Below are 57062 nucleotides of genomic sequence, written 5' to 3'. Positions count from 1 at the left end.
GCAAGCTATCGGCATCCGCAATGGCAATAAAGCCTTGTGATATTTCTTGTGCTAATCCTGTATCGACCATGACCGCCATAATACCGGCATAAAAAGGGAACTGAATTACAATTCCCGCACCACTCGGAATTGCTTGTTGTAAGCTATTAAGCACATTGTGAGGAGTTTGATGTAGCGTAATAGCTAAAAATAAAAACAGGGCAATTACACTATTGAGGTTTAAGCCGCCACCAGAGATAAAAAAGTAATAGCTTAAGTAGGCAAGCCCCATTAAGCCAATGCCCATACCTAGCAGTTTGCTTTGTTCTAAATGTTGCGAAGGACGCGTTATTTTACTTGCTGCAGGTGTGCGGGTGTTTAATAGGGTTGGATCGATATAAACGCTGTCGTTGTCATTGGGTAACATGTAGCGATTTACTAATGGGACGATAATAAATAAACCAATCAAAATGGCAATATTAAAACCTGCAAATAAGGTTTGATCTGTACTCACAATACCAATACTTGCCTGTGAAAAGTGTCCTGGTGTTGCAATAGTTAGCGGAATTGAACCTGCAAGGCCGCCATGCCATACAACAAAGCCAGTATAGGCACTAGCTACTAATAATCGATAATCTACACGGGTATGTTTTGCAATAGCTTTGGCAAACAATGCACCAATAACAAGGCCAAATCCCCAGTTTAGCCAGCTCGCTAAAAGTGAGATAAAAGTAACTAATATAATTGCTTTAGGCGCGGTGTTGGCTAAGGTTGCTAGTTTTTCTAATACTTTGCTAATGAGAGGTGTACTTGCCAGCATGTAGCCTGTAATAAGTACAAGCAGCATTTGCATAGCAAAGCTCAATAGGTTCCAAAACCCATTGCCCCACGCGTGCAGTACATTAATACTGCTGGAAGGGGTAAATATACTGGCAGCGGCAAATGTAATAAGTGTAAGCAAAATTACAAATATAAATGGGTCGGGTAGGTAACGCTCAACCAGTTTTGTAAATGGGGTGGCTATTCTATTAAGCATAAAAATACAGTTTAGTGTTTGTTTGTAGATTAATTAATCACGAAATGTGGTTATGTGCAAATCACAATTAGTATTACACGGAGGAGTTTTACACTGTCTATACCTTAAACGTTGATTAAAACTAAGGCATACAGTAACGTACTGTTTATAGATAATTTAATAACAAAGATTTTGTATTATGCCAGTGATATTTAAAAGGTTAGCGTTACTTGTGCGCGCTCATATTGATCAATTGAGCTGGCAAGCAGTGACCTTTGCAATTTTAACTCATATGCTCGTAACCTGGTTGCTACTGTATGCTGCCAACGAACAGGCATTAACGTCTATAACCACTTTTTTTTACTATTACACAGTGACAACGTCAACAGTAGGATATGGTGATTTTAGCCCTACAACAGAGCTTGGTCGATGGGTGGTTGCTTTAATACAAATTCCGTTTGGTTTAGCTTTATTTGGTGTTTTGCTTGGAAAAGCAGGGCAAACTGTTACTTATTTAATTAGGCACGCTATGACTGGTGATAAAGATTTTGCTCACAGTAATAACCACATCATTATTTTTGGTTGGCACGATACCAGAACTAAAAAAATGATTGATTACATTTTGGCGGATACAAAGCGCACTGAACGTCGTATTTTACTCGCGGTAACAGAGCAGATGGATCATCCGTTTTTAGCAAATGAGCAGGTTGATTTTGCGCGTCTTTCTAGCTTTACTGATTTAGCAGAGTTAGAGCGTGTAGCAATAAGTCACGCCGATAAAGTAATTATTGATGGGCAAGACGACGACCAAACATTTACTACTGCGCTGCGTATTAGCCGCTTAGTAAAAGATGAGTGTCATATTAGTGCTCACTTTTTAGATGAAACCAAGGTCGATATGCTACTGGAGCATTGTCAAAATATAGAATGTAGCAGTGCTAAGTCGGCTGAAATATTAGTTCGTTCAATGCAAGACCCCGGCTCTAGTCGAGTACAAGAAGAGCTGCTTTCTACATTACATGGTGATACACAATTTAGCTTAAAAGTACCCAGTGGCTGTAAGGAAATGGAATTTGGCACCTTGTTTCATCATTTTAAAAGGCAGCACGACGCTATTTTGTTGGGTGTTGCACATAACTTGAGTGCTCAAAATATGGACTTAAATCCACCTTTGGATTATAAAGTGAGTGAAGGTGATATTCTCCACTATATTTCTGTTGAGCGTGTATTGAGCGGCGAAGTTGATTGGTCAAGCTTGGAAAAATAATGAATGAAGTTATATTTTTAATTGTTATTTTAAGTGCGTACATTTTACCTGTAGTCATTGTACTAAACAGTAAACGTACGCAAGGCCACGAAAAAAACGGTTGGCTCATCGGTATCATCTTTTTTTCGTGGTTAGGGCTTATTATGTATTTTGCCATTGTGCCCAAACACGGGCACAAAAAGAAAAAAGCAGTAAAAAAATAAGCGCAACTCGACCTTTACTATTTGGCCATTTTTATAATTTCATTCCAATCGTGTTCTGTTACGGGCATAACCGATAATCTTCCTGCTTTTTTTAGTGCCAACTCTGTAATACTGTCGTTTGCTTTTATAGATTTTAAGCTAACCAGTTTATTCAAATGTTGGTGGTAGGTTACGTCAACGACTACCCAACGCGGTGAATCGCTGGTGGCTTTAGGGTCATAATAATCGCTATTTAGGTCAAATTGAGTAGGGTCTGGATAGGCCGCGCTTGTTATCTTTGCTATACCCGCTACACCTACGTTTTTGCAGCTTGAGTGATAAATCATCACTAAATCGCCTTCTTTAACATCATCACGCAAAAAGTTTCGGGCTTGGTAATTTCGTACACCTTCCCATAATGTTGTTTGATTAGGTGCGTGTTTTAGGTCGTCAATTGAAAAAGCATCGGGTTCGGTTTTAAACAGCCAGTAAGCCATAGTTGTATTCCTAACAAAGATTTACATAGTTGTAGTCTATAGTATCATTAAGTTATTAGGGAATTGAGGAACATATAATGAGCCAAGTTTTAGATGATTTATTATCGTTATTAACACTTGAAGAAATAGAGCAAGGGTTATACCGAGGGCAAAGCCAAGATTTGGGTTTTAGAGCTGTTTTTGGTGGTCAGGTTATGGGGCAAGCGCTATCAGCAGCAAAGGAAACCCTACCGGCTGGACGTATTGTTCACTCTTTACATTCTTACTTTTTACGCCCAGGGGATGCTGCTAAACCTATCGTTTACGATGTTGAAACTATTCGCGATGGCAAAAGCTTTAGTACCCGTCGTGTAAGTGCAATTCAATACGGCAAGCCTATTTTTTATATGACTGCATCTTTTCAGGCGGTTGAAGACGGACTTTCGCATCAGGCAACGATGCCAGATGTACCGCAACCGGAAGAGCTACGTTCGTCGCTTGAGTTTTATCAAGAAAATGCTGAGCATATACCCGAGGTAATTCGTAATAAATTTATTCGCGAAATGCCTATTGAAATGCGCCCTGTGACATTTCATAACCCCTTTAAACCAGAAGCGATTGAGCCAGTTAAACATATTTGGTTTAGAGCAAATGGTGATATGCCCGATGATCAGCGTATTCATAATTACTTATTGGCTTATGCGTCTGACTTTGAGTTTTTACCAACGGCATTACAGCCGCATGGCGTGTCGTTTATGCAGCCAAATATGCAGGTCGCAACAATTGACCATGCAATGTGGTTTCATCGCTCGTTTAGATTAGACGACTGGATTTTATACACCATAGACAGCCCGAGTGCGAGCTCAGGCAGAGGGCTGGTAAGAGGGCAATTTTTTGATCGCCAAGGCAACTTGGTTGCCTCAACAATTCAAGAAGGGGTTATGCGTCAGCGCTAACCCTATCTATGTATAGCGGCTAGTTACACTGGTCTTGAACAATGTCGCTAATAGATTGCCATATACGGGCAGGTAGCAATGTTTTAAGTTGTGAATAGGTTTCGCACAATTGCGTACTGCCCACCAAGCCATTGTCGCCTTCTGTAACAAGCCCTTCACCACGTAAGTTATCGATAAAACCAACCAGTACTTTTTTATCAAAAAACTCCGGTGTTTTAATGCCGTGTAACGTGCCTAAGCGATCTGCTAATACTTGGCTTTCTCGCTCAAGCTCAGCCTTTTCAATGCCATTACTCGTTTGTATAAAACCAATCACAATGGCGTAGCGTTGCAGGGTAAAACTTAATGCTCGCCCTAGCATTTCTAATTTTGCTAAGCAGTCGTTGGTATTAGTAATGTGTATATTGTCGCCATCAAATTCAATTAAGTTTTGATCAGCAAAATTGGCCAAGATACGCGTAATGTAGTTTTCATCAAGGGGCTGTAAATACCATTCTTTGGCAAATAGTGGATAAAACGAATGTACTAATTGTTCACACTGCTTAATTGTTGTTGTGTGCTGCTTAAATAAGTGCAATGCCAACAAGCTAGGTACTGCAAATAGATGCAAAATATTGTTACGGTAATAATTAAAGAGTGTTTTTTCTTTATCGCTAATGGCAATAATTTCGCCAAACTCATCACTTATCACATCAAATTTGTTAAGTTTTAAGGCATGTGTAAGAAGTTGCTCAGGCGTTTCGTCAGGCGCGGTTACTTTATCGCTATAACTTGCATCACGCTGTAGGCGTAAGTAAAAATCGAGCTGAGCTAATAGTTTTGGTTTACTTAAAGCATGCTTGTCGTTTACTAGCAATACCATTGCTAATAAGTTAACAGCATTTAATGCCGCTGCATTATTAATTTTAACCATAACTTGGTCTGCTAAGGCTGCGACTTGTGGGCCTAACCACTGAGGTTTTTGTACGTCAGTTGGGTGAACCGCGTCGCGCCAGTCGGGTTGGTTATCATTTAAATATTGGTTAACAGAAATAGGATCGCCGAAATTTAGGTAACCACGTCCGTAGTTTTTAAGGTTTTTTATCGCTTTAAAAATACCAAATACCGATTCGCCTTTCTTATCTTTTCCAGCAAGCTCTTTAAGGTACGTATTTATTTCCATGACATGTTCGTAGCCAATATACACAGGGACTATAGATACTGGTCGGTCGATACCGCGTAGCATGGCTTGAAAGGTCATTGCAAGCATACCTGTTTTGGGCGGTAACAAACGCCCCGTACGGCTACGCCCACCTTCTGTGTAAAACTTAACTGAGTAACCTTTAATAAACAACTGACTCAAATATTCTTTAAAAATAGCTGAGTACAGTTTATTGCCTGCAAACGAGCGGCGAATAAAAAACGCACCCGAGCGGCGAAATATGCCACCGGCCGGGAAAAAGTTAAGGTTAACACCTGCAGCTATATGCGGTGGCACCAGACCTAAATGGTAAATAGAGTAAGTAAGAAGCAAGTAGTCCATATGGCTACGATGACAAGGCATGTAAATAATTTCATGGCCTTTATTAGTTAGTTCATGCAATTGCTCTGTGTGTTTTATGTGTATGCCGTTGTATAGCTTATTCCAAAGCCATGTTAAAAAGCGATCAGCAACGCGTATCATTGCTTCAGAATAGTTTGCGGCTATTTCATCAAGTAGCTTAAGCGCATTTTGACGTGCCTCGGTTTGGCTAATATTTTTAGCTTTTGCTTCATCTTGAATGGCTTTTTTTATTGTTGGCGAAGCAAGAAGAGAGTTAAACAATTGCTCGCGCGATGGCATTTTAGGGCCAGTGGCTGCCAGTTTTTGACGCTTAAAGTGAACCCGGGCAACACGTAGTAATTTCTGTGGTAGCTCATTTACATCAGCTTTTTCATTTACAATAAGTGATAAGTCGAGTGGTTGGCTAAAGCGAATAAAGTTATCGCGACCAGAAAACAACACAACAAAAAACTTTCTAAACCAGCTTGGTGTAACCGAATGCGTTATTAAAGTACGTAATCCTGGTTTTTCTTTACCTGGATCGCGTCCCCATAAAATAGTTGCAGGTATCACTTGTACATTTTTTTGGCCACTATTTATAAGGTGATCAACTATTTGTTTGCCTTGTGCCAGTGCATTGGTTGGTTTTGCTGTATCGCCAAATAAAGGTGGTGGATTTTTAATACCAATAAATCGCTCTAAATGTTCATCACCTAATATTTGCTCTTCAGTAGGACTAGGTAAGCCGTGTTTTTTACAAGCATGAGCCAGCGCCGCAAGATCAAAACGAGAATTTAAACGCACTATATAAAATGTAGGGTAATCAGGATTTAAATCGTACTGTTTAATAGGGTTTTCTGGAAGGACTTTGCTTTTAACAAATAAGCGACTAAATCCAGCAGATAAAACGTTTAAACAATAATTAAAAATACGCATCGACTCACCATATTGAGGGTGTTAAAAAGCAAAATTAGCGTGATAGGATACCATATTATCTAAAAAATCGCTTCTTTACGAAATGAGATTAGTTAATGCAGCTATTGACCCGCATTGAAAAATTTAGTTCCAGTATAGTCACATAATATAAGCTGGCACTTATTTAGACGAATTAATCATTGATACTTTGTTTTGAATTAGTTGTTGCATTTATCACCAATACCTCTATAATACGCAGGCTTTCAAAATTCCCCCGGGAACTTGAAAGGATAAATTAAGCTTGGATTTCAAGCTAATAAACAGGAGTTCCGATTTGGAACTCAACGTAGATATAATCAAACAGCCGACATCTTAATAATTAAGATTGTTTCGGTCGTTTTTTTATGCTCTTTTAAATGCTCTTTATATTGAGGTTAAGAATGTCAAATCAACGCATTCGTATTCGCCTAAAAGCTTTTGACCACCGTTTGATTGACCAATCAACGGCAGAAATCGTGGAAACTGCGAAACGCACTGGCGCACAAGTACGTGGTCCAATCCCACTACCTACACGCTTTGAACGTTTTACTGTACTTACTTCACCGCACGTAAACAAAGATGCGCGTGATCAGTACGAAATCCGCACCCATAAACGTCTGATAGACATCGTAGAACCAACTGACAAGACTGTTGACGCGCTTATGCGTTTAGATCTTGCTGCTGGTGTTGATGTTCAAATCAGCCTGGGTTAATCGGAAGATTAGAGAGGTTTTAGGAAAATGGCATTAGGTCTAGTCGGTCGTAAAGTGGGTATGACACGAATCTTCACTGAAGATGGTGTATCTATCCCTGTGACAGTTATTGAAGCGACACCTAACCGCATTGCTCAGATCAAATCTGACGCAACAGACGGTTATAACGCGCTTCAAGTAACCGCAGGCACTAAAAAAGCAAGTCGTGTAAACAAAGCTTCAGCGGGTCACTTCGCTAAAGCTGGCGTTGAAGCGGGTCGCGGTCTGTGGGAATTCCGCCTTAACGGTGGTGAAGGCGATTTTGAAGTAGGCGCAGAGCTTACTGTTGAGTTATTCAACGAAATCAACAAGGTTGACGTAACCGGTACTTCTAAAGGTAAAGGTTTCCAAGGTGGTGTTAAGCGCTGGAATTTCAGCATGCAAGACGCTACACATGGTAACTCTCTATCTCACCGTGCTCCTGGTTCAATCGGTCAAAACCAATCACCTGGTAAGGTGTTTAAAGGTAAGAAAATGGCCGGTCATATGGGTGCTGAGCGTGTAACGACTCAAAACTTAGAACTAGTTCGCGTTGACGCTGAGCGTAACTTGCTTTTAGTGAAAGGTGCAGTACCTGGATCTATCGGCGGTGACGTTATCGTTAAACCAGCTGTTAAAGCATAAGTCCTGGAGATTTAGTGATGGAATTAGCAATCAAAGACGCTTCTGGCGCTCTTGAAGTTTCTGAAGCTACTTTTGGACGTGAGTTTAACGAAGCATTAGTACACCAAGTAGTTGTTGCTTACGCAGCAGGTGCTCGTCAAGGTACTCGTGCTCAGAAGACACGTTCTGAAGTAAGCGGTGGTGGTAAAAAACCATGGGCTCAAAAAGGTACTGGCCGTGCACGTGCTGGTACAATCCGTAGTCCAATTTGGCGTTCAGGTGGCGTTAGCTTCGCAGCTAAACCACAAGACCACAGCCAAAAAGTAAACCGTAAAATGTACCGTGGTGCGATCAAAAGCATCCTATCTGAACTAGTTCGTCAAGAGCGTTTAATCGTTGTTGAAAGTTTTGGTCTTGAAGCACCAAAAACTAAAGATCTAGTAGCTAAGCTAAAAGAGCTTGAGCTTAAAGATGTACTTATCGTGACTGAAGAAGTAGATGAAAATCTTTTCTTATCAGCACGTAACCTTTATAAGGTTGACACGCGTGATGTAGCTGGTATCGATCCTGTAAGCTTAATTGCTTTCGACAAGGTACTTATTACAGCCGCTGCTGTTAAGCAACTTGAGGAGGCGCTAGCATGATCCGTGAAGAACGTCTTTTAAAAGTGATCCTTGCTCCACACATCTCTGAAAAAAGCACAATTGCTGCTGAAGAAAACAACACGATTGTTTTCAAAGTAGTAAATGACGCAACTAAAGCTGAAATTAAAGCAGCAGTTGAGAAGCTTTTTGAAGTAGAAGTAACGGGTGTTCGCACACTTAACGTTAAGGGTAAAACAAAACGTACTGGCATGCGTTTCGGTCGTCGTAGCGACTGGAAGAAAGCTTACGTTACTCTTAAAGAAGGCAGCGAGCTAGACTTTGTCGGCGGCGCCGAGTAATAAGGGGATAGAATTATGGCACTTCAAAAGTGTAAGCCTACTTCTGCGGGTCGTCGTCACCTAGTTAAAGTGGTTAACTCTGATTTACATAAGGGTAAGCCATACGCACCACTTTTAGAGAAAAACTCTAAATCAGGTGGTCGTAATAACAATGGTCGTATTACGGTTCGTCATATCGGTGGTGGTCATAAACATCATTACCGTTTAATCGATTTTAAACGTACTAAAGATGGCATTCCAGCTACTGTTGAACGTTTAGAATACGATCCAAATCGTAGCGCAAACATCGCTCTTGTATTATATGCAGACGGTGAGCGTCGTTACATTATCGCACCTAAAGGCTTAAAAGCTGGTGATGCAATCCAGTCTGGTGTTGATGCACCAATCAAAGCTGGTAATGCACTACCAATGCGTAATATGCCTGTAGGTTCGACTGTTCACAACGTAGAATTAAAACCAGGTAAAGGTGCACAAATCGCACGTTCTGCTGGTGCTTACGTTCAAATTCTTGCACGTGATGGTCAGTATGTAACATTACGTCTTCGTTCAGGCGAAGTACGTAAAGTTGAAGCTGATTGTCGTGCTACACTTGGTGAAGTTGGCAATGCTGAGCATATGCTTCGTTCACTTGGTAAAGCAGGTGCAAACCGCTGGCGTGGTATTCGTCCGACAGTTCGTGGTGTTGCCATGAACCCGGTTGATCACCCACACGGTGGTGGTGAAGGTCGTACTTCTGGTGGTCGTCATCCTGTGTCTCCATGGGGTAAGCCGACTAAGGGTGCGAAGACGCGTAAGAACAAGCGTACGGATAAATTTATAGTACGTCGTCGTACTAAGTAATATTGAGGAATAGCCATGCCACGCTCTCTCAAGAAGGGTCCTTTTATAGACCTACACTTGCTGAAGAAGGTAGAGAAAGCTTTGGAAAGCGGTGAGAAAAAGCCAATTAAAACTTGGAGCCGTCGTTCAATGATCATACCTAACATGATCGGATTGACCATTGCTGTCCATAATGGTCGCCAGCACGTACCAGTTTTCGTTTCTGACGAAATGATCGGTCACAAACTAGGTGAATTTGCACCAACTCGCACTTACCGTGGCCATGCTGCGGATAAGAAAGCGAAGAAACGTTAAGAGGGGAAGATAAATGCAAGCATTAGCTAAACATAAATTCGCCTCTGGTTCGGCGCAAAAAGCACGTCTAGTTGCAGATCAGATCCGCGGGTTACCTGTCGATCGCGCACTAGAAATCCTGGCGTACAGCCCGAAAAAAGCGGCTGTATTAGTTAAGAAAGTACTTGAGTCTGCTATTGCTAACGCAGAGCATAACGAAGGTGCTGACATTGATGAGCTTCGTGTAACTACGATCTTTGTGGACGATGGTCCTACAATGAAACGTATTATGCCTCGTGCTAAAGGACGCGCAGACCGCATCCTTAAGCGTACAAGCCATATCACTGTTATGGTTTCAGATAGCTAGGAGTATAAGTAATGGGACAAAAAGTTCATCCTACTGGTATTCGCCTAGGTATATCTAAACCTTGGGTTTCTACCTGGTACGCGAGTTCTAAAGATTTCTCTGATCAGCTTTTTGGCGATCACAAAGTTCGTGCATTCCTTACAAAGGAATTAAAAACAGCTTCTGTGTCTAAAATCGTTATTGAGCGTCCAGCAAAATCAATCCGCGTAACAATCCACACGGCTCGTCCGGGTGTTGTTATCGGTAAAAAAGGCGAAGACGTAGAAAAATTACGTCAAGCAGTAACTAAAATCGCTGGTGTACCTGCTCAGATTAATATCTCTGAAGTACGTAAGCCAGAACTTGATGCACAACTAGTAGCAGACGGCATTGCCTCTCAACTAGAGCGTCGTGTTATGTTCCGTCGCGCTATGAAGCGTTCGGTACAAAATGCAATGCGCATCGGTTCAAAAGGGATTAAAGTTGAAGTTAGCGGTCGTCTTGGCGGCGCAGAAATCGCACGTTCAGAATGGTATCGTGAAGGTCGTGTACCTCTACATACTCTTCGTGCTGATATCGACTACGCAACTTCTGAAGCCTTAACCACTTATGGTATCATTGGTGTTAAAGTTTGGATCTTCAAAGGCGAAGTTATTGGTGGTTTACCACTAGTACAAGAGCAAGAGAAGCCAGCTAAACGCGCACCAAAGAAAGCCAAGAAAAGTGCTAAGTAGAGGTAGCGAGTAATGTTACAGCCAAAACGTACAAAATTCCGTAAAATGCACAAAGGCCGCAACCGCGGTTTAGCGCAAAACGGTAACAAAGTAAGCTTCGGTACTTTCGGATTGAAAGCTACTGGCCGTGGCCGCATGACTGCTCGTCAAATCGAAGCAGCTCGTCGTGCTATGACGCGTCACGTGAAACGTCAAGGTAAAATCTGGATTCGTGTCTTCCCTGACAAACCGATTACAGAAAAACCTCTTGAAGTTCGTATGGGTAAAGGTAAAGGTTCTGTTGAATATTGGGTTGCTGAAATTCAGCCTGGTAAAGTACTTTACGAAATGGAAGGTGTTTCTGAAGAGCTTGCTCGTGAAGCATTCGACCTTGCAGCTCGTAAACTGCCATTCAAAACAACTTTCGTAACTCGGACGGTAATGTGATGAAAGCAAGCGAACTAAAAGACAAAAGCGTAGAAGAGCTTAATGCTGAACTTCTAGGACTTCTTCGTGAGCAGTTTAACCTGCGCATGCAAGCAAGCACTGGTCAGTTAGCTCAGACACACACGCTAAGAACAGTACGTCGCGATATCGCGCGTGTAAAAACAATTATTAACCAGAAGGCAGGTCAATAATGAGCGATAAAATTCGTACTCTTCAAGGCCGTGTAGTTAGCGACAAGATGGAAAAATCTTTCACTATCGCAATCGCACGTTACGTGAAGCACCCAATCTATGGGAAATTCATTAAACGTACAACTAAGCTACACGTACATGACGAAAACAACACAGCAAAAGCGGGTGACGTAGTTACTATCCGTGAATGTGCACCAATTTCTAAGAATAAATCTTGGACTTTAGTAGACGTTGTTTCTAGTCCAAAACAAGCTTAATTTTTAATTAAGTTAGTTTTGTAAAAAAGCCCCGGCATTAGCTGGGGCTTTTTGTATTTAGTACCGCAGTAAAGTAACTTATTGATAATTTTTAGACCGACAATACCCCTTTTTAAATGAACTAAACCTGCCCAGTTATACTCATAAAGTAAGCTGTTCACAGGGAGTTGATGTGTTGAAAGGTAACTATAAAGCGTGGGGTATATCAATTGGTTTACATATTGTTGTTATTTATTTGGTTTCGAGGCAAACGGTTGAGATAGCACAACCATACGCAGGCAAAGTGATAAAAGCGTATGTAATGGTGGACCTTACAACATTACCCAGTAATACAAAAAGCAAACAGCCGAATGCTTCACTCCCTGAAAATGATACCGAGCTTGATGCAAGTGAGTTAACACCTAAGCCGCTTAAAGGGCGTGACTTTGAGAACGCTCAGCAATTAAAATTAAACTTACCAGAGAATGCCACTGAGACAAGTAAAAGCATTGCCATAAGCACTGATAGAAAAAAGCATAATGTAAATAAAGCCGCGATTGAGCCTATAAAAAATAAGGTTAATTCAAAAGCTCAGCAGCCATTTAAAAAAATTGATCCATACGCATCAATAACTCCGTTTTCAATTTCCAGTAATGCTATTGTATCCTTTGATTTCCCGCAGATAGCAACTTTGCCAAAGAGCAAAAATCACCAGCACATAACGGTTCCAATTGACCATTCTAGTGATTTAAAATCAGCGGTTTTGTGGCAAAGCGCAGATGGTAGTCAGCGGGTGGAAATGTACAAAGGTATGTGCTACAAGATTGATTTTAATGGTGTTATGGGTAAAGTAGGCTTACCAACGGGATCGCCAAGGCCATGCAAAGATAACGATCGTATTCTATATAATAAAATAATGGATAAGTGGAACGCTAAAAAGCCTATTAAGTAGTGTGTTTAAACTTTATTAAGAGGCTTAATTAATAAATGCTTTTTAGAAAAAGCGGCAACGACAACAGATAGCAAAATACAAAGCGTGGAGCCTACAATTAAAAAGCGGTTTTCAATCCGGCTAACTTGTCTCTCACCTAAAATTTGGTAAATAACATCACCTTCAATAAATCGCTCGCCTTGGTAGTGCTGACTGACGTTGAACGCTACAAAATCGCCTAATTTGGCCTGATAAGTAAAGTAAGTCTCCGGGTAGAAAATTTCATAGGTTGCGCATAACCACATTACGAGACCAGTAATGAGCATAATTAAACTTACAAACAGCCTTTTTTTAATCTGTGTGCTTTGTAATGTTTTTGATAGTAAATACTTATCTAAACACGCTTTGCCATAGCAAAATTCGAGCTTTTCAATTACCTCAGCGGACGGAATAAATTGTCCATTTTCAAGCTTAGATAAGTAAGATTGTTGAATACCAATCTCGCGTGCAGCAAATGCTTGCGTCCATTTTTTATTTGCTCTTAATTGCTTTAGCTCAATTCCTAGCGACAAGTTGCTTCCTTACCTTGTTTAATGCTCATTTATTTATTATCGCTAAAAATGGTGTGTTTAAATAGCCCAATAAGCAATATTCATTACTATGAATTAAAAGAATATTATGAATATTAATAAGTTAAGTTTTAATAGGTGATAAATTGGTTATCCTAGGCAGACTAAATAATAAAGGAGTATAACGAATGAAAATGTACTTTTATAAAGCGGTAATGGGGATTACTTTTGGGTTTTTATCCTCAGCGTGTATTGCAGAGCCAGTATTTGCGATTAAAGCCACTATTTACAAGCTAGAGAGTAAAATAACCATAGATAGCAAAATAGATGAAACATTAAAAAATTTACAACCGATTCACCAACCTCAGTTATTAGCTAACTTAAATAAAAGCGCATTAATAGAAATAGGCGACGGTGAACAGCTAACAGCACTTGAGGTAAAAACAAATGAACAAGGAAGTTTTTATAATGCGAGCATGAAGCTCAAAGAAAAAGTAGATAGCGATTGGCAGTCTATTACGTCTTTCATGCCTAATATTCCCAATGGGCAAACTGTATATTTTAGCCGCACATTTACAGACAGCGTATGGGTGATTAAATTAACGGGAAAGCGCTATGAGTCTATTGCACTTGGTCAGGCGAGTTTTAAATAGCCTCAGCCTTGGCTGAGGCTATATTTTCTACCAAATCATTTCTACAAATTCAGGGTAGTCGATAAACGGATTACGGTTACCTTGAAATTCAAATGCTGCTTGGTTTCGATCTATTTCCATTTGGCTAACAGGGTCTGCGTTATGCCAGTTGATTAACATAGCAACAACCCAGCTTTCAAATACCTGCGAACTGGTGCCGTTAAGAACCGCATTACTTGCAGTGGTATTATTTTGCCACGTCCCAATCACATTTTCATAGCGTGTAGCCATGTAAAAATAGGCACGGGCAAAGTCACCTTTAAACTCATCAATGGGTTCAAACACTGTGCCCGTGTAATTAATGGCACTACTTGCAGAACCTAACTTACTGCCATTAGTTGATGTAAACGTGGCGCTTGCCACTTCACCAAACGGAAAGTTGCTGCGTTTAGAGTTTACATAGCCATCGGTTGCATAAATATGATGAACATCTGAGTTCATAGGCTCATTAGTACCGCCAAACCAACTTTTAGGGAACGAATGCTCGCGGTTGTAACAACCACCTTCGCCACTGTAATTGCCACATTGATCGCTAACGGCTGTGTATGTGTAGCTATCGTTGCCATTTGGCTTTTCACTGTACATATCTAAAATACTATTATCGTTTTCAAAGTATGTATCGCGAGCCGATGAATCATAAAAGTTCCATATTGCAGAGTACCCCTGCGAACTATGATTATTAATGATGTTATAAAGCTCAGTTTTTAATGCGTAACCGGTTAGGCCTTGTGTTGTAACATAATAACCTGTTGGTGTTGTGGGGGTACCACCAGAGCCACCGCCAAGCGAAAATGAAGTACTTTCAGCGTTGCTGAAGCTTGCGCCACTTGCCAGGGTTGAACCACCACTAGTGAGTGCATAATTACCACTACCAAAACTACAGCAGATACCATCACCGTAGCTGTCGTTAATAGTAAAGGTATAGGCGCCATCAGCTAAACACAGTGCTTCGTTATATTGTGTATTAGACGCATAGCCACTACCGCTTGCAACCGTGCTACCTTGGTTATTATTAATAGCCCAGCTTGTTTCGCTACCATAATTATCTGTCGTCAGACTAAAAGAGAGACTATTGCCCGAGCAACTCCCAGAGCTACTGTTGTTACTTGTAGGTAGAAAGTTATCTACATAGACAAGTTCATTGCCATCAAAGCCACTAACATCATAAAAGCGTAGGCCAACATTAATGGTTTTATTGCTACTTGCTGTATAGCTGTGGCTAATTGTTTGCCATTGATTAGTTTGCGTATTATTGGAGTAGCCTTGGTAACCATCTACGAATAAACGGGCTTTAACTTTTCCTTCTGTGTGGTAAACATCAGTTGAAAACGCATAGGTTTTTCCTGCTTCTACCGTTATTTGTTGTAATAAATCGGTGTTAGCCTGAGAGCCTGTGGTTACATTAACTGCTGCTGCACTATTACCTGTTTTAACAATATTTGTTGAGCGCGATAGGCTAATACCGCTATCTATTGTGCTCCACGCGTCAGGTGTATTGCCTGACCATTGCTCAAAACTGCCATTTTCTACATTTGCCATTACCGGAAGTGTGCCAAGTAATAAGGCTGTTCCGAATAGTTTATTTTTATATGTCCCGTGTGACATGATTGTTCCTATTTTTATAATGAGTGAATAATATACATTACTTTGTTTAGGTTACAAAATTGTTAATTTAAAATTTAATAAAAGGCAATAATCGCTCTTTAATCTGTTTTTTTAGGTGTTTTTTAAAATTAATAACTAAATGGAATATCAAAGCAGATTCTATTCTTTTTTGATAAGTCGATAGCCCGTTATCCTGCACAGTAAGAAAACCTCAGCAAACTTATATCGGCTGAGGAAAAACTCATTTTTAACAATACACGGTGTGTGTTGTGCTTAATTTTCAGGGTTATGGGGAATCGATTCATGTTGTTAGGTCAACTAAATGCTGCGGCAAGCCCGCTATCGCAAGAGCAAGTTCAAAAGCTGCAAGGTTTAGTGGCTGAGCTTAATCCAATACAACAAGCGTGGGTAAGTGGTTACTTAGCAGCTAATGCAAATGCTTCAGCACTTGGTATGCCTACGGCTGGCACATCAGTAACGGGCGATGCAGCAGTATTAACTATTTTATATGGCTCACAAACGGGTAATGCAAAAGGTGTTGCAACCCAAATGAAAGAGCAAGCTGAATCGCGTGGTTTATCAGCCAAATTAGTGAGTATGTCTGATTACAAACCAACGGCCCTGAAAAAAGAAAAGTTTTTAACCGTTGTTGTATCGACTTACGGTGAAGGTGAACCGCCTGAAGATGGCGAAACGTTGCACGCATTTTTAGCCACTAAAAAGGCCCCTAAACTCGACGGTGTTAAAATAGCTGTCATTGGTCTAGGTGATTCTAGCTATGAGTTTTTCTGCCAAACAGCAAAAGATTTTGAAGAGCGTTTAAATAAGTTAGGCGCTGAGTCAGTTTACCAACGCGCTGATTTAGATGTTGATTACGAAGAAGAAGCTGCAACATGGATACAAGGCGCACTGGATGCATTTGAACCAGATTTAAAAGCGCAACAGGGTAACGCAGGTGGACAAGCCGCGGTTATGCCATTTGGTGCACCAACGCCTGCAGCTAGCCAGTACACAAAGCAAAATCCATTTGAAGCCGAATTATTAGCCGTTCAAAAAATTACCGGGCGTGATTCAACAAAAGATGTACGCCATGTAGAAATTTCGCTCGAAGGCTCTGATATCACTTACACACCGGGTGACTCACTGGGTGTATATTTTTTAAATGATGAGGCGTTAGTTGATGAAGTGCTAGAACTTACCCAAATTGATGGTTCTAGTCGCGTTAAAGTTGCGAATGAAGAATTGAGCGTGCGTGATGCGCTTATCGAAAAATTAGAGCTAACGCAGTCATATCCGGGTTTTGTTGAAAAATACGCAACAGCAACAGGCACACCTGAGCTCTTAAAGCTTGTAGAAGATAAAGCAGCAATGCGTGCTTACATTGAGCCACGCCAAATATTTGATGTTATTCGTCAAAATCCAGCAAAACTAGATGCACAAATATTAGTTGATTGCTTACGTAAGCTTCAGGCTCGTTTATATTCTATAGCGTCTAGCCAAAGCGAAGTTGAAGACGAAGTGCATTTAACGGTTGGACTTGTTGAGTTTGATACTTTTGACAGCGAGCACTTAGGTGGTTGTTCTGGTTATTTAGCGCGTCGTGCTGAAGAGGGCTGCAAAGTAAAAGTATTTAGCGAACATAATGACAACTTCCGTTTACCGGCTAACGATGAAACACCTATTATCATGGTGGGTCCAGGTACTGGTATTGCGCCATTCCGTGCATTTTTACAAGAGCGTGATTCGCGTGAAGCACAAGGTAAAAACTGGTTGTTTTTTGGTAACCCACACTTTACTCAAGACTTTTTATACCAAGTAGAAATTCAGGGGTATTTAAAATCGGGCTTATTGAGCAAAGTCGATGTGGCATTTAGCCGTGACCAAGCCGAAAAAATCTATGTACAAGATAAGCTTCGCAAAAACTCAAAAGACATTTTTGAGTGGTTAGAAGCTGGCGCTCACTTTTATGTATGTGGAGACGCAAACCGCATGGCAAAAGATGTACATCAAGCATTGGTTGATATCATTAAAGAAAATACGGGTAAAAATGATGAAGACGCAGAGCAATATTTAAAAGACCTGCGTAGCGCAAACCGCTATCAGAAAGACGTGTATTAATCACGTTTCTTATTTTATTAACAGCTAACAGCCGTCACTGTAACAAATTTAGGATTTAAAATGAGCGAACAAGATAAAAACGTAAAGCTTTCTGATAACGAGCGTTTGAAAAGAGAAAGTAACTTTTTACGAGGCACTATAGAGCAAGACTTAAAAGATGAAATTACCGGTGGTTTTACAGCCGATAACTTCCAACTTATACGTTTTCACGGTATGTATCAGCAAGATGATCGCGATATACGTCCTGAGCGCGCAAAGCAAAAATTAGAGCCGCTGCATAACGTAATGCTACGTGCGCGTATGCCTGGCGGTATTATTAAGCCAGAGCAGTGGTTAGCAATCGATAAGTTTGCTGATGATAAAACCAGTTACGGCAGCATTCGTTTAACTACGCGTCAAACGTTTCAGTTCCATGGTGTATTAAAGCCAAATATTAAAGGCATGCACCAAATGCTTAATAGCGTGGGCATTGACTCTATTGCTACCGCAGGTGATGTAAACCGTAATGTGCTATGTACGACTAACCCTGTTGAGTCAGAGTTACATCAAGAAGCGTATGAGTGGGCTGCAAAAATTTCAGAGCATTTATTACCAAAAACAAAAGCATACGCTGAAATTTGGTTAAACGGCGAAAAAGCAGAAACGACAGAAGAACCTATTTTAGGGTCTAACTATTTACCACGTAAGTTTAAAACAACCGTCACTATTCCGCCTAATAATGAAGTAGACGTTCATGCGAATGACTTGAACTTTGTTGCTATTGCTGAAGACGGCAAGCTTGTTGGCTTTAACGTACTTGTAGGTGGTGGCCTTGCTATGACCCACGGTGATACGGCTACGTATCCGCGTAAAGCTGACGACTTTGGTTTTATCGCGCTAGAAGACACCTTAAAAATTGCTGAGCACGTTGTATCAGTGCAGCGCGATTGGGGTAACCGCTCTAACCGTAAAAATGCAAAAACTAAATACACACTAGATCGTGTTGGGTCAGACGTATTTAAAGCAGAAGTAGAAAAACGCGCGGGTGTAAACTTTGCACCTAGCCGCCCATATGAATTTACTCATCGAGGCGACCGTATTGGTTGGGTAGAAGGCATTGATGGTAAGCACCACCTTACGCTATTTATTCAAAGCGGCCGTATTTTAGATTACCCAGATAAGCCACTTAAAACAGGGTGTCGTAAAATTGCAGAAGTGCACCAAGGTGACATGCGTATGACGGCAAACCAAAATTTAATTATTGCCGGTGTACCTGCAGATCAAAAAGCAGTGATTGAAGAAATTGCTCGTAACCATGGTTTGATTGACGACGGTGACACAGAGCAACGTAAAAACTCAATGGCGTGTGTGGCATTACCTACATGCCCGCTTGCAATGGCCGAAGCTGAGCGTTACTTACCAAGCTTAATTGAAAAAACTGAAGCTTTACTCGCTAAACACGGAATACCAGACGATAGCATTATTATGCGCGTTGTAGGTTGTCCTAATGGTTGTGGTCGCGCAATGCTTGCAGAAGCAGGGCTGGTAGGTAAAGGGCCTGGTAAATACAACGTTTACTTAGGCGGTAATTTAGAAGGTACACGCATTCCTAAATTGTACCTTGAAAACGTAGGTGAAGATGTTTACCTAGAGGCGTTTGATAAGCTAATTGGCCAGTGGGCAAGTGAGCGAAACGACGGTGAATGTTTTGGTGACTTTGTGATTCGCAAAGGCATTGTTGCTGAAGTAAAAGTATCAGTAACCGATTTTCACGCATAATTTGATACCAGCGCTTGGCGCTGGTGAGGCTTGGAATTTTCCATGAGTGAATTTAAAAATATATTACAGCTAGATAAACAAAGCCAAGCGGCTATGTTAGCTGATGCTAATGGTGTATTAGCAAATATGAGCGCAGAGCAACGTGTTGCGTGGGCGCTTGAAAATTTACCCGATACCGCGTTTCTATCGTCAAGCTTTGGGATTCAAGCTGCGGTGATGTTGCATTTAATGACAACCCAACGCCCAGACATTCCTGTTGTATTAACAGACACCGGTTATTTGTTCCCTGAGACGTACCAGTTTATTGAGCAAATGAGCGAGCGTTTGTCACTTAATTTAAAAGTGTACAAGGCGCAGCTGAGCCCAGCATGGCAAGAAGCTAAGTTTGGAAAGTTATGGGAGCAAGGTGAGGACGGTATTAAGCAATATAATCAGCTTAATAAAGTTGAGCCAATGACTCGCGCTTTAAAAGAAATTGAAGCGGGTACCTGGTTTAGTGGTTTACGTCGCGATCAATCTTCTACTCGTGCAGATAAGCAGTTTGTAGAAATAAGCCGTGGCACGGTAAAAGTGTACCCGATTATTGAATGGTCAAACCGCGATGTATATCAATACCTAACTAAGCACGATTTACCTTACCACCCATTATGGGAGCAAGGGTATGTGTCAATGGGCGATGTACACACTACGCGCAAACTAGAGCCGGGCATGACTGAAGAAGAAACCCGCTTTTTTGGTTTAAACCGTGAATGCGGTCTTCATATGGATGGTGATGGTATTTAGTACCTTAACGCTTTATTTAACCGCAATTAAACGCAGCTTAGGCTGCGTTTTTTATTATCTAAATTTAGATAATAAAATTGCCAGTGAGTGCTTTATTCACTAATATTATATTAAAGGAACAAACAAAGCAGGAACGCTATGAAATACTTTACCTATTTAGCAATATCAGTGATGGTGATTGCTGTCATATCATTATTTTATTTAAAAAAGCCAGACGGCCAAACTTGGCTTTCAGGTTCAACTATCAGCAAAGAAACCCAGCAAATTACAGAGCAAATGGTTGCGTTATCAACCAATACACTAAATCAAGCTGTAAAAGGCATTCACGAGGCTGGCGATAAAGTAACGAGTAGTATTTCAAGCGATAGCTCAACGGTTACGTCTTCAAGTACTATTTATAAGTGGCAAGATGAAACAGGCCAATGGCATTATTCAGATAGCCCTAACCCTCATGGTAAAAGCATAGAGTTAACCCTCAACCCTGAGGATATAACCGTGATTGGTGCGGAAGATACCTCTATTTTAAACTTAGAGTCTAGTACTAATGAGATGTCAGCTAATACGCAAACCCCTTCAATATTAAATCCTGAATCGATTAAAAAGCTGTTTGAAGATGCAGAAAACATCGAAAAAAAATTAGAAAAACGTAACAAAGAAATTAATAATTTAAGTGTACTTTAAGCGCTATTCATTTGTATGAGAGCGGGTATAACGTTTTTCAGCTTCCATTAGTAAAATGGTTAAATATATTTTGGTGGGTAGTGACAATAGTATACCCACAGCGATGCAAGCTGCGGATGCAATAATGCCGTTAATACCAAATTGCTCATTAAACCCATTAGATATGATAAGTGTATGGCCTGTAACTATAAGGCATAAGCCAAGTACAATAGATGTTTTAAGTACTCTAATAATAGTTACATGCGACATAATGCCTCCACTGGTTATGGTGCCAGTGTAATAGGCTATGTATTTTGTATATTGATACAGCGCAATAATAAGGCAGTTATAAAAAAGGCCTCATGGTTGTAACCATAAGGCCTATGAGTCATTCACTACGCAGCTTAGTTAAGCATGTTACGCAGTACATATTGTAAAATACCGCCATGCTTGTAGTAATCCCACTCTTTAGGCGTATCAATACGTACATCGGCTTTTACGCTTGTTTTTTTGCCTTCGGCATTGGTTGCTATCAGTGTAACCTCGTCGGTTTTATCGTACAGACCTTGGATATCAAACTCTTCTTGGCCAGTTAAACCATGCGACTCATAGCTTTCACCCTCTTTAAATTGTAATGGCAGTACACCCATCCCAATTAAGTTAGAGCGGTGAATACGTTCATAGCTTTGTGCAAAAACAGCTTTCACGCCTAGCAACAACGAACCTTTTGCAGCCCAATCGCGTGACGAGCCAGTACCATATTCTTTTCCGGCTAAAATAATAAGCGGTGTATCATTCTTTTGATATGCCATAGCCGCATCATAAATACTTTCTAAGCTATTGTCTGGTTGTGTGCGTGTTACACCGCCTTCTGTGCCCGGTGCTAACAAGTTTTTAAGTCGTACGTTAGCAAAGGTGCCGCGCATCATTACTTCATGGTTACCTCGGCGAGAGCCGTAAGAATTAAACTGTGCTTTTTCTACATTATGCTCTTGTAAGTAAAGACCAGCAGGAGCATCCGCTTTAATCGCGCCTGCAGGAGAGATGTGATCGGTTGTTACCGAGTCTCCTAGCTTGGCTAAACAGCGAGCCCTTTCAATGGTAGGAATACCCGGTGGCTCTACGGTCATGCCATCAAAAAATGGTGCTTTTTTAATATAGGTAGATGCGTCGTTCCAATCATACAACTTACCATCAGGTATTTGAATTTGTTGCCAGCGGCTATCGCCTTCATAAACATTGGCGTAGCTTGTTGCAAACATCTCTTTGGTAACCGTTTCTTTTACTAAGTCGCTAACCTCTTTCACACTTGGCCAAATGTTTTTAAGGTAAATATCGTTACCGTTTTCATCTTGTGCAAGGGGCTCGTTATAAACATCTATGTCTGTTCTACCTGCAATTGCGTAGGCAACAACCAAAGGAGGAGAAGCTAAAAAGTTCATTTTAACATCTTGGTGTATACGCCCTTCAAAATTTCGATTGCCCGATAAGATAGAGCTGACTACCAGCTTGTGTTTTTGAATCGCTTGTGAGATTTCATCAGCCAGCGGTCCTGAGTTGCCTATACACGTAGTACAACCGTAACCTACTAAATTAAAACCTAGGCTTTCTAAGTCGTCCATTAACCCCGCTTTTTCTAAGTAGTCGGTAACTACTTTTGATCCAGGCGCGAGTGATGTTTTAACCCAAGGTTTAACGTTAATACCTAGTTGTTTTGCCTTTTTAGCCACAAGGCCTGCGGCTAAAATAACACTTGGATTAGACGTGTTAGTACAGCTTGTTATAGCTGCAATAACGCATGCACCGTCGTTAAGTTCAAACTCTTGGCCTTTGTAGTTAACTTTTGCCGCTCCCATAAATTGTGCTTCGTTTACAGGTTCATCAGGGTTGGTTGTGGGGCCTTCGCTTTCGATACGCGATTGCTCGTCATCACTTTCATCTCGATGTGCTATACGCTCTTCTTGAAAACCTTTTAGGTGCTGAGAGATTTCCTCGCCGGCTTTGTTAAGCGCTATTCTATCTTGTGGGCGTTTTGGGCCTGCAAGGCTTGGTACAACATCATCGAGCTTTAGTTCTAGTGTGTCGGTATAGCGAGCTTCGTCGCCATCGTTACGCCACAAGCCTTGGTGTTTTGCATAATCTTCAATAAGCTTTAGTTGGTCTTCATCACGGTTGGTAAGACGTAAATAATTAATCGTTTCGTCATCAATTGGAAAAATACCACATGTAGCACCATATTCAGGTGCCATATTAGCAATGGTTGCTCTATCGGCAAGGGGGAGATCTGCAAGGCCATCGCCATAAAATTCTACAAATTTACCCACCACGCCGTGGTTACGCAAAATTTCAGTTACCGTGAGCACTAAATCAGTTGCTGTTGTGCCTTCTGGTAATCGGCCATTAAGCTTCATGCCAACTACCTGTGGAATCAGTAAGCTAATAGGTTGGCCAAGCATTGCAGCTTCAGCCTCAATGCCGCCTACACCCCAGCCAAGTACGCCTAAGCCATTAATCATGGTTGTGTGCGAGTCAGTACCAACCAGTGTATCGGGGTAGGCAAACTTTTTACCATTGCTATCTTCGTTAAAAATAACGCGAGCAAGGTATTCTAAATTAACTTGGTGAACAATGCCGGTTGCGGGTGGTACCACTTTTAAATTATCAAATGCCGTTTGGCCCCAGCGTAAAAATTCGTATCGTTCTTTGTTGCGGTCGTATTCAAGTTTCGCATTTAAATCAAAGGCACCATCATTTCCATAGCCGTCAACTTGTACTGAATGGTCTATTACTAACTCAGCAGGCGAAAGCGGATTTATTTTTGCAGGATCTCCGCCGAGCTTTTCCATTGCATCTCGCATTGCAGCTAAATCGACAATGGCAGGTACGCCAGTAAAATCTTGCATTACTACTCGTGCAGGGGTAAATGCAACTTCAGATGATGGTTTTGCTTTTGGGTCCCAATTTAATAGCGCATTAATGTCTTGTTCTTTGATGTTTTCGCCGTCTTCGTTGCGCAGCAAATTTTCTAGCAAGACTTTTAAGGAGAAGGGGAGTCGTTTTGCTTTGTCGCCAAGCCCTTTCAGAGAATGAATATTATATTGCTCACCATTAATTGTGAGCTCATGTTGGGTATCGAAACTATTTTTCATTATTTTGCCCCTTCTTAACTAATTAAATTTTTTGAAAAGTAACCTCTGTAATTACGCAGTTGCAAAGTGCATACCATGATAAATGGGTATTAAATAGCTGCTCTTATGAGCAGCTGTAACAGGAAGTAAGGTATTAAATTATGAGTTCAATAAACCATCTATGACAACGAAAAAGCACGTTGTTCAGCTCGCCTATTCAGTTAGTTTAGCCAGCCTTGTTGTTTCCCTTTTATACTTAAATAAATAAGCGCTAAGGCAATAAAAACTACCAGAAGTGGCATTACAACCGAGCTTATTCCTAGCAAGGCAATGCTATCAATTATAAAAAAGTTGTAGTATTGCTGTATAATTATCGCGCCGAGCGATAAAGCAAAAGTAGGTGTTGCAAGCGATTTCTTAGCAAGTAAAAAAATGCAGCCTAAAGCACCACCAAAAACGGCAACGGCGAAAGCAATGGTGGCCCATATTGGGGTGTTTGAATATGCAGCTTGTTGATCTAATGGTAGTTTACTGATCATATCTGGGCTTGTCATTATGTGCATAATGAATGCTATAACGCCCAATAAATTCCATATAAGAGCAGCCCAAGCGACAGGTTTAAACCAGTTTTTAGGTGTGTGAGATGACATGTGTAACCTTATTTTTTATTATTATTAACAAGGTTATTAAAGAGTAAAAAAGCCAACTATACAAGTTGGCTTTTTTATAATGCGATTTGTAAGCTTACCCAAATGAAATAGGACGACGCCCTGTTTTTTCATCTACCTTTGGCTTTTTAGTGCGCTTACGTTTACTTTTTGCTGGTTGGCTTTCAGGCGGTGTAATGTTTTGTTTCGGTTCAACCGGTGTTTGTTCACTTGGTCTTTGTGCTGGTGTTGCATCTTCACTCAGGGAGAGTTGAAAAAGCTCGCCATCAAATTCCAGTACATCACCACTGTATAATTTTTTCCGCTTTATTGTACAAATTTCATGGTTAACACCCACATAGCCTTCGGCGATTAGGTTTTTAGCTTGGCCGCCACCTTCAACTAAATTAAGTACTTTTAATAATTTACAGAGCTCTATCGGCTCTTCTTCTAGTTCGATTTCTATGTATTCTTCGTTCATTGTTACTCTCGGTGGAGGCTTGCATAGGCTTTAGTATAAAGGCATAGGGCCAATTATGCACCAAACCAAATCACTCAAATTTACGTATTAGTTATTTTTTAAAAAATGACTCACTTTAAAAAAACTGAAGTATTTATTAGTTAAGCTCCGGCGAGCCATGTTTGTAAGTGGCTTACTAATTGCTATAGCTGTGTCGAATTTAGAATACATAGAATCATGGAGTAAAAAATGGGCGTAAGATTAGCAATGAGAAAAGAGCTAATGGGCTTAAATCATTCAGACATGTTAACTGCCGATGACGTTAGGGAACACCTTAGTAATTCAATAAAAAAGCACGACCAAAAACCTGAACGCGGGTTTTCGGTTATTTCAAAATTTAACGATACACACAGCCAGTTACTCAGTGGCAACACTAACAAAAAAAGCGTTTTGGAATTTGAACGTCACCGCTTATTCAAAGAGGTGTTATATACGCGTAAAAGTGTAGATGCTTGGTTAGATAACCAAATAAATTAAGTTGCGATAAAGCAATACCTCTAATAGACTACAAGTGTAATCAATTGAGGTGACTATGAAAAAAGGACTTTTAATTTGTGTATTGGCATGTATGTTAGTTGCATGCCAACAACCCACCGTTTATGTTTTTAGTGAAAACTTGCAAGATGAACAACGTAATCAGCTCGATGCGGCGTTAAAAGCACAAATTCTTCCCTATGAATATGTAACGTTAGAAATTCCATCAGATTTTGGTGAAGCAACGTTGCTTTTATCAAGCGATAAAATTTATTCCAAAGAGACAGAACAACTTGCGTCCATAATGCAAGCGCTCGGGTATGAGCCACAAGTTAATTATACAAGTCGCTCAAACCATTTTTATGGTGATGGCAATATAGGTTTTTATTTAAAAAATACGGCTGCAAATGCTGCTTTTGTAATGCCTAAACAATTACGAACAACTCAATGCAGTGAAGATAAGTACAATGATTTAATCGTTACCTTTACCAAAGAATACGCTGATTTCACGTTACCCAGTGGCGCAGTTGTGAGGTTGGGTTGGGAGTTTTTATATGGTTACGTTGTCATTTATTACAAAAATTATTCGCAAACTTATCGTCACTCGCAGCCACTTATAAATACGCCCTTTGGCGATAAACCATCAGATACTTACACGTTTACAGCCCATGTTAATAATCCTAGCTGGCTCGATTGCTCATTGCAGGTTGTTTATATGGACTGAGCTAACCGTGATTTTCTATATAGTCACTGAGCTTAGTTATTCGTTCACTCATACCTTCAATAATACGGTCTTTAATTTTTTCTCGAATGACATTGGGTAACTGAGTGAGTGCTTCGGGAGTGATGGCAAGGACAATGGTGTCGGTTTTAGCGCGAGCACTTGTACTGCGCTCTCTGTTATTTATAAATGCGCCTTCACCTATAAATTCGCCAGGCTCTATTGTGCCCAGTTCAAGTAAGTGATTATGCTTAAATACTAAAAGTGCGCCGCTAAGTACAATATACAATCGTTTATCGTTATCGAACTGTTTAAACAAAAATTGGTGCTGGCCAACTAAATACAATAGGCCATATGATTCTAATAAAATTTGACGCTCGTTGAGCGTAAATTCCTTAAAAAAATGTAGCCTGTTAATTATTTCCATTTGTTTAAACAATGGAATGTGTTCGATTAATTTCATTCGATATCAAAATTTAATGCACATTGTTAGCTAATATTGCGCTCTTTTAATTTTCGGGTCAATGTATTGCGACCCCAGCCTATTTTTATGGCGGCATCTTGTTTGTGACCCGAACAATTAGCAAGTGCTGTTTTAATTAAGCGTGTTTCTAGTTGTGCCTGTATGTCTGGCCAAATATTTTCTTTACCTTGTTTTAGTTCATTATTAAGCCATTGCTGAAAAGCATCCAGCCAATCACCTTCCTCTTGTATTGGTGTTACTTCAATAATTTCAGGGGGCAAATCTTGCTCTGTAACAAGCTCGCCTGGTGCCATAACCGTTAACCAACGACAGGTGTTTTCAAGTTGGCGAACATTGCCTGGCCAGTTAAATAAACGAAGTTGCTCTGTGGCTTTAGGGCTCAATACTTTGCTTTCTACTTGCAGATCTTTAGCGCTCTTATGTAAAAAGTGTTGCGCTAAGCGCTCAATATCTTCGGTGCGTTCACGTAAAGCAGGTAAACGAAGGCGTACTACATTTAAGCGATGGAATAAATCGTCCCTAAACTTACCTTGTTTAACTAAGTCTTCTAAGTTTTGATGTGTTGCGGCAATAATACGTACATCAACTTTTATACTTTGATGACCACCAACACGGTAAAATTCTCCATCGGCAAGTACGCGAAGTAAGCGTGTTTGCACATCTAAAGGCATATCGCCAATTTCATCTAAAAATAAAGTGCCGCCATTGGCTTGTTCAAATCGACCTTTTCGCACGGTATCGGCACCGGTGAACGCGCCTTTTTCATGGCCAAACAGCTCAGACTCGACTAACTCTTTAGGTATTGCAGCCATATTAAGTGCAATAAATTGGTTTTCTTTGCGCGGGCTGTGATTGTGAAGTGCACTTGCAACTAGCTCTTTACCTGTGCCCGACTCACCATTAATCAAAACACTCATGCTAGATGCTGAAAGTTTACCTATTGCTCTAAAGACCTCTTGCATAGCGGGTGCTTCACCAATGATGTGAGCACTTTTAGGAGGCGTTTGCTTACGTTTGGTTTTTTTTGTGGAATTTGCTCTAAATGCGCTTTCAACAAGTGCAACGGCTTCATTTAAATCGAATGGTTTAGCTAAGTACTCAAATGCCCCTTTTTGAAAGGCGTTCACTGCCGAATCTAGGTCTGAGTGCGCAGTCATTATTATTACTGGCAAGCCAGGGTTTTGTTCTGCGATGAGTTCAAGTAGGGCCATGCCATCCATACCGGGCATTTTCACATCCGATACTAAAACAGTAGGTTGACTAAACTTCAATGCATTAAGTACATCTTGCGCGTTGGCAAAGCTTTCTACATTAAAACCAGAGCGTTCAAGTGCTTTTTCAAGTACAAAACGAATTGATGCATCATCATCTACAAGCCAAACTGTTTTCATGGCAACTCCAAACATTAATCTGCAAAGGGCAGATAGATATTAAATTCAGTATGTCCAGGCCAGCTATCACATTCAATATAGCCATCGTGCTGATCAATGAGCGTCTGTGCAATCGAGAGTCCAAGCCCTGAGCCACCTTCTTTGTTGGTGATCATAGGGTAGAACAAGGTTTCACGTATGCTGTGATCTATGCCTGGTCCGTTATCAGATATTTGGATCAACAAGGCTTTTTTAGGTGCCTTACCTGGACGACGGTGTTGATGATTAATACGCGTTTTTATTTTTATCTCACCACCCTCAGTAAGCGCCTGCTGAGCATTACGAACAATATTTAAAACCACTTGTTGTATTTTACTCTGATCAATAAACACATTAGGGATACTAGGATCGTAATCTTTTTTTAATTCGATATTTGAACAATTATCGAGTGTGCTTAACTTCACTACCGACTCTAACGCTTGGTGTATATTAACGTAAGATTTCTGTGGCAGTTGATTAGGCCCTAAAAGTCTATCTACTAGTTCACGTAATCTGTCTGCTTGCTCAATGATGAGCTCAGCGCATTGATTTCTTTCTTGCTGATCAACCTCATATTGCAATAATTGCGCCGCTCCGCGAATTCCACCTAAAGGATTTTTAATTTCGTGTGCCAAGCCTCTTATTAAGTTACGTGCTGCTTGGTATTGATGCATTTGATTTGAAGCTTGATCGTGCTTTATTTCATCGTCCGTTTGACGACATTCTAATAAAATATACGCAGTACCTTTAAAGTTAATTCGCCTTGAATTAACACTTACTTTGGCATGGCGAGAATCGCTAAAGACTACGTCAGCTCTGTGTTGTTGGCAATCAACGCCATCAATTAATGAAAACTGCGCGATGCGTTTTAAGTCAATTGAATGGTAATTAAAAAGGGTATCAAAGGGCTGTTCGAGTAAGCGTTTAGTGGCAAGCCCAAGTAACTCACTGGTACTGGTATTGGCATAAAAAACGGTAAAATTTTTATCGAGAAGCATAACTGCCGTTGTTTGATTTTGCCATATGGCATCAAGCAGTTCGGGGCTAAAATTTTTGTTATTAATCATGTTTGCACCATTTTAGTGCGCAGGTGTTTACAGGCCAGGTTTTATCTTAAATGAGCTGCTGCGCCTAAGTATTAAGTTTCGCTTTAATTGCTATGGATTTTGCCTTTTCTGCGCATATTAAATATACGTGGCTCGCTCACAGCGATAATTTGGTTTTTCTCGTTAAACAGTCTTAGTTGAAGCATATGTTCACCGGCTTCAACATCAGCAATTGCAAATACTGAGTTATTTATTGCAGGGCCGTTTGCTTCTCCATTAACAAGCAATTGAATGGTATAGCCTGCTTTAAAGCTCGGCATTACGCGGCTGGTGACGTATATTGTGCCGGTATTTTCATGAATGGTTTGATTGTGTTCAGGTGACGTAATGGCAATACCAAACCCTGTTTTTTTAGTATGGGATTGGCTGCTGAGAGTCGCTATATCTTTAGCGGGCATAGTTAAGCTTTGGCTAGAGAGTTTTACCTCTGTAGCACCTTTACGCGGTGTATCTGAAAACACTAAAACGCCGTTTTGATCTTTCCAAGCGTAAATTCTTTTTTCACCCGCATAACCATAATTACTTAATCCTAAAGTAATCATTAGCAATAAAATCTTACTATTCACACTGCTACCCTGCAATTTTTATGATTGCTTAACTTTAGTGGAGTTTGATTTAATTTACCATTAAAAAAGCCCGCTAAGCGGGCTTGAGAACACACATTCTTTTACAGTGTCAAATTAACAGCTGTAGTACATTTCGAACTCAACTGGGTGAGTTGTCATGTTAAGTTTTTCAACTTCTTGACCTTTAAGTGCAATGTAAGCATCGATTAGGTCGTCAGTGAAAACACCACCTTGAGTTAAGAACTCGCGGTCAGCACTTAATGCATCTAGTGCTTCACCAAGTGAAGATGCAACTTGTGGAATTTCTGCTGCTTCTTCTGCTGGTAAGTCGTATAAATCTTTATCCATTGCATCGCCAGGGTGGATCTTGTTTTTGATACCGTCAAGGCCAGCCATAAGCATTGCTGAGAAAGCAAGGTATGGGTTAGCTGTTGGATCTGGGAAGCGTACTTCGATACGACGACCTTTCGCAGATGGTACTACTGGGATACGGATTGAAGCAGAACGGTTACGTGCAGAGTATGCAAGCATTACAGGTGCTTCAAAGCCTGGTACTAAACGTTTGTACGAGTTAGTTGATGCGTTAGCAAATGCGTTAATAGCTTTAGCATGCTTGATAATACCGCCAATGTAATAAAGCGCTTCTTCAGAAAGACCGCCGTATTTATCGCCAGCAAACAAGTTAACACCGTCTTTAGCTAAAGACTGGTGACAGTGCATACCAGAACCGTTATCACCAACAATTGGCTTAGGCATGAATGTAGCTGTTTTTCCGTATAAATGAGCCATGTTATGAATAACATATTTCATTTCTTGGATTTCATCTGCTTTTAAAACCATGCTGTTAAAACGCGTAGCAATTTCGTTTTGGCCTGCTGTTGCTACTTCGTGGTGATGTGCTTCTACTACTTGACCTAGCTCTTCAAGTACTAAACAGGTAGCTGAACGCCAATCTTGTGAAGAATCAACAGGTGAACAAGGGAAGTAACCGCCTTTAACACCTGGACGGTGACCAGTGTTACCGCCTTCATAATCTTTATCTGAGTTCCATGCTGCTTCTACAGCGTCAACTTTGTACATTGAACCAGACATGTCTGATTTGTATTTAACATCGTCAAAAAGGAAGAACTCTGGCTCTGGGCCAAATAATACAGTATCAGCGATACCTGTAGAGCGCATGTAATCTTCAGCACGTTTAGCAACTGAACGCGGGTCGCGCTCGTAACCTTGAAGTGTAGAAGGCTCTACAACGTCACAACGTACGATTAATGTTGTTTCTTCAGTGAAAGGGTCAAGTTTTACTGATTCAGCAACAGGCATTAAAACCATATCTGATTCGTTTATGCCTTTCCAACCAGCAATTGAAGAACCGTCGAACATTTTACCGTCTTCGAAAAAATCTTCATCAACTTGGTGATGAGGAATAGATACATGTTGCTCTTTACCCTTTGTATCAGTAAAGCGTAAATCAATGAACTTAACGTCATTTTCTTTAATAAAATCTAAAACCGATTGTGACATGTGTCCTCCAACTATTGGGTTTTATTATTGCTGCATAATTGCTTTGGGATTTATTAAGCTGATTTTGTGCCATTTTTATAACTCTATGTTTATAGGTTAAAAAAACTTAGTTGCTACAATGTGGGGCATAAAATAGCACCACTATGGTGCAGTTAAATTCCACTTTGGTGCAGGCTATGTGCACTACAATTTGTTGTTAATTTAATCGCTCGAAATCAGCATAACCTAAATGTAAAAGAGTGCCAAAAATATCGTATAAATAGTGTAAACTGCATTTTTGAAAAAATAATGACAATTTATTTCATATAATTGTCATATATAAAACAGATACTTAGTAAAAGTATTGAGAAAGTTTTGAAAATTGTATTGGATAAACTTTCATCCATGTCATTAATGAGGGATAATATGCGCCCTTTTAAATCCTATGCTTGGACATCTCGTGAAAACGCAGATGAGTGCGTAGATCTTGCAGGATCATTGAGAATTTAATTTCTCTGAGTAAATATATGAGCATCGAACAGTTAAGAAATATAGCGATTATCGCGCACGTTGACCACGGTAAAACAACTCTGGTTGACAAACTACTTGAGCAATCAGGTACATTAGAAACACGCGGCGGTAACGAAGAGCGCGTGATGGACTCAAACGACATTGAGAAAGAACGTGGTATTACCATTTTAGCTAAAAACACAGCTATCTCTTGGAATGACTACCACATCAATATCGTAGATACCCCGGGACACGCCGATTTCGGTGGTGAAGTTGAACGCGTACTTTCGATGGCTGACTCAGTATTATTACTTGTTGATGCTCAAGAAGGTCCAATGCCACAAACGCGTTTCGTAACGCAAAAGGCATTCGCGCAAGGCTTAAAGCCAATCGTCGTTATCAATAAAATTGATAAGCCAGGTGCACGCCCAGATTGGGTTATGGATCAAATCTTTGATTTATTCGATAACCTTGGTGCAACTGATGAACAGTTAGACTTTAAAGTAATCTACGCATCAGCTATCAACGGCTGGGCGACATTAGATTTAGACGAGCCATCAGACAACATGGAACCTATGTTCAAGATGATCGTTGACGAAGTATCACCACCGGATGCAGATCCTGAAGGTGACTTCCAAATGCAAATCTCTCAGCTTGATTACAACTCGTACAAAGGTGTAATCGGTATTGGTCGTATTAAACGTGGTTCTGTTGCGACTAACCAACAAGTTACAGTTATTGGCGCTGACGGCACGACTCGAAACGGTAAAATTGGTTCAGTACAAAGCTACTTAGGCCTTGAGCGTATCGACACTGATAAAGCTTATGCTGGTAACATCGTTACTGTAACAGGTTTAGGCGAGCTTAAGATTTCTGATACCCTTTGTTGTCCTAACAACGTTGAAGCATTACCACCACTAAGTGTTGATGAGCCAACAGTTACAATGACGTTCTCTGTAAACAACTCACCGTTCTGTGGTAAAGAAGGTAAGTTTGTAACATCACGTAATATTCGTGAGCGTTTAGACAAAGAATTAGTACACAACGTAGCACTTCGTGTTGCAGATACTGACAACCCAGATAGCTTCCGCGTATCAGGTCGTGGTGAATTACACCTAGGCATCTTAATCGAGAACATGCGTCGTGAAGGTTACGAGCTTGCTGTATCTCGTCCAGAAGTAATCTTACGTACTGTTGATGGCGTGTTAGAAGAACCGTATGAAACACTAACTATTGACTGTGAAGAAGAGCACCAAGGTTCTATCATGGAGCAAATTGGTCTTCGTAAGGGTGAACTTACTGACATGGCACCAGATGGTAAAGGCCGTATGCGTATGGACTTTATGATCCCAAGCCGTGGCTTAATCGGTTTCCAAACTGAGTTCATGACACTTACTTCGGGTTCTGGTTTACTTTACCATACGTTCGATCACTACGGTCCGCACAAAGGTGGCGAGCTAGGTGTTCGTAAGAACGGCGTAATGATTGCAAACGCAACAGGTAAAGCACTTACTAACGCATTATTTAACTTACAAGAGCGCGGCCGTTTATTCATCGGTCACGGTGTTGAAGTTTATGAAGGTATGGTTATCGGTATTCATAGCCGTGATAACGACCTTACAGTTAACGCGCTTAAGGGTAAGCAACTTACTAACGTTCGTGCATCTGGTACAGATGAAGCACAAACATTGACACCACATCTGAACTATTCACTTGAGCAAGCGCTTGAGTTTATTGCTGATGATGAGTTAGTAGAAGTTACACCTGAGAACATTCGTATTCGTAAACGTCATTTAACTGAAAATGAGCGTAAACGTGCGGGTCGTGCTCCTAAGTAATAATCTATTAATTTAGAAAAATGATTTCAAAAGCCGCTGTATTGCAAAATACAGCGGCTTTTTTGTTTTTAAAGCAAGAGAAGCTTTCAGTTTTTAGTTATCAATATTGAGCTCTAAAAGCGCAGCGCCTCTTGTCCTCTTTGTGAAAAATATGCTTAAAAAATATTTGCTCAAAGAGAAGATAACGAGAAGTAAAAGAGCAAGCGCTAAAACAACTGATAGTTCAAAGCCTCTATTTTGTTGGTTGGTTTTTTTGTTGTGTTTCGCTGCGCCCAACCTATACGCTAACTTACATCACTTTTTTGGTAGTAAGGTGATTTTGCCAAATACATCTGCGTCTATAAATCCTCGGTTTCTGTCACCGTTAACTGGCTGTACTTCGTGTGACCCCATAAAGTGCTCGCGTGTTTCACTGCCATCGTTATCGCAATACGCGAGCATAAAGCCTATTACTTGTTTTGGCTTTAGGGTGAGCGGAGTGTTATTAGCCCCTTCTTTATAATCATTCGGGTAGAGTTTTATCGCAACTTCCCAAGTTATGTTATAGGGCGCAGTGGTATTGCGTTTCCAGTTGCTAACTAAGTGGTCGGTATACAAGTGCGCTTTTTTATCAGGGCCGTAATCGGCGGCTTGGTTATCAAGGCCAATATGGTACGCTAAAGCGGTGTGGTTAAATTGGTGAATCCCGCCCGATGCATCGCTATCTATAAATATTTCAAGGGCATCGTCATCCCAATATTTATAGGTAGGGTCTGGGTGTGTATCTATTAAAACATCATCTACAATATCGGCTTGTAGGTATAAGAATTTTTCATCCCACAACAAGCGATAGCGGCCTTTAAAATCGGCATCGTTTGAAGGCAATGTACCATCCATTAAATGTGGCATATCGTGCCAAGCAGCCTTATCCCATGCGCTTTCAGATACGCCGTCAATATTAATAGGGGTTGACGTATATTTAACGTCAGCAGCCATTACTTGGCTGCTGATCACTAAGCTCGTGGCTAACAGTACTTTTTTCATTAATTGTTCCATTAATTAAAGTTGGCTTAGCTTGGCTTAAGTTAACAATAAAAACAATAATATATGCGTATTTTAACTAATAGCACCTGTAATGCTGCCTTTTAACGCTAGCATTAATAAGTGAGCACTTTCGCCAGACATTTTAAATGGATTAAAATCAACAGAGCCTGAAAATTTCAGATTCAGTGATTCGGTTACTCTAGATTGTGGAACATAACCCATAGACCACTTTTCAAATTCTCTTTCTGGAATTTGGGTATAGTTAAGCATAATTACATTGTGGTGACGTTTGTCGTTTAATATTTGTTGATAGGTATTATTTACTGCGGTTCTGGAGCCTTCAAGGCACTGTAAAAAGTATTCGTTACTAAAGCAAAGCATGCCGGTAACATGTGTTTTTACATTATAGGTACGAGCACTTTGTAAAATACTTTCTATATCTTTTGGGCCAAAGCCGTCTGAAATTTTGCTTGCGTAAATTAGTCGTACTAGAAACATAATAACCCCACATTGCTTAGTTAATTAAAGATAGTTCAGCTAGAGGGTTATTACGAATTATGTTGATGTATTTCAGCTGGTGGGCAATTCAAAATTTAATACTTTCACCTTCATTTAAAATATAAAGCGGCACGGGTGATTTCATTGTTTCATGCATGTGTAATAAACGTAGTAAAGCCGAATGACTACTTCGGTCGCCCATTTTCCATGATGAGTTACCGTACCCCCACGGTATCATGACTTTACAGTTAAGCTCGTGTGCGGCCTTAAGAGCATCTTCTGGGGTTGTATGAACATAACGATACCACTTGGGATTATCTTCGCTGTAGTAAGAGGCTATCGGCATTAAGCACACATCAATATCGCCATACTTTTGCTGAATATCGCTAAAGTGTTTGGAGTAGCCGGTGTCGCCTGCAAAAAATAAGGTGCTGCCATTTTGTTCAAGTAGCCAGCCATTCCATAAGTCTTTATCGTTGTCTTCGTAAATAAAGGGTACTAATACACGGCTGCTAAAGTGATGCGCTGGTAGTGCATGAATGGTTAAATCATCAATTTTAGTTTTTGCATACCACGCCATTTCGCTAATATTAAGTCCTGCGTTTGGAAAGTTATCTGCCATGCCTAATGGCGCTAAGTAGCGAGGTTGATTACCTATTTCTTCTATGTCTGATTTATTAAAATGATCGTAATGAATATGCGAATACATAATGGCATCTAGGTTTTTAAGTTCGCTTTGAGTAAGCCAATCACCAGGTTGTCTATAAAACCCAGAGGCAAGCTTAAATGCTAAATCAACGGGTGAGTCAAACTGCTCTTTTACGGGGTCGAACACTACATGCTGTCCATTTGGTGTTTGGATCATAAAGCCAGCATGGCCTAACCAGCGTATATTAAAGCCAAGGTTTAGCTGTGGCTTTAATTGCTCAGCGTTAAATGTGCAATTTTCAGCAGTGGTTTCGCATATTACATTCGGGTGTTGTGGGTAGCAGTCAGCTTCACAAGTAACCGGATAGGTTTTATCGCCCGCATAAAGGTTGTGATAACGCCCTTCACGCTCACCTGATTCATGAATTGGCGTTATGCTGTCTTGCCCAGCAATTACATTTACAGTGTTTGCGCTGCAGGCGGCTAAAAAGCTTGAGGTAATAAGTAAGTACAGAGTATGTAATTTCATTTCGACTGTTGTTATTGTTTTAAAGAAGTTTAAGCTTATCAAAAGCTATTTATTAAACAATGTGTTAATCGTAACAAAAAATAATCACAAAAAAGCCCGTTAAAATTAACAGGCTTTTAGAGTTGTTATAAAAATAGCATTATTAGGCTTTGTTCATTTGCTCAATAAACTTATTTGAATCGGCGATTGACTTGTTCATGTCGTTCATCAGTATCTGAATGTCGCGTTTAAGGTTAGTAAATTCACCTTTTATAGCAGCAACTGCCTGTGCATTTAAATTATGCTTTAAGTACAAAACGTTATCTTTTAGTGATGATAGTACTGGTTCCATTTTACTTTCAGCACTGCGCATAGAACGAAGAAGCTGATCAAATTGGCGCTTAGTGGCATTAAGTTTTTTACTGCTTTCGCGTTTTAACGAAGCGCTTTTGTACTGTTCTAATTCATCGCTCCACTCGTCAAACAAGGCTTCAGCAACATCTTCTACTTTATTGATATTGGTAGTAACGTCGTCTGCGGCTTTAAGGCTTGATTCGTAATCGTCATTTAGTTGATTGTAAGCATCTTGGAGCTCACCACCATCAAAATTAATTAGTGTAGTTAAACGCTCAAGCGCTGACTGAAACTCTTCTTGAGATTCTTCTTGTGACTCTTTGGTTTCTTCTACGCGGTCAATAAGAATGTCACGTTTGTGAACACCTACTTTTTCCATTGCAGAATAGTAAGCTGATTGACACCCAGATAATGCTAACGTTAGGGCAAGTATTGATGCGCTTAACAGTGTTTGTTTTTTCATTTGATTCCCTATTTACGTGTAAGTGCTGTAAATTCCGGTGCTGATTGTTATGATAATCAAAACTCGATAAGCACAAGTCAATTGTATGAATGATAAGCTCTCCCATTACAAACAGCAAGTTAAGTCCTTTATGCGCCAGCAACCCGGTTGGTGGATGCAATATATTAATCGTTGTATAGACGATCAAATTACAGTCAATGCTGGTTACCTTGCTTACGTAACTCTGCTTTCATTAATACCGCTTATCGCTGTAGGGGTTGCAATATTTTCAGCGTTCCCGGGGTTTGAATCGACTCGTATGGAAATAGAAAGCTTTTTGTTTACTAACTTTGTGCCGACCTCTACGGATGTGATCAGAGAGCATATTAGCTCCTTTGCAGGCAATGCCAATCAAATGACTGCAGTGGGTATAGGTTTTTTAGCCGCTGTTGCCTTACTTTTAATACGTAATGTAGATGCAACACTTAATCGCATTTGGCGTATTAAGAAAAAGCGCCCAATGATGATTTCATTTGCAGTGTATTGGATGGTACTGAGTTTAGGGCCTGTATTACTGGGGGCAAGTATTGGTGTAACTTCATATATTGTGTCGTTAGTATCGTTTGCTGATCAAGGTATTCCAGGGTTTAGTGGATTTTTATTAAAATTACTTCCCTATGGAATTTCGATGATGGGCTTCATCATGCTTTATACCTTAGTGCCAAATACACGCGTATCGTTTAGAGCCGCTGTGCCAGGGGCATTGTTTGCTGCACTTTTATTTGAGCTAACAAAAAAAGGGTTTGCACTTTATATTAGCCACTTTCCTTCATATGAGGTTATTTACGGTGCGGTAGCAACAATTCCTATTTTATTTGTGTGGGTGTATTTAGCGTGGGTCGTTGTACTTTTGGGCGCCGAATTTACGGCGTGTATTAGCCCAAATGATATTGAGGATACCCCAGAAATAGAACTGGAAGAAGAACCTAAATCAAAGGATATAAGTTAAATGCAAGGGCTAATACAGCGCGTAAAACACGCAAAGGTAGAAGTTAACAACCAGGTAATTGGGCAAATAGAGCAAGGTATTTTACTTTTGTTAGGTGTTGAAAAGGCAGACGATAAAGGGGCAGCTGATAAGCTTTTACATAAAGTCAGTAATTACCGAATTTTTACCGACGAAAACGATAAAATGAATTTAAGTTTAAAAGACATGGGTGGTGAATTATTAGTTGTTTCGCAATTTACGTTAGCCGCAAATACTAAAAAAGGAATGCGTCCGAGCTTTTCATCGGCAGCGACCCCAAGCCAAGCTAACGCGCTTTACGAGTACTTTGTTGCTCAAGCTAAAGCGCAAGGTATTAGCGTTGCAACTGGTGAGTTTGGTGCTGATATGCAAGTGAGTTTATGCAACGATGGACCGGTTACGTTTAACTTATCTGTTTAGGGTGTTGTTTACTAATGACCACTATATGGTTAACGTAACCTGAAATTTTATGAGGGTATACTGTATAACCAAATACATCGAATAATAGCTTTTGGAGCTGTTTTAACTGTGAGTTATGTTGCGATAAAAAGTTAATAAATAGTTTGCCGGTAGTGTTAAGTGCAGCGTGAATTTTTTCATAAAATGCGTGCTCAAATAAAAATCGTGGCGCATCTATCTGGCAGAATAAATCTAATATAACCCAATCTATATTTCGCGCTGAAGTAAGTACCATCTGTGCATCATCGCATAGTAAATTTTCGTTACTGCTTGATGCAAAAAACTGCGAATAACATGCCAATATGCCTGCATTTTTTTCAACTGACGTTATATTTACTTGAGGGTGTTGCTTAAGTAAATAGTTACGAATAGCCCCACCGCCCAATCCAAGTTCAAGCACGTTGGTAGGTGGTGGCAGTGTTTGCCATTGCGCTGCTAAATATTGCAAATGAGGGAACAACAGAGTTCGTGGATTATCGACGTCGATAATGGATTGCAACGTGTTGTTTATTAATAGCCAGCGTAAATTACCATGTTCGCGAACTTGAATGTGATCGCCATTTACGTTTTGCCAATAAAGTAGCGTTCCTTTATTTTGGCTGTTTTCAATAAAATGACTGTTAATTAGGCCTGTTGAGGCATCAATGTATGTGGTCATGTTATTTAGCATAAACCAGCTTTAGTAAAGCGCAATGGGATCTGTCATTAATTTTTTACGTATTTTAAAAGCTTCACCAAAGTCGTATTTGCAGTTTTGTTAAGATGGAGTATGGTATTTGCCATCAACAGGTTGAGGCCTTTTTAAATTTTTACATGCGGCTTTTACAGCAACAGGAGTAAGTATGTTTCAGGTAAGTACCCCACAAAGTAGCGAAGATTGGCAAGCTTACTATCAGTTACGCTGGCAGGTTTTACGCGCTCCTTGGGGGGAACCAAGAGGTTCTGAACAAGATGATTTAGAACAAGACGCTGAACACCGCTTTATAAAAAATAAAGAGGGTGACGTATTAGGTGTGGCTCGATTACATTTTAATAACCATGAGCAAGCTCAGGTTCGTTATATGGCTGTGGCTGAAGGTAACCGAAATCAGCATATTGGTAGTCGCCTGTTACACGATTTAGAAAAAATAGCGTGGACACAAAATGCCGATGAGCTGGTGTTATTTGCACGTGAGCGGGCGCTTGAGTTTTATAAGCGTCATGGGTACGAATTAAAAGAAAAAGCGCACTTGGCGTATGGTGATGTACAGCACTATAAAATGGTTAAGCAAAAACCGAGTGAGCCGGGTTGGTTCCGCCATCCAAATTGGACTCAAGTACTGCAAAATATCTGGCGAGAATCAATTCCTATTAGTGATGCAATGGGCATTAAAGTAGAAAGTTACACAGATTGGCAATTTACAACCAGCGCTGATTTAGACGCTAATTTAAATTTACATAACACAATGTTTGCTGGTTCTATTTATAGTTTAGCCACATTAACTGGCTGGGGCGCAACGTATTTGGCGCTCAAAGAAGCGGGACTTGAAGGTAGCATAGTTTTAGCCGATGCGAGTATTAAGTACTTAAAGCCACTCAATACAGATCCGCGTGGTTGTGTAGATTTACAAGCGTGTAAAGGAAAATTAAGCGATTTAGAAGCCGATGGTAAAACAAGTTATGTGGTACCGGTAACCATTTATGATGGTGACAACGTAGTTGCTGAGTTTGAAGGTGTGTTTGCAGTAAAAAAATAACGAGTAATTTTTAATTAAAAAAGCCAAGCACTTAATAATTAATGCTTGGCTTTTTTATAAGCTGATTTTACAACAAATCAGTTAATAATATACCCACACCAATACGCTCAACGTCAGCGTTATAATCTATTAGGCTTTCACCGTAGCCGTTAAAGTATTGCGCGTAGCCACGAACGCGGCCCCACAAAGGAAATGACCAATCAAGCTGAAGTGCACCACGATTGTCTGAATTTAAGTTATTACGAGTCATAAAGCTAAATTCATGATCGTGATATCGATATGCACCGCTAAATTCAAAGTACCCCATGTATTTGTAAATATCAGGGTTATCATCCCCTTTTGCATCTAGCAGGTTTTCTTTTTCGTCTTCAGCTATGCGATACCAAGGTTTAAAGCTAAAAACAAAGCCTCGGTTTTCCCATATGAAGTCGGCGTAAATACGGTTCCACGAGCGCGAGTTTGGTTGGCTTCGACCATTTGACTGGTGTGAAATACCTAACACAATAGCCATTTCATCGCCCCAAAGTACGTTTTCTGGATCCAGGTAATTTATCCAAAAAATTTCAGGTTCGTAGTTGGTTTCACGAAATGGCGATGAAATTTCTGAGTTATAAATTTGCCAATACGATTGCAGCGTAAAACCAAAATACAAGGCTTGGTCTTCGTCAGAAAATTCGTCAAACAAGGGAACCTTGATTGAAAGTTGATATTTTGCTTCTAAGTTATCGAGTGTATCACCATCTTGTTCATCGGTGAGCTCATCAAAACGGTCAAAAGGGCGATCGTTAGGATGCGATACGTATGATAATGGCAATATGTAATTTCGTTTGTGGGGTGTGATTACATTACGATTTTTTTTACCAACCTCTTCACGTGCTTGGCGTTTATCGAGTGCGGTCAGTTGTTTGTTTTCTTCCAGTGCAGAACATTTTTTACGAAGCTCATCGAGTGTTTGCTTGCCATCGCCCCCAATCACTTCATTCAAAATACATTGCTTGACGAGTTCTATACTGCTGTCTTGCTCGTTTTTTTGTACTTCGTCTTGCGCAAATGCTGCGGTACTTAGTAAAGCTGAAAGGGTGATCCAGTGGCGCCAGCTCATTGTAATTCCTTGTGAGTATTGGGTAGGTTGTGATTTATTTTATTATAACGCTTTTTACATTAGGTACAGTGAACTTTTACTGAACTGTTTACATTACGTTAAAGGCGGTACTAACAGATCAAAAGAAAAGCGGCCAAAGCCGCTTTATCTAATGTACATTAACTTAGGAGATTAATGTACTCTCACGCAATGAGAAGGGTGAGCTATAGCTCAAATACGTTTGTAAAAAATTTATACAACTCAGTGCCTTGATTAACGCTTGCTGAGGCAAAGTGCAAAATAGCGATAGCATCGCAATCAAGAGTCAGCGTTTGTAATGGTTGTTCACTTAGATAGCGTTCCATACGTAAAATATGTGCGATGGGCTCGCCTGCTTTAATATGACCACCAAGTGGTGCTACATATTCAACCATGCCGCCAATAGGGGCGTAATAGGCAAAGTAGTCATCTAGGTTACACGCATAGCGAGTTATATTAGCTGGTTTATGCGGCGCATCTACTAATACGTTCTTATGATTTAGGTAGCATAATATGCTCTTTGCATCGTTGAGTGCTTCTTTTAAATCTATTTTTTCTTGGCTACCTAGCTCAACTGTAAAGGCTTCTACCTGCACGTTGAACGAACGCCCTTGCGCGCTAAGTGCATTACTTAAGTGCCACCATGGGCAAAAGCTAGCTTCATCCATAGCGCCATCAAAGTCGCTTGGGATCAGCAGTACATGTTCAATATTAAAATAACGAGCACTGTCTGTTGCATAGGTTGGGCAATATAAATGCTTACTTGAAATAGGGCCTGTGTGTAAATCGAGCACTATGTCGGCTTGGTGCGCAAGCTTTTGCAGGTTAAGCGCAATGCGTTTACCGGTATTGAGTAAATATGCGGGGCCGTTAAGTTTGGTGTCTATTTCATCAATTAGGGCAGCTTTAAAATTACTTTTTAAAGCTGCATCGTCGTACTGACTATGCTCGTGTGCAAACTGGGTAACTAAATCACTATTGTAGTGATACATACGGTTCCAGTTGGTGCCCGTAATAGGGTCGAATCGGCCAAGGGTAAACTCCCCTGATTTTTGATTGCAACCAATAGGGTTAGCATATGGTACTAAGGTAATGTCGCCTTTTAAATTGAGCTGCTTTAACTGCTCTAGCAACTGAAATATAACCGCGTTACCTTGTACCTCGGCGCCATGCATGTTGGCTTGAATATACACGCTTGGCCCGCTACCATCGCCTTTTAAGCGATACACCGGAATAGTGAGAGGCAAGCCATTTGCTACTTCCCCTACTACAATATTTTCTTGGCTAATGGGTGTTGTTATGCTCATGTTTATTACCTTAAGTAGTGACTGGCATCTTCTGCTTGGCGCACACAGGTGAGCTCGCCATTTTGTAACACGTATTCTGCAGCTAGTTCATGGCATAAGAAATAGGGCATGCTTTCGGTAAAACCATAGGCGCCACATTGGCTAAACACCAGCCAGTCTTGCTCGTTTAAATCGCTTGGTAGGGTATGCTCGCCTAAGCAATCAAGGGCAGTACATAATGGGCCATATAGGCTCATTGCTTGTTCTGGCGCCGTTGATTCGCGCAATAACGCCGCAGGAAAATCTTGGCTTGTAACAGCAGGGCGCAATAAGTGGTTAATCCCACCGGTTAAAATAACTTGCTGTTGGCCGTAGTTTTGTTTGCACTCTATTACGGGGTTAGCATAATGACCGCATTCGCCTACAGCGTAGCGGCCAAGCTCCATCCAAAGCTCGTCTACACCCGCCTCTTTTTTAATTTTAGCAAGCGCGGCTATAAGACCATCCCATTCAAGTATTGTCTCGTTTTGTGTATAAGGAATGCCTAAACCGCCGCCTAAATCTAAAATTTTAAGGTTTATATTTAAGTTATTAGCCAAGGTGGTAAGCGGTGCAATCATTTGCGACCACAGCTCGCTTAGCTTTTGCGTGCTAAGCATGTTGCCCCACTGAAAAATATGCAGGCCATCAAAATTAAGTGCTGGGTAATCGCCAGTATTGAGCGCTTGCCATTCATCGCAGCCAAGCCCAAACGGAGTAAGGCTGTCGCCGCCTAGTGGGTTTTTTTCACCTTCAGGCCAGCGTAGTTGCACACGCAATAAAACTTGCAGCTGCGTATTTTGCAGCTGCGCTTGTTGGTTTAACCAACGCACTTGATTGAGGCTTTCGGCAACAAAAATACGTACGCCGCGCTCGATAAAGTGTTTAATTTGTTTAGGGCTCTTTGCAGGTCCTGTGTTGAGCACGCGCTGCGAACTAATACCTTGTGCAAGTACTTGTTCAAGTTCACCTTTACTTGCTACGTCAAAGTTAAAGCCTGCGCTATCTAAGCTTTGAATAACCTTAGACAGCGGATTCGCTTTTACAGCATACCAAAGCTTTACATCGGTTTGTGCAACTAAACGGGTAAGGTGTGCGTTTAGTTTATCTAGGTCGTAAACAAAAAAAGGGGTATCAAGTTGCTGAGTAAGCTTATTAACAGCGGTTTTGATTGGCGTGCTCAAAAAGCTCATTATCGTAAAACCTCTTCTAGCAATAATGATGCATCGCTTTGCTCGTCGCGGTATTTAACAATTAACGCACACGACATGCTTAGGCCTTGCTCACGAGCCCACTCGTTAGACGCAGGGCGAGAGCCCGGTATTACAATGGCGTACTCTGGAATTGGCTCGCCTTTATCTAGCTGGCGCTCGTTAACGCAGTCGTATACCGGAATGGTTGCAGATAAACGCACGCCTGGTGCCAGTACCGCGCCTTTTTTAACCACTACGCCTTCAACAATGACACAACCGGCGCCAATAAACGCATCGTCTTCAACTACTACTGGGCTTGCCCCGATTGGCTCAAGTACACCACCAAGTTGAACAGCTGCGCTTAAATGCACATTTTTACCAACTTGTGCGCACGAACCCACTAATGCGTGGCTATCAACCATAGTGCCTTCGTCGATGTATGCGCCAATATTTACGTACGCTGGTGGCATAATAATAGTGCCTTTAGCTACGTAGGCACCACGACGAACGCTTGAACCACCTGGTACCATACGCACGCCGTCGTCAGTGCTAAACTCTTGCGGTGCAAGGTTGTGCTTATCAACAAATCCGCCTGCAAACTCGGTGTTAGTGCCATTTTTAAAGGCTTCTAAAATGCCTTGTTTTACTTCTACGTTGGCTTCCCATTGGCCGCTTTCGTTTTGTGATGCTGCGCGTACTGCGCCCGATTCTAAATTATTAAGTAGTTCTAACCAGCTCATTATAAAAACCTGTATTTAATGCCAAGATAAAATGGTGTCGTTTGCAGTGGTAATGCAATCGGTTTGCGTTAACTCAAGATGCGTCAAAGGCGGACGCAACAACGGGCTACTTAAGCGGCCTTGTTGGTGCATTAGCACTTTAACGGGGATAGGGTTTGCTACAGTAAATAGGCTATTAATAGCGCGAGTCCACTGAGCAAATAAATTGGGGTGTTGACCGCTTAGGCTACGTTTTACAAACTCGTGCGTTTGTTTTGGCCATGCGTTTGCCGCAACCGATACTAAGCCTTTTGCGCCAGCTTGTGCGAAGTAGGGCATAAGTGCATCGTCGCCACTGTATAGCGCTAAATTAGGCGCGGCTTGTCGGTATGCTTCAAATTGGGTGATGTTGCCACTGGCTTCTTTTAAGGCCCACAGTTTTGGGTGCGCTTTTAAGTTTTCAATGGTTTCGATAGGAATGCTTACACCGCTGCGCCCAGGTACGTTGTACAACATACACGGATGCGCGCTTTCGTTTAACAAGCTTTCGTACCAAAGAGTTTGACCTACAGCTCCTGGTTTTGCATAAAGAGGCGAGCCTAATAAGTAGCTGTGAATAGGTAATTGGTTACAGTAGCTAACCCATTCTTTTTGTTGAGCTAAATTACTACCACCAACAGCAACCATAAGCGGTACACTGGGTTTTAATTGGCACACATGCTCAACAATCGCTTGTTGCTCTTTAAGCGTAAGGGCTAAGCCTTCACCTGTACTACCGAGCAGTAAAATACCGTTGTGTGCTGCTTCTTGTTCGCTAACAAGTGTTGTGAGCGTGTCGTAGTCAACATTACCTTGTTGATCAAACGGCGTAACAAGCGCTGTCCACAGTGCGTAGTCGTTTAAATTGAAATTATTGATCATCTCTTACGAACCTATAAGGTGTTCGAGATATTAAAGGGGCTGTATGATGTGAGCCGCATTAACGTCGTTCGAACAGTATTCGAAGAGCGAATGGGCTTAAAATAATAGGGCGCAAGGCCTTATTATTTAAGACCAGAAGCTCTCCACCAAACTAATAAGCTGTTTTAAAACAGCTATTGGTGACAGTCGCTAGGATTCAACCTAGTCGCCCGAAGTAATTGCTTCGCAAAAGCGTTTACCTCTCGGCGGTATTCCCCTGACGTATGCTCACTGGAGTTTGCGCTCCTAACATACGCTACCTGAATAACGCACCTCTTCTAGCCCTTTGTATTTTGTTTAACCGCAAAAGGTTTAACAAAATACAATTTAAATAGGGTAATTGCGGCGATTAAAACATTTTAGCCGTCTAGGTGTCAAGTTGCAGGGTACAGATTAGTTCATCGAAAATGTGGGTGGTTACGTATTGGCTGCTTTTCTCGTAAACTAACCCTATGAGCAGCGAGGTATTTAATAAGTATGGAAAAATTTAGCGATATTTATAAGCGAGCAGTAGAGCGAAAAGGCTCTGAAAAAATGCTTAAGTTATTACTCGCAAAACCCTTATCTAAAAAAGCATTAAGCACGTTAAGTGACGACGATTGGCTTGAAGAATTTACCCGAAAAGTTTTTCAAAGTGGTTTTTACTGGTCGGTAATAAACAGCAAATGGCCGGGCTTTAGAGAGGTTTTTTGGGAATTCAGCGTTGATAAGCTATTAATGATGCCGCCCGATATGCTCGAGCAAAAAGCGAGTGATGAGCGTATTATTCGTAATTATAAAAAAGTGAAAACAATTCCTGAAAATGCCTACATGATCCACGAAATAGCACAGGAATATGGCAGTTTTAGCAAGTTTATTGCCCAGTGGCCAACAGATAATATTATTGGTTTATGGGCGCATTTAAAAAAACACGGTGCCCGATTAGGCGGTAATACAGGCCCTTATGCCTTAAGAGCACTTGGCAAAGACACTTTTTTACTTTCGCGAGATGTAGAGAGTTACCTAAGGGCACATAAAATTATTGATGGTGGGCTGCAAACTAAAAAATCACTCACTGCTGCGCAGGCATTTTTTAACGAAATGCAAAAGCAAAGTGGTTTAAGTATGCAAGAGCTAAGTTTAATTGTGGCCTATGGTGTGGGTGACAATCGCGTAGGTATACGTCAACAGTCAGGAAATTAACCATGAAACTAGTGCCGAGATACACAGACATAGCAGATAATTTCGCAATAGAAGATCAACCATCAAGCGTTGCAGCTCCGCAACTGCTTTTGTGGAACGAAGCGTTAGCAAAGCAGTTTAATATAGGTGTTGAGCCGCAGCTGCGCCCTAGTACCTTTGCAGGCAATGAATCACAGCAAATAAAGTCGGTAGCGCTTGGTTATTCTGGGCACCAGTTTGGTCACTTTTCGCCGCGTTTGGGTGATGGGCGAGCGCATTTGCTTGGTGCTATAAATGACGATAAAAACCAGCTGTGGGACATTCAGTTAAAGGGCTCAGGCGCTACCCCGTATTCTAGAGGTGGCGATGGGCGATGTGCATTAGGCCCTGCTATTCGTGAATACGTAATGAGTGAAGCTATGCACGCATTAGGTATTCCCACTACTCGTTGTTTGGCTGTGGTTGGTACCGGCGAAGCGGTTTACCGTAATCCGCCTCAACCAGGGGCTGTTGTTACTCGCCTAGCAAGCAGCCATATTCGTGTTGGCTCGTTTCAATACTTAGCAACCCAAGGCGATGCTGAGGGATTAAAAAAATTAGCTGATTTAGCAATTAAACGCCATTACCCTGAAATAACGAGTGAAGGCCCTGAGCGGTATATCGCTTTTTTGACAGCAGTCATTAGCAATCAAGTGAACTTGATTATTAATTGGATGCGCGTTGGGTTTGTTCATGGCGTTATGAACACCGATAACACGCTCGTAAGTGGCGAAACTATAGATTATGGCCCGTGTGCAATGATGGATAGCTTTGATTTTGACACCGTATTTAGCTCTATAGACAAGCAAGGCCGCTACTCTTTTGGTAATCAGCCAAATATGGCGAGTTGGAATTGTGCTCGCTTAGCTGAAAGCCTTATCCCATTAATTAGCGATGATGAAGAAAAAGCTGTGTCATTACTTACTCCAGTTATACATCATTTTTCAGAGCAATTTAATACTCAATTTACAGTAATGTGGAGCAAAAAATTAGGCCTGGCTGGTGCAAAAGAGGGCGACATAGATCTTGTTTCTGAGCTACTAACATTATTGCAAGCACATCATCTTGATTACACCAATACTTTTGATGCACTGACGGAGTTTGTGAATGGCAATGCAACTATTCCAAAAGAATTAATTGAGTGGGCGAATAAGTGGCAAAGCCGAACAAGTAACGATAGCTACAAAACCATGCGAGCAGCCAATCCACGTATAATTCCGCGAAATCATATAATTGAAACAATATTAGCTGAATATAATGAGCTTGGTTCAAGTAAACTGATGAGCCGTTTTGTAAAAGTAGCTAATAATCCGTATTTGTTCAGCGATGATATGGCCGAATTTCAAGAGGTACCGTCAAATGATACCGACTATAAAACTTTTTGTGGTACTTAAGTGTTGTAAAAATAGATAAGTTAATGATTATAAATAACGATATTTTAGCACAGAGATGTTCATTGATTGAGCAAAGCAAATTCCGGTGTTACTATCTAAACATAAAGATAAGTTAGTTTCATTGTGAGCAAGAACAATTGATTGAGTTGTCTTTGTGTCTTCTGCAGATTATCGATTTATATGATCAACTAGTTGGTTTCTAGCTAGGTAAAGTTTTAAATTTCACCTAAACTGATTTGTTGGATATCGTTATATCGCATTGAAAAAAATTATAAACTTTATTTTTCGTTAAGTATTGATTAACAAAAGTTGAGTTAGTCTGTATAAAACTTAGTGAGCTAGTACTTAATTAGCCACAATTTATTAGTTGTTAAAATGGGAAGAAAACAATGAAATTAAAATCACTAACTATTGCAATTGCGTTAGCTGCAACTAGCGTATCTACTTTTGCTGCTGACAAGCAAGAAGGTTTCTATATTGGCGCATTTGGCGACTACTACGATGCGTCTTGGGAAAATATGAGCGCACAGGCTGGTCTTGACGTAAACGAGTCGACTGGCTTTGGTCTTGAAGCGGGTTACCGCTTCAGCGATTTTTGGAGTGCTCGTTTAGAGTATGCAGATCTTGATTTCAATGCATTCGACAAAGCCGCTGGTAACCGTAACAACATCGACGGTAGCCGTTTTGGTATTGATGCGCTTTACCATTTAGATGGCGGTCCTTTCTACGGTTTAGTTGGTATTAAATCAATGGACGTTGTTGATGACAACACGTTCTTAAATGCAGGTGTTGGTTACAGACACTTCATTACTGACAACTTATTCGCTAACGTTGAAACTGCTGTATATCAAGGTATTGATAAAGGTTACACAGATGTTGGCGCTAAATTAGGTATTAACTATTTCTTTGGACAAAACACTATGCCTGCTGAGCCGGTACAGCCTGCGCCAGAGGTTGTTGAAGTTATGGTTGAGCCAGTAGACAGCGACAATGACAATATTTTAGATGCTGATGACAAGTGTCCTAATACACCAATGACAGATGCTGTTGATGGTACTGGTTGTACTTTATATGAAGATAAAGAAGTAACTGTGAGCTTATTAGTAACGTTCCCTAACGACAAAGCTGCTGTATCACAGCGTTACTTAGACGACATCGATCAAGTTGCATCTTTCTTAAAAGATTACCCAGATACAACAGTGCTTTTAGAAGGTCATACTTCAGCAGTAGGTAAAGCGACTTACAACAAAATGCTATCTAAAAAGCGTGCTGATTCGGTAGCTAAGCAATTAATAGCTGACGGTATTGCATCTGACCGCATTACTACGGTAGGTTTAGGTGAAGAGCGCCTTAAAAATGAAGCTAACACAGCCGCTGCACACGCAGAGAATCGTCGTGTTGAAGCGCACATCAAAACAATCAAAACAGTAAAAGTTTTACGTTAATAGATTATTTTGATTATAAAAACCCAGCTTATGCTGGGTTTTTTTATGGCCGCTATTTATGCTTGTCTACCTAAATAGTAATGATTATTACTTAACAAGTATTCATGGAAATAGAATTTCCCGTAACTACTATTCATAGTGTTTATAGTCGGTATAATCAGTTGTGTAACTGGATGGATTTTCATCTATCTATAAAAGCTTTATAATTACGCGTTAGAATACTATAAGTATTGGGTAACAAGTGCGCATGAAGCGCTACCGAATACTTTCACGTCACCAAGAGGGCAATATTGTGCTACAAGAATATCGTAAACACGTAGAAGAACGTGCCGCGTTAGGTATCGTACCAGCGCCATTAGATGCTCAGCAAACTGCTGATCTTATTGAATTAATAAAAAACCCACCGGCAGGTGAAGAAGAATTCATTTTAGATTTATTAATCAATCGTGTACCACCAGGTGTTGATGACGCTGCTTACATCAAAGCAGGCTTCCTAGCCGCTGTTGCTAAAGGTGAAGCGACTACTTCTCTTATCTCTAAAGAAAAAGCAGCTGAATTATTAGGAACAATGCTAGGCGGATACAATATCGCGCCAATGATTGACCTACTTGATGACGAATCATTAGCACCAATCGTAGTAAAAGGCCTTTCAAACACATTACTTATGTTTGATGCTTTCTACGACGTAGAAGAAAAAGCCAAAGCAGGCAATGCGTTTGCTAAGCAAATTATCGAATCTTGGGCTGCAGCTGAATGGTTTACAAATAAGCCAGCAGTAGCTGAAAAAATCTCTGTTACTGTATTTAAAGTAACGGGTGAAACAAACACCGATGACTTATCACCTGCACCAGATGCATGGTCACGTCCTGATATCCCACTTCATGCTTTGGCAATGCTAAAAAATGAGCGTGATGGCATAAACCCAGATAAAGCAGGTGAAGTAGGTCCTATCGTACAGCTTGAAGAATTAAAAACTAAAGGCTTACCACTTGCTTATGTAGGTGACGTTGTAGGTACTGGTTCTTCTCGTAAGTCTGCTACTAACTCTGTGCTTTGGTTTATGGGTGATGATATCCCATTTGTACCAAACAAACGTGTTGGTGGTGTATGTTTAGGTAACAAAATAGCACCTATCTTCTTTAACACAATGGAAGATTCTGGCGCATTACCAATCGAATTAAATGTTGACGAGTTCAACATGGGTGATCAAATTGATATTTACCCATACGAAGGTGTTGTTAAACGCCATGGTACTGATGATGTTATCTCTACTTTCGAACTTAAATCAGATGTAATCCTTGATGAAGTTCGTGCTGGTGGTCGTATTCCACTTATCATTGGTCGTGGTTTAACAGACAAAGCACGTACATCTTTAGGTTTAGGTGCTACTGATGTATTTAAAGTACCAGCAGTGACTGAAGAGTCAGACAAAGGCTTTACACTAGCGCAAAAAATGGTTGGTAAAGCATGTAACGTAGCCGGTATTCGCCCAGGCCAATACTGTGAGCCTAAAATGACTACTGTAGGTTCGCAAGATACTACTGGTCCTATGACACGTGATGAACTTAAAGACTTAGCATGTTTAGGTTTCTCTGCAGATTTAACAATGCAGTCATTCTGTCATACCTCTGCTTACCCTAAACCAATTGACGTAAACACGCACCATACGCTTCCTGATTTCATCATGAACCGTGGCGGTGTTTCACTTCGCCCTGGTGACGGTGTAATTCACTCGTGGTTAAACCGTATGTTATTACCAGATACCGTAGGTACTGGTGGTGATTCACATACTCGTTTCCCATTAGGTATTTCGTTCCCAGCGGGTTCAGGTGCAGTAGCATTCGCAGCAGCAACAGGTGTTATGCCACTTGATATGCCTGAGTCTATTTTGGTTCGCTTTAAAGGTGAAATGCAGCCAGGTATCACATTACGTGATCTTGTTCATGCAATTCCTTACTACGGTATCAAAGAAGGCTTATTAACGGTTGAGAAGAAAGGTAAAATCAACGAATTCTCTGGCCGTGTACTAGAAATTGAAGGTGTTGAGCACTTAACTGTTGAGCAAGCATTTGAACTATCAGATGCATCAGCAGAACGTTCAGCTGCAGGTTGTACTGTTAAGCTTTCTAAAGAGTCTATCTCTGAGTACCTTGAGTCTAACATTGTTATGCTTAAGTGGATGATCTCTGAAGGTTACGGCGATGTTCGTACAATCGAGCGTCGTATTACTGCAATGCAAGATTGGTTAGCTAACCCAGAACTTATGGAAGCTGACGCGGATGCAGAATACAAGCACGTACTTGAAATCGACCTAGCTGATATTAAAGAGCCGGTACTTTGTGCACCGAATGACCCAGATGATGCGCGTTTACTATCTGACGTTACAGGCGAGAAAATCGATGAAGTATTTATCGGTTCTTGTATGACTAATATTGGTCACTTCCGTGCCGCAGGTAAATTATTAGATGGCTTTACTGGTCGTATTCCAACACAGCTTTGGGTTGCTCCACCAACGAAGATGGATAAAGACCAACTTACAGACGAAGGTTACTACGGTATCTTTGGTCGTGTAGGTGCACGTATTGAAACGCCAGGGTGTTCACTGTGTATGGGTAACCAAGCACGCGTTGCAGATAAAGCAACGGTTGTTTCTACCTCAACACGTAACTTCCCTAACCGTTTAGGTACAGGCGCAAACGTATTCTTAGCATCAGCAGAACTTGCTGCAGTGGCGGCAATTTTAGGTAAATTACCTACTCCGGCTGAGTACCAAGAATATGCAGCGAAAATCAATGCAACGGCAGCAGATACTTACCGTTACTTGAACTTCCACCGTATGCCTCAGTACACTAAAAAAGCAGACAACGTAATTATTCAGCAAGCTGTTTAATTTATAGAGTTTGAATAAAAAACCCGCTTCGGCGGGTTTTTTATTGTTTAAACATAATTTAGATTATTCATGCTTTAATAGCCTTATACTGAATTAAAATTAAGTATTTTTCACATTTAAGTTGGATAATAAAGCAATAATTCCTCGCTATATGCATTAAAATCTCTTTTAATATTCTCATTATTTTAGGCGAGATTTCATGACTGCATTAAACAACCAGAATTTACTGCAACTTCGTTTTATTAACCAAGCAAATATTGATTTGGTTAAGCCTTCTTTTGATAACCTACCTGCAAATCCATATGCAGATGGCGAATTTCGTATGCGTCGTTATTCAGTAATTAAATTTCAAGATGGTGAGCTAAAATTGCAAGCTGCCAAAGCATTTGTTCAAGACGATTCGATTAATACGTTTCAAGGTAACGTTGAACGTACTTACGAAAATTTAGAGCAAAGCCTACTTGAATCAGATGGCATGAAAAGTATTGTCAGTGAGTTTTGCCAGCTTACCGGTATTGATGAAGATCGCGATATTGAAATACATCAATTTAGAATGTTAGCCATTGATAGCGATACGCCAGCAGCGCCTGAAGGCGTGCATCAAGACGGTTTTGATCATGTATGTATATGCGGTGTTTCGCACGAAAACTTAGAGGGTGGCGAGTTACTTGTATACGAAAACAAACAAGCTGAGCCATGTTTCAAAATGGAAATTAAAGACGGCATGTTTGCGCTTATAAACGACCGCCAAGTTTGGCACAATGCAACGCCAATGAATAAAGTTGATGCTAGCAAACCAGGTTACCTGGATTGCTTTGTACTTACCTCTTAAGGAATGCTCATGAATATAGCGCAATTACGTGAGCAGTTTCCGGCATTAATGCAAAGCGTTGATGGTAAATCGCCGATATTTTTAGACGGCCCTGGTGGGTCTCAAGTGCCGCAGTCAGTGCTTAATGCAATGTCTGCTTATTTAGGACACTACAATTCAAACCTCGGTGGCGCGTTTTTTTCAAGCGATAAAACTGTTGAGCTAATGGCAAATGCACGCCAAGCTGCAGCCGATTTACTTAATGCGCCAAGTGCTCAAAATATTGTGTTTGGCCCTAACATGACAAGCCTTACATTTAGCTTTAGCCGAGCTATTTCGCGCGACTGGCAAGCCGGTGATGAGATCATTGTGACTAACGCCGATCACTTCTCAAACGTGTCATCATGGCAGCAAGCCGCAGAAGATAAAGGCGTTAAGGTTAATACTGCCTTGATTAATGAAGCCGATTGCAGCCTAGATATGACGCAGTTTGAAAGCTTATTAAACAGCAAGACTAAGTTGGTGGCTGTGACCTATGCTTCAAATACTACAGGCTCAATTAACGACATTAAACGTATTATAGAGCTAGCTCGTGCTGTAGGCGCTCTTGTGTACGTTGATGCGGTACATTATGCGCCGCACGAGCTTATTGATGTACAAGCCCTTGATTGCGACTTTTTAGCCTGCTCAGCGTATAAGTTTTTTGGCCCACACCTAGGGATGGTGTACGGTAAAAAAGAGCATCTTGAAGGTTTTACGCCTTACAAAGTAGAGCCTGCTAAAGATGTAGCGCCGGGACGTTGGGAAACAGGTACCCAAAGCTTTGAAGCAATGGCAGGCTTTATTGCCGCTGTTGATTACATTGCTGCAATTAGCGAGCTTGATGATGGCCATACACGCCGTGAAAAGCTAACAGCTGCATTTGCTAAAACTAAACAGCACGAGATGGCGCTCAGTGAACACTTTTTAACGCGCTTAGTTAATTACCCTCGTATAAAGTTGTACGGTATTGATGACTTTGATCGATTAAACGAACGTACCCCTACGTTTGCTTTAACGTTTGAAGGTTTAGAGCCACGCGCCGTTTCAGAGTTTTTAGGCAAACAGCATATATGTGTGTGGGATGGACATTTTTACGCGCAAGGTTTGTGTAAGCAATTAAACGTGCTTGATACAGGCGGTGTAGTACGTATTGGTTGTATGCATTACAACACAGTCGAAGAGCTTGATAAGCTGTTTGATATGTTTGACGAGCTACTTGGTTAAATAGGTCGTCTACTAAATATATAAATAAGCCATAAGTGTTACTTATGGCTTATTTATTGGTTTAGCTTTTAGGTGCACCATATATTTGCTCTGCACGGTTAAATAGCACCCACGAGGTTAAAATATACTTATCGTTTGATACTGGCTTATTACCCCTATGTGTATGCGTAAAGTAGCCAGGCGCTATCACCATGGTGCCTTTTTTAGGGGCTATTTTACGGTTTTGATAATAAAACTCCGTTTCTCCACCTTCCTCGACATCGTTTAAGTAAAACATAAATAAAAGTACACGATGCAGGGCTTCATTGTGTTGTAACTGAGGATACACTTCGCTGTGCCAGTAAGGATAACCCCCTTTATTTACCTCGTATTTCTGCGCTTGGACATTACCTAATCTAAATATTTGCTGCACAAGGACAGGGAGCTGTGGTTTACCCACTTCATCAAAATTTTCTTGAGTTAAATCTACTACTTCCCCCGTTTTTGGATGATAAACCTTTAAGCCAAATGCGCCAATCATCATAAAAATATGTTCTTCAATATAGTTAAAAACATGTTGTGCAGTCGTTTGTTGTATATGTTTTAATTGCTCTGCGTATTCGGGGTGACTATTTAGGTGTAGGTCGTGGCTGTCTTTTTTCTTTAAATCAACACCGCCTGAAGTAACCCCTTGTTTTACATGCGGGCTTTGCGTGAACGTATTAATAAAGTTATCGCAAAAATCATCGCTCAATGCGTTTTCATAAACGCGAATAAAGTCCGTCATGGTTTACCTTTGTATAATTATTTTTGGATTAATATGTTTATTGAAAAAGTGATACCGCGCTTTAGCGAAACAGATGCACTCGGACACATCAACAATACCGTACTCCCCGTGTGGTTTGAAGCCGCTCGCGTCCCTATTTTTAAATTTTTTACGCCAGACTTAAACCCACATGACTGGAAACTAATCATTGCCAAAATAGAAGTGTCGTTTGTGGGGGAGTTATTTTATGGCCACGAGATCACGATTAAAACGTCTGTAGATCACATAGGAAAAAGCTCTTTTGTACTCAAGCAAGAGGCATTTCAGCATGATAAATGCTGTGCAATTGGAAAGGTTGTAATGGTCAGATATAACTTTGCTGAAAGAGCTAAGCAAGCTTTGAGCACTGAAGAAAAAGCAGCACTTGAGAAGCATATGGCTTAATTTACAAACCGATACTTCGGTGTTACGCACATTTCAACTTAGCCAATTATAAAAAGGTAGTCAGTATTAACGTTAAATAAATAGCGCAATTGTAAATTTTATTAAAAAATTTAACGTTTTTTAATTGAGTTACCAATATGAGTTATATACTATTTATAATATATATAGCTGCCTTATCTAACTAATATAGTTTTCTAGGTAACTTTTGAGGAATGTGCGTGACGATGACAACCATTGATGAACCAATGCGGGTTATACAGCTTAGTGACTCTAAGAATCTAACTGCCGAAATATTGCCATTTGGTGCAATAATTAAAAGCATTAAATTTAAAAACCAAGAAATGACGCTTAGCGTCGACGATCCTCAGTACTATCTTGAAAACCCATTTTATTTAGGCGCTACAGTAGGTCGATACGCTAATCGTATCGCTGAAGGGCGTTTTAACTTATCTGGCTCGCAGTATCAACTGGAAGCAAATAACGGCCCTAATAGCCTACACGGCGGCGTTAAAGGCTTTAATAAAGTACTTTGGCAAGTAACCAAACAAACCGACAGTGAGGTTGAGCTTTATTATTGCTCAGTGGATGGCGAAGAGGGTTTTCCTGGAGAGTTAAAAGTATGGCAAACCATTACTGCAGAAAATGGGCAGCTTCTACTTAAGTTTAAAGCGACTTGCAATAAAGAAACTCTCGTTAACTTCACTAACCATTGCTATTTTAATCTTGAGAGCAGCGACACTATTGAGAACCATTTACTTCAGGTAAATGCGACTCACTATTTACCCATTGATGGGCACAGCATCCCATTGGGCGAGCCTGCCCCCGTTGCAAATAGTTGCTTTGATTTCATTAAGCCAAAATTAGTTAAAGATGCATTAACGCAAAGTCACACCCAATTAGATGCAGCTAATGGTTTAGATCACTGTTATGTATTTGAAAACGACGACAGCCTTCATACCATGGCTACTTTAACGTCGCCACACACGAACGTTAGTTTAACGCTCAAAAGCACTCAGCCAGGTATGCAATTATACACAGCTAATTTTGTTAGTGACCCTTTTAGGGCACGACAAGCACTGTGCCTTGAAGCGCAAAATTGGCCTGATGCGCCAAATCGCGAAAATTATCCTAAAGCTAATTT

General features: G+C 40.7%; 59 protein-coding genes and 1 riboswitch (2 of these 60 running past the window's edge). Of the genes, 34 read left to right on the top strand and 25 right to left on the bottom strand.

Features of this window, described 5'->3' with window-relative positions; all coding sequences use genetic code 11:
* A protein-coding gene (locus tag PMAN_RS13860; RefSeq protein WP_010557640.1) for a short-chain fatty acid transporter crosses the window boundary here: on the bottom strand, window positions 1-1015 show its 5' portion. It extends 296 nt beyond the left edge of the window; 1015 of the gene's 1311 nt are visible here — the first part of the coding sequence; it begins with the start codon at window positions 1013-1015; the stop codon falls past the left edge of the window.
* 178 nt (window positions 1016-1193) lie between these two features.
* Between PMAN_RS13860 and PMAN_RS13855 the strand changes: the two genes are divergently transcribed.
* Both PMAN_RS13855 and PMAN_RS13850 read left to right on the top strand, forming a co-directional pair.
* On the top strand, window positions 1194-2261 hold the full coding sequence (locus PMAN_RS13855; RefSeq protein WP_010557641.1) for a potassium channel family protein: 1068 nt from the start codon (window positions 1194-1196) through the stop codon (window positions 2259-2261).
* Window positions 2261-2464, top strand: a complete 204-nt coding sequence (locus tag PMAN_RS13850) for a PLDc N-terminal domain-containing protein (RefSeq protein WP_006791365.1) — start codon at window positions 2261-2263, stop codon at window positions 2462-2464. The genes PMAN_RS13855 and PMAN_RS13850 overlap by 1 nt, the downstream gene beginning before the upstream one ends.
* 17 nt (window positions 2465-2481) lie before the next feature.
* Here the strand turns inward: PMAN_RS13850 and PMAN_RS13845 are convergent, their stop codons facing one another.
* Complete coding sequence (locus tag PMAN_RS13845; protein ID WP_006791364.1) at window positions 2482-2940, bottom strand: EVE domain-containing protein; 459 nt, start codon at window positions 2938-2940, stop codon at window positions 2482-2484.
* Window positions 2941-3017: 77 nt separating this feature from the next.
* Here PMAN_RS13845 and tesB point away from each other — a divergent pair, with 77 nt between their 5' ends.
* Complete coding sequence (gene tesB, locus PMAN_RS13840) at window positions 3018-3875, top strand: acyl-CoA thioesterase II (protein ID WP_006791363.1); 858 nt, start codon at window positions 3018-3020, stop codon at window positions 3873-3875.
* Window positions 3876-3894: 19 nt separating this feature from the next.
* Here tesB and plsB read toward each other — a convergent pair whose 3' ends face one another.
* The gene (gene plsB / locus PMAN_RS13835) at window positions 3895-6333 is read right to left on the bottom strand and encodes a glycerol-3-phosphate 1-O-acyltransferase PlsB (RefSeq protein ID WP_010557642.1); all 2439 of its coding nucleotides are present in this window, start codon (window positions 6331-6333) and stop codon (window positions 3895-3897) included.
* A 419-nt stretch (window positions 6334-6752) separates the two neighbouring features.
* On the opposite strand from plsB, the gene rpsJ reads away from it, so the two are divergent.
* The 12 genes from rpsJ to PMAN_RS13775 all read left to right on the top strand — a co-directional run bounded on the left by rpsJ (window position 6753) and on the right by PMAN_RS13775 (window position 12647).
* On the top strand, window positions 6753-7064 hold the full coding sequence (rpsJ, locus tag PMAN_RS13830) for a 30S ribosomal protein S10 (protein WP_002957900.1): 312 nt from the start codon (window positions 6753-6755) through the stop codon (window positions 7062-7064).
* 27 nt (window positions 7065-7091) lie between these two features.
* Window positions 7092-7727, top strand: coding sequence for a 50S ribosomal protein L3 (gene rplC / locus PMAN_RS13825; protein ID WP_006791361.1), 636 nt, complete (start codon window positions 7092-7094; stop codon window positions 7725-7727).
* Between the two features lie 17 nt (window positions 7728-7744).
* Window positions 7745-8350 (top strand): 50S ribosomal protein L4, encoded by a 606-nt coding sequence (gene rplD / locus PMAN_RS13820; protein WP_006791360.1) that lies wholly within the window; start codon window positions 7745-7747, stop codon window positions 8348-8350.
* Window positions 8347-8649 carry a 50S ribosomal protein L23 gene (gene rplW, locus PMAN_RS13815; protein ID WP_006791359.1) on the top strand — a complete coding sequence of 101 codons (303 nt, stop codon included), beginning with the start codon at window positions 8347-8349 and terminating at the stop codon, window positions 8647-8649. The genes rplD and rplW overlap by 4 nt, the downstream gene beginning before the upstream one ends.
* A 15-nt stretch (window positions 8650-8664) precedes the next feature.
* Window positions 8665-9489, top strand: a complete 825-nt coding sequence (rplB, locus tag PMAN_RS13810; protein ID WP_006791358.1) for a 50S ribosomal protein L2 — start codon at window positions 8665-8667, stop codon at window positions 9487-9489.
* 15 nt (window positions 9490-9504) lie between these two features.
* Window positions 9505-9783, top strand: coding sequence for a 30S ribosomal protein S19 (gene rpsS / locus PMAN_RS13805; RefSeq protein WP_004588689.1), 279 nt, complete (start codon window positions 9505-9507; stop codon window positions 9781-9783).
* Between the two features lie 13 nt (window positions 9784-9796).
* Window positions 9797-10129 (top strand): 50S ribosomal protein L22, encoded by a 333-nt coding sequence (gene rplV / locus PMAN_RS13800; protein WP_006791357.1) that lies wholly within the window; start codon window positions 9797-9799, stop codon window positions 10127-10129.
* A gap of 11 nt (window positions 10130-10140) precedes the next feature.
* A complete protein-coding gene (rpsC, locus tag PMAN_RS13795) occupies window positions 10141-10842 on the top strand; it encodes a 30S ribosomal protein S3 (RefSeq protein ID WP_006791356.1) in 702 nt (233 codons plus the stop codon).
* A 12-nt stretch (window positions 10843-10854) separates the two neighbouring features.
* Entirely contained in the window at window positions 10855-11268 is a 414-nt protein-coding gene (gene rplP, locus PMAN_RS13790; RefSeq protein WP_002957890.1) for a 50S ribosomal protein L16, read from the top strand.
* Window positions 11268-11459: a 50S ribosomal protein L29 gene (rpmC, locus tag PMAN_RS13785; protein ID WP_004588692.1), complete on the top strand. Its 192-nt coding sequence runs from the start codon at window positions 11268-11270 to the stop codon at window positions 11457-11459. The genes rplP and rpmC overlap by 1 nt, the downstream gene beginning before the upstream one ends.
* Window positions 11459-11716, top strand: coding sequence for a 30S ribosomal protein S17 (gene rpsQ / locus PMAN_RS13780; protein WP_006791355.1), 258 nt, complete (start codon window positions 11459-11461; stop codon window positions 11714-11716). The genes rpmC and rpsQ overlap by 1 nt, the downstream gene beginning before the upstream one ends.
* Before the next feature lie 172 nt (window positions 11717-11888).
* Window positions 11889-12647 carry a hypothetical protein gene (locus PMAN_RS13775; protein WP_242032468.1) on the top strand — a complete coding sequence of 253 codons (759 nt, stop codon included), beginning with the start codon at window positions 11889-11891 and terminating at the stop codon, window positions 12645-12647.
* Between the two features lie 5 nt (window positions 12648-12652).
* Here PMAN_RS13775 and PMAN_RS13770 read toward each other — a convergent pair whose 3' ends face one another.
* Window positions 12653-13198, bottom strand: coding sequence for a helix-turn-helix domain-containing protein (locus PMAN_RS13770; RefSeq protein ID WP_010557644.1), 546 nt, complete (start codon window positions 13196-13198; stop codon window positions 12653-12655).
* Between the two features lie 185 nt (window positions 13199-13383).
* Between PMAN_RS13770 and PMAN_RS13765 the strand changes: the two genes are divergently transcribed.
* Complete coding sequence (locus tag PMAN_RS13765; protein WP_006791352.1) at window positions 13384-13848, top strand: hypothetical protein; 465 nt, start codon at window positions 13384-13386, stop codon at window positions 13846-13848.
* Window positions 13849-13875: 27 nt separating this feature from the next.
* On the opposite strand, the gene PMAN_RS13760 is transcribed toward PMAN_RS13765, so the two are convergent.
* The gene (locus PMAN_RS13760; protein ID WP_010557645.1) at window positions 13876-15492 is read right to left on the bottom strand and encodes an endonuclease; all 1617 of its coding nucleotides are present in this window, start codon (window positions 15490-15492) and stop codon (window positions 13876-13878) included.
* 303 nt (window positions 15493-15795) lie between these two features.
* Here PMAN_RS13760 and PMAN_RS13755 point away from each other — a divergent pair, with 303 nt between their 5' ends.
* The 4 genes from PMAN_RS13755 to PMAN_RS13740 all read left to right on the top strand — a co-directional run bounded on the left by PMAN_RS13755 (window position 15796) and on the right by PMAN_RS13740 (window position 20832).
* Complete coding sequence (locus tag PMAN_RS13755) at window positions 15796-17610, top strand: assimilatory sulfite reductase (NADPH) flavoprotein subunit (RefSeq protein ID WP_008127115.1); 1815 nt, start codon at window positions 15796-15798, stop codon at window positions 17608-17610.
* A 60-nt stretch (window positions 17611-17670) separates the two neighbouring features.
* Entirely contained in the window at window positions 17671-19368 is a 1698-nt protein-coding gene (gene cysI, locus PMAN_RS13750; protein ID WP_010557646.1) for an assimilatory sulfite reductase (NADPH) hemoprotein subunit, read from the top strand.
* A 42-nt stretch (window positions 19369-19410) separates the two neighbouring features.
* Window positions 19411-20151, top strand: a complete 741-nt coding sequence (locus tag PMAN_RS13745; RefSeq protein WP_006791348.1) for a phosphoadenylyl-sulfate reductase — start codon at window positions 19411-19413, stop codon at window positions 20149-20151.
* A 138-nt stretch (window positions 20152-20289) separates the two neighbouring features.
* A complete protein-coding gene (locus tag PMAN_RS13740; protein WP_010557647.1) occupies window positions 20290-20832 on the top strand; it encodes a DUF4124 domain-containing protein in 543 nt (180 codons plus the stop codon).
* Window positions 20833-20835: 3 nt separating this feature from the next.
* On the opposite strand, the gene PMAN_RS13735 is transcribed toward PMAN_RS13740, so the two are convergent.
* The 4 genes from PMAN_RS13735 to PMAN_RS13720 all read right to left on the bottom strand — a co-directional run bounded on the left by PMAN_RS13735 (window position 20836) and on the right by PMAN_RS13720 (window position 25067).
* Window positions 20836-21081 (bottom strand): hypothetical protein, encoded by a 246-nt coding sequence (locus PMAN_RS13735; RefSeq protein ID WP_010557648.1) that lies wholly within the window; start codon window positions 21079-21081, stop codon window positions 20836-20838.
* Window positions 21082-21215: 134 nt separating this feature from the next.
* The gene (gene acnA / locus PMAN_RS13730; protein ID WP_010557649.1) at window positions 21216-23960 is read right to left on the bottom strand and encodes an aconitate hydratase AcnA; all 2745 of its coding nucleotides are present in this window, start codon (window positions 23958-23960) and stop codon (window positions 21216-21218) included.
* Between the two features lie 200 nt (window positions 23961-24160).
* Window positions 24161-24589, bottom strand: a complete 429-nt coding sequence (locus tag PMAN_RS13725; RefSeq protein ID WP_010557650.1) for a hypothetical protein — start codon at window positions 24587-24589, stop codon at window positions 24161-24163.
* A gap of 94 nt (window positions 24590-24683) precedes the next feature.
* Window positions 24684-25067, bottom strand: a complete 384-nt coding sequence (locus PMAN_RS13720) for an RNA-binding S4 domain-containing protein (protein ID WP_010557651.1) — start codon at window positions 25065-25067, stop codon at window positions 24684-24686.
* Between the two features lie 228 nt (window positions 25068-25295).
* On the opposite strand from PMAN_RS13720, the gene PMAN_RS13715 reads away from it, so the two are divergent.
* Window positions 25296-25583 (top strand): hypothetical protein, encoded by a 288-nt coding sequence (locus PMAN_RS13715; protein ID WP_010557652.1) that lies wholly within the window; start codon window positions 25296-25298, stop codon window positions 25581-25583.
* A gap of 55 nt (window positions 25584-25638) precedes the next feature.
* Entirely contained in the window at window positions 25639-26304 is a 666-nt protein-coding gene (locus tag PMAN_RS13710) for a hypothetical protein (protein WP_010557653.1), read from the top strand.
* A 1-nt stretch (window position 26305) separates the two neighbouring features.
* On the opposite strand, the gene PMAN_RS13705 is transcribed toward PMAN_RS13710, so the two are convergent.
* The 5 genes from PMAN_RS13705 to glnA all read right to left on the bottom strand — a co-directional run bounded on the left by PMAN_RS13705 (window position 26306) and on the right by glnA (window position 31387).
* Complete coding sequence (locus PMAN_RS13705; RefSeq protein ID WP_006791339.1) at window positions 26306-26764, bottom strand: cyclic nucleotide-binding domain-containing protein; 459 nt, start codon at window positions 26762-26764, stop codon at window positions 26306-26308.
* 26 nt (window positions 26765-26790) lie between these two features.
* Window positions 26791-28176, bottom strand: a complete 1386-nt coding sequence (ntrC, locus tag PMAN_RS13700; RefSeq protein ID WP_008126997.1) for a nitrogen regulation protein NR(I) — start codon at window positions 28174-28176, stop codon at window positions 26791-26793.
* Between the two features lie 14 nt (window positions 28177-28190).
* Complete coding sequence (glnL, locus tag PMAN_RS13695) at window positions 28191-29261, bottom strand: nitrogen regulation protein NR(II) (RefSeq protein ID WP_008127000.1); 1071 nt, start codon at window positions 29259-29261, stop codon at window positions 28191-28193.
* An 83-nt stretch (window positions 29262-29344) separates the two neighbouring features.
* Window positions 29345-29866, bottom strand: a complete 522-nt coding sequence (locus tag PMAN_RS13690; protein WP_277053767.1) for a DUF4124 domain-containing protein — start codon at window positions 29864-29866, stop codon at window positions 29345-29347.
* Window positions 29867-29980: 114 nt separating this feature from the next.
* Window positions 29981-31387 carry a glutamate--ammonia ligase gene (gene glnA / locus PMAN_RS13685; RefSeq protein ID WP_006791335.1) on the bottom strand — a complete coding sequence of 469 codons (1407 nt, stop codon included), beginning with the start codon at window positions 31385-31387 and terminating at the stop codon, window positions 29981-29983.
* 506 nt (window positions 31388-31893) lie between these two features.
* Here glnA and typA point away from each other — a divergent pair.
* Window positions 31894-33714 carry a translational GTPase TypA gene (typA, locus tag PMAN_RS13680; protein ID WP_006791334.1) on the top strand — a complete coding sequence of 607 codons (1821 nt, stop codon included), beginning with the start codon at window positions 31894-31896 and terminating at the stop codon, window positions 33712-33714.
* Between the two features lie 294 nt (window positions 33715-34008).
* Here the strand turns inward: typA and PMAN_RS13675 are convergent, their stop codons facing one another.
* From PMAN_RS13675 to PMAN_RS13660, 4 genes are all read right to left on the bottom strand, one after another.
* Window positions 34009-34737, bottom strand: a complete 729-nt coding sequence (locus PMAN_RS13675) for a CBM9 family sugar-binding protein (protein ID WP_010557654.1) — start codon at window positions 34735-34737, stop codon at window positions 34009-34011.
* Between the two features lie 72 nt (window positions 34738-34809).
* The gene (locus PMAN_RS13670; RefSeq protein ID WP_010557655.1) at window positions 34810-35235 is read right to left on the bottom strand and encodes a BLUF domain-containing protein; all 426 of its coding nucleotides are present in this window, start codon (window positions 35233-35235) and stop codon (window positions 34810-34812) included.
* Window positions 35236-35323: 88 nt separating this feature from the next.
* Window positions 35324-36412 (bottom strand): MBL fold metallo-hydrolase, encoded by a 1089-nt coding sequence (locus tag PMAN_RS13665; RefSeq protein ID WP_010557656.1) that lies wholly within the window; start codon window positions 36410-36412, stop codon window positions 35324-35326.
* 142 nt (window positions 36413-36554) lie between these two features.
* Window positions 36555-37208, bottom strand: coding sequence for a DUF2959 domain-containing protein (locus tag PMAN_RS13660; RefSeq protein ID WP_006791329.1), 654 nt, complete (start codon window positions 37206-37208; stop codon window positions 36555-36557).
* 85 nt (window positions 37209-37293) lie between these two features.
* On the opposite strand from PMAN_RS13660, the gene PMAN_RS13655 reads away from it, so the two are divergent.
* Both PMAN_RS13655 and dtd read left to right on the top strand, forming a co-directional pair.
* Entirely contained in the window at window positions 37294-38196 is a 903-nt protein-coding gene (locus PMAN_RS13655) for a virulence factor BrkB family protein (protein ID WP_008127015.1), read from the top strand.
* A complete protein-coding gene (gene dtd / locus PMAN_RS13650) occupies window positions 38197-38634 on the top strand; it encodes a D-aminoacyl-tRNA deacylase (protein ID WP_010557658.1) in 438 nt (145 codons plus the stop codon). It begins immediately after the preceding gene.
* Here the strand turns inward: dtd and PMAN_RS13645 are convergent.
* A complete protein-coding gene (locus PMAN_RS13645) occupies window positions 38618-39343 on the bottom strand; it encodes a spermidine synthase (protein WP_010557659.1) in 726 nt (241 codons plus the stop codon). The two genes, dtd and PMAN_RS13645, sit on opposite strands and share 17 nt — an antisense overlap.
* A 172-nt stretch (window positions 39344-39515) precedes the next feature.
* On the opposite strand from PMAN_RS13645, the gene PMAN_RS13640 reads away from it, so the two are divergent.
* Window positions 39516-40409: a bifunctional GNAT family N-acetyltransferase/hotdog fold thioesterase gene (locus PMAN_RS13640; RefSeq protein ID WP_010557660.1), complete on the top strand. Its 894-nt coding sequence runs from the start codon at window positions 39516-39518 to the stop codon at window positions 40407-40409.
* A gap of 67 nt (window positions 40410-40476) precedes the next feature.
* Here PMAN_RS13640 and PMAN_RS13635 read toward each other — a convergent pair whose 3' ends face one another.
* The 5 genes from PMAN_RS13635 to dapA all read right to left on the bottom strand — a co-directional run bounded on the left by PMAN_RS13635 (window position 40477) and on the right by dapA (window position 45687).
* On the bottom strand, window positions 40477-41511 hold the full coding sequence (locus PMAN_RS13635; RefSeq protein WP_010557661.1) for a phospholipase A: 1035 nt from the start codon (window positions 41509-41511) through the stop codon (window positions 40477-40479).
* 203 nt (window positions 41512-41714) lie between these two features.
* Window positions 41715-42836 carry a succinylglutamate desuccinylase/aspartoacylase family protein gene (locus tag PMAN_RS13630; protein ID WP_010557662.1) on the bottom strand — a complete coding sequence of 374 codons (1122 nt, stop codon included), beginning with the start codon at window positions 42834-42836 and terminating at the stop codon, window positions 41715-41717.
* Window positions 42837-42841: 5 nt separating this feature from the next.
* Entirely contained in the window at window positions 42842-44047 is a 1206-nt protein-coding gene (locus PMAN_RS13625) for a PLP-dependent decarboxylase (protein WP_010557663.1), read from the bottom strand.
* Window positions 44047-44787 carry a 2,3,4,5-tetrahydropyridine-2,6-dicarboxylate N-succinyltransferase gene (locus PMAN_RS13620; RefSeq protein WP_006791320.1) on the bottom strand — a complete coding sequence of 247 codons (741 nt, stop codon included), beginning with the start codon at window positions 44785-44787 and terminating at the stop codon, window positions 44047-44049. The genes PMAN_RS13625 and PMAN_RS13620 overlap by 1 nt, the downstream gene beginning before the upstream one ends.
* Before the next feature lie 15 nt (window positions 44788-44802).
* Window positions 44803-45687, bottom strand: coding sequence for a 4-hydroxy-tetrahydrodipicolinate synthase (dapA, locus tag PMAN_RS13615; protein ID WP_010557664.1), 885 nt, complete (start codon window positions 45685-45687; stop codon window positions 44803-44805).
* A gap of 128 nt (window positions 45688-45815) precedes the next feature.
* Window positions 45816-46012, bottom strand: a riboswitch (Lysine riboswitch).
* A gap of 191 nt (window positions 46013-46203) precedes the next feature.
* On the opposite strand from dapA, the gene PMAN_RS13610 reads away from it, so the two are divergent.
* The 6 genes from PMAN_RS13610 to PMAN_RS13585 all read left to right on the top strand — a co-directional run bounded on the left by PMAN_RS13610 (window position 46204) and on the right by PMAN_RS13585 (window position 54732).
* Window positions 46204-46908 carry a DNA-3-methyladenine glycosylase I gene (locus PMAN_RS13610; RefSeq protein ID WP_006791318.1) on the top strand — a complete coding sequence of 235 codons (705 nt, stop codon included), beginning with the start codon at window positions 46204-46206 and terminating at the stop codon, window positions 46906-46908.
* Between the two features lie 2 nt (window positions 46909-46910).
* On the top strand, window positions 46911-48320 hold the full coding sequence (locus PMAN_RS13605) for a protein adenylyltransferase SelO (protein ID WP_010557665.1): 1410 nt from the start codon (window positions 46911-46913) through the stop codon (window positions 48318-48320).
* Between the two features lie 389 nt (window positions 48321-48709).
* Window positions 48710-49765, top strand: a complete 1056-nt coding sequence (locus PMAN_RS13600; protein ID WP_006791316.1) for an OmpA family protein — start codon at window positions 48710-48712, stop codon at window positions 49763-49765.
* A gap of 292 nt (window positions 49766-50057) precedes the next feature.
* Entirely contained in the window at window positions 50058-52655 is a 2598-nt protein-coding gene (gene acnB / locus PMAN_RS13595) for a bifunctional aconitate hydratase 2/2-methylisocitrate dehydratase (RefSeq protein ID WP_006791315.1), read from the top strand.
* Window positions 52656-52854: 199 nt separating this feature from the next.
* Entirely contained in the window at window positions 52855-53487 is a 633-nt protein-coding gene (locus PMAN_RS13590) for a 2OG-Fe dioxygenase family protein (RefSeq protein ID WP_010557666.1), read from the top strand.
* 9 nt (window positions 53488-53496) lie between these two features.
* Entirely contained in the window at window positions 53497-54732 is a 1236-nt protein-coding gene (locus tag PMAN_RS13585; RefSeq protein ID WP_010557667.1) for a cysteine desulfurase-like protein, read from the top strand.
* Between the two features lie 61 nt (window positions 54733-54793).
* Here the strand turns inward: PMAN_RS13585 and PMAN_RS13580 are convergent, their stop codons facing one another.
* Window positions 54794-55498, bottom strand: a complete 705-nt coding sequence (locus tag PMAN_RS13580; RefSeq protein WP_010557668.1) for a 2OG-Fe(II) oxygenase — start codon at window positions 55496-55498, stop codon at window positions 54794-54796.
* A gap of 33 nt (window positions 55499-55531) precedes the next feature.
* On the opposite strand from PMAN_RS13580, the gene PMAN_RS13575 reads away from it, so the two are divergent.
* A complete protein-coding gene (locus PMAN_RS13575; protein WP_006791310.1) occupies window positions 55532-55921 on the top strand; it encodes an acyl-CoA thioesterase in 390 nt (129 codons plus the stop codon).
* 224 nt (window positions 55922-56145) lie between these two features.
* Window positions 56146-57062 carry the 5' portion of an aldose epimerase family protein gene (locus PMAN_RS13570; protein WP_010557669.1) on the top strand. Its footprint extends 49 nt past the window's final position, so only the first 917 of its 966 coding nucleotides appear in the window; the start codon lies at window positions 56146-56148; its stop codon lies off the right edge, out of view.

This window comes from Pseudoalteromonas marina, assembly GCF_000238335.3.
Classification (GTDB): Bacteria; Pseudomonadota; Gammaproteobacteria; order Enterobacterales; family Alteromonadaceae; genus Pseudoalteromonas; species Pseudoalteromonas marina.
This window is presented reverse-complemented; position numbering and strand designations above follow the sequence as displayed.

Excerpts from the sequence above, each read along its gene's own strand:
- PMAN_RS13855 (WP_010557641.1), top strand. The coding sequence starts at position 1,194 with ATGCCAGTGATATTTAAAAGGTTAGCGTTACTTGTGCGCGCTCATATT.
- PMAN_RS13850 (WP_006791365.1), top strand. The coding sequence starts at position 2,261 with ATGAATGAAGTTATATTTTTAATTGTTATTTTAAGTGCGTACATTTTA.
- PMAN_RS13845 (WP_006791364.1), bottom strand. The coding sequence starts at position 2,940 with ATGGCTTACTGGCTGTTTAAAACCGAACCCGATGCTTTTTCAATTGAC.
- tesB (WP_006791363.1), top strand. The coding sequence starts at position 3,018 with ATGAGCCAAGTTTTAGATGATTTATTATCGTTATTAACACTTGAAGAA.
- plsB (WP_010557642.1), bottom strand. The coding sequence starts at position 6,333 with ATGCGTATTTTTAATTATTGTTTAAACGTTTTATCTGCTGGATTTAGT.
- rpsJ (WP_002957900.1), top strand. The coding sequence starts at position 6,753 with ATGTCAAATCAACGCATTCGTATTCGCCTAAAAGCTTTTGACCACCGT.
- rplC (WP_006791361.1), top strand. The coding sequence starts at position 7,092 with ATGGCATTAGGTCTAGTCGGTCGTAAAGTGGGTATGACACGAATCTTC.
- rplD (WP_006791360.1), top strand. The coding sequence starts at position 7,745 with ATGGAATTAGCAATCAAAGACGCTTCTGGCGCTCTTGAAGTTTCTGAA.
- rplW (WP_006791359.1), top strand. The coding sequence starts at position 8,347 with ATGATCCGTGAAGAACGTCTTTTAAAAGTGATCCTTGCTCCACACATC.
- rplB (WP_006791358.1), top strand. The coding sequence starts at position 8,665 with ATGGCACTTCAAAAGTGTAAGCCTACTTCTGCGGGTCGTCGTCACCTA.
- rpsS (WP_004588689.1), top strand. The coding sequence starts at position 9,505 with ATGCCACGCTCTCTCAAGAAGGGTCCTTTTATAGACCTACACTTGCTG.
- rplV (WP_006791357.1), top strand. The coding sequence starts at position 9,797 with ATGCAAGCATTAGCTAAACATAAATTCGCCTCTGGTTCGGCGCAAAAA.
- rpsC (WP_006791356.1), top strand. The coding sequence starts at position 10,141 with ATGGGACAAAAAGTTCATCCTACTGGTATTCGCCTAGGTATATCTAAA.
- rplP (WP_002957890.1), top strand. The coding sequence starts at position 10,855 with ATGTTACAGCCAAAACGTACAAAATTCCGTAAAATGCACAAAGGCCGC.
- rpmC (WP_004588692.1), top strand. The coding sequence starts at position 11,268 with ATGAAAGCAAGCGAACTAAAAGACAAAAGCGTAGAAGAGCTTAATGCT.
- rpsQ (WP_006791355.1), top strand. The coding sequence starts at position 11,459 with ATGAGCGATAAAATTCGTACTCTTCAAGGCCGTGTAGTTAGCGACAAG.
- PMAN_RS13765 (WP_006791352.1), top strand. The coding sequence starts at position 13,384 with ATGAAAATGTACTTTTATAAAGCGGTAATGGGGATTACTTTTGGGTTT.
- PMAN_RS13760 (WP_010557645.1), bottom strand. The coding sequence starts at position 15,492 with ATGTCACACGGGACATATAAAAATAAACTATTCGGAACAGCCTTATTA.
- PMAN_RS13755 (WP_008127115.1), top strand. The coding sequence starts at position 15,796 with ATGTTGTTAGGTCAACTAAATGCTGCGGCAAGCCCGCTATCGCAAGAG.
- cysI (WP_010557646.1), top strand. The coding sequence starts at position 17,671 with ATGAGCGAACAAGATAAAAACGTAAAGCTTTCTGATAACGAGCGTTTG.
- PMAN_RS13745 (WP_006791348.1), top strand. The coding sequence starts at position 19,411 with ATGAGTGAATTTAAAAATATATTACAGCTAGATAAACAAAGCCAAGCG.
- PMAN_RS13740 (WP_010557647.1), top strand. The coding sequence starts at position 20,290 with ATGAAATACTTTACCTATTTAGCAATATCAGTGATGGTGATTGCTGTC.
- PMAN_RS13735 (WP_010557648.1), bottom strand. The coding sequence starts at position 21,081 with ATGTCGCATGTAACTATTATTAGAGTACTTAAAACATCTATTGTACTT.
- acnA (WP_010557649.1), bottom strand. The coding sequence starts at position 23,960 with ATGAAAAATAGTTTCGATACCCAACATGAGCTCACAATTAATGGTGAG.
- PMAN_RS13725 (WP_010557650.1), bottom strand. The coding sequence starts at position 24,589 with ATGTCATCTCACACACCTAAAAACTGGTTTAAACCTGTCGCTTGGGCT.
- PMAN_RS13720 (WP_010557651.1), bottom strand. The coding sequence starts at position 25,067 with ATGAACGAAGAATACATAGAAATCGAACTAGAAGAAGAGCCGATAGAG.
- PMAN_RS13715 (WP_010557652.1), top strand. The coding sequence starts at position 25,296 with ATGGGCGTAAGATTAGCAATGAGAAAAGAGCTAATGGGCTTAAATCAT.
- PMAN_RS13710 (WP_010557653.1), top strand. The coding sequence starts at position 25,639 with ATGAAAAAAGGACTTTTAATTTGTGTATTGGCATGTATGTTAGTTGCA.
- PMAN_RS13705 (WP_006791339.1), bottom strand. The coding sequence starts at position 26,764 with ATGAAATTAATCGAACACATTCCATTGTTTAAACAAATGGAAATAATT.
- ntrC (WP_008126997.1), bottom strand. The coding sequence starts at position 28,176 with ATGAAAACAGTTTGGCTTGTAGATGATGATGCATCAATTCGTTTTGTA.
- glnL (WP_008127000.1), bottom strand. The coding sequence starts at position 29,261 with ATGATTAATAACAAAAATTTTAGCCCCGAACTGCTTGATGCCATATGG.
- glnA (WP_006791335.1), bottom strand. The coding sequence starts at position 31,387 with ATGTCACAATCGGTTTTAGATTTTATTAAAGAAAATGACGTTAAGTTC.
- typA (WP_006791334.1), top strand. The coding sequence starts at position 31,894 with ATGAGCATCGAACAGTTAAGAAATATAGCGATTATCGCGCACGTTGAC.
- PMAN_RS13675 (WP_010557654.1), bottom strand. The coding sequence starts at position 34,737 with ATGAAAAAAGTACTGTTAGCCACGAGCTTAGTGATCAGCAGCCAAGTA.
- PMAN_RS13670 (WP_010557655.1), bottom strand. The coding sequence starts at position 35,235 with ATGTTTCTAGTACGACTAATTTACGCAAGCAAAATTTCAGACGGCTTT.
- PMAN_RS13665 (WP_010557656.1), bottom strand. The coding sequence starts at position 36,412 with ATGAAATTACATACTCTGTACTTACTTATTACCTCAAGCTTTTTAGCC.
- PMAN_RS13660 (WP_006791329.1), bottom strand. The coding sequence starts at position 37,208 with ATGAAAAAACAAACACTGTTAAGCGCATCAATACTTGCCCTAACGTTA.
- PMAN_RS13655 (WP_008127015.1), top strand. The coding sequence starts at position 37,294 with ATGAATGATAAGCTCTCCCATTACAAACAGCAAGTTAAGTCCTTTATG.
- dtd (WP_010557658.1), top strand. The coding sequence starts at position 38,197 with ATGCAAGGGCTAATACAGCGCGTAAAACACGCAAAGGTAGAAGTTAAC.
- PMAN_RS13645 (WP_010557659.1), bottom strand. The coding sequence starts at position 39,343 with ATGCTAAATAACATGACCACATACATTGATGCCTCAACAGGCCTAATT.
- PMAN_RS13640 (WP_010557660.1), top strand. The coding sequence starts at position 39,516 with ATGTTTCAGGTAAGTACCCCACAAAGTAGCGAAGATTGGCAAGCTTAC.
- PMAN_RS13635 (WP_010557661.1), bottom strand. The coding sequence starts at position 41,511 with ATGAGCTGGCGCCACTGGATCACCCTTTCAGCTTTACTAAGTACCGCA.
- PMAN_RS13630 (WP_010557662.1), bottom strand. The coding sequence starts at position 42,836 with ATGAGCATAACAACACCCATTAGCCAAGAAAATATTGTAGTAGGGGAA.
- PMAN_RS13625 (WP_010557663.1), bottom strand. The coding sequence starts at position 44,047 with ATGAGCTTTTTGAGCACGCCAATCAAAACCGCTGTTAATAAGCTTACT.
- PMAN_RS13620 (WP_006791320.1), bottom strand. The coding sequence starts at position 44,787 with ATGAGCTGGTTAGAACTACTTAATAATTTAGAATCGGGCGCAGTACGC.
- dapA (WP_010557664.1), bottom strand. The coding sequence starts at position 45,687 with ATGATCAATAATTTCAATTTAAACGACTACGCACTGTGGACAGCGCTT.
- PMAN_RS13610 (WP_006791318.1), top strand. The coding sequence starts at position 46,204 with ATGGAAAAATTTAGCGATATTTATAAGCGAGCAGTAGAGCGAAAAGGC.
- PMAN_RS13605 (WP_010557665.1), top strand. The coding sequence starts at position 46,911 with ATGAAACTAGTGCCGAGATACACAGACATAGCAGATAATTTCGCAATA.
- PMAN_RS13600 (WP_006791316.1), top strand. The coding sequence starts at position 48,710 with ATGAAATTAAAATCACTAACTATTGCAATTGCGTTAGCTGCAACTAGC.
- PMAN_RS13590 (WP_010557666.1), top strand. The coding sequence starts at position 52,855 with ATGACTGCATTAAACAACCAGAATTTACTGCAACTTCGTTTTATTAAC.
- PMAN_RS13585 (WP_010557667.1), top strand. The coding sequence starts at position 53,497 with ATGAATATAGCGCAATTACGTGAGCAGTTTCCGGCATTAATGCAAAGC.
- PMAN_RS13580 (WP_010557668.1), bottom strand. The coding sequence starts at position 55,498 with ATGACGGACTTTATTCGCGTTTATGAAAACGCATTGAGCGATGATTTT.
- PMAN_RS13575 (WP_006791310.1), top strand. The coding sequence starts at position 55,532 with ATGTTTATTGAAAAAGTGATACCGCGCTTTAGCGAAACAGATGCACTC.